39 protein-coding genes and 1 riboswitch are annotated in these 42,518 nt (G+C 62.6%); of the genes, 24 read left to right on the top strand and 15 right to left on the bottom strand.

Features of this window, described 5'->3' with window-relative positions:
• Positions 1-291 precede the first annotated feature (291 nt).
• The 6 genes from AB4Z15_RS23385 to AB4Z15_RS23360 all read left to right on the top strand — a co-directional run bounded on the left by AB4Z15_RS23385 (position 292) and on the right by AB4Z15_RS23360 (position 4,363).
• Complete coding sequence (locus AB4Z15_RS23385) at positions 292-561, top strand: type II toxin-antitoxin system Phd/YefM family antitoxin (RefSeq protein ID WP_442004455.1); 270 nt, start codon at positions 292-294, stop codon at positions 559-561.
• Positions 558-815: a type II toxin-antitoxin system RelE family toxin gene (locus tag AB4Z15_RS23380; protein ID WP_442019161.1), complete on the top strand. Its 258-nt coding sequence runs from the start codon at positions 558-560 to the stop codon at positions 813-815. Before AB4Z15_RS23385 ends, AB4Z15_RS23380 begins: the two co-directional genes overlap by 4 nt.
• Positions 816-829: 14 nt before the next feature.
• Positions 830-1,927, top strand: coding sequence for a Gfo/Idh/MocA family protein (locus AB4Z15_RS23375; protein WP_442019160.1), 1,098 nt, complete (start codon positions 830-832; stop codon positions 1,925-1,927).
• 90 nt (positions 1,928-2,017) lie between these two features.
• Positions 2,018-2,725: a hypothetical protein gene (locus AB4Z15_RS23370; protein ID WP_442019159.1), complete on the top strand. Its 708-nt coding sequence runs from the start codon at positions 2,018-2,020 to the stop codon at positions 2,723-2,725.
• Between the two features lie 181 nt (positions 2,726-2,906).
• Positions 2,907-3,455: an RNA polymerase sigma factor gene (locus AB4Z15_RS23365; RefSeq protein ID WP_442019158.1), complete on the top strand. Its 549-nt coding sequence runs from the start codon at positions 2,907-2,909 to the stop codon at positions 3,453-3,455.
• Positions 3,452-4,363: a hypothetical protein gene (locus tag AB4Z15_RS23360; RefSeq protein WP_442019157.1), complete on the top strand. Its 912-nt coding sequence runs from the start codon at positions 3,452-3,454 to the stop codon at positions 4,361-4,363. Before AB4Z15_RS23365 ends, AB4Z15_RS23360 begins: the two co-directional genes overlap by 4 nt.
• 124 nt (positions 4,364-4,487) lie before the next feature.
• Here AB4Z15_RS23360 and ald read toward each other — a convergent pair whose 3' ends face one another.
• Positions 4,488-5,606 (bottom strand): alanine dehydrogenase, encoded by a 1,119-nt coding sequence (ald, locus tag AB4Z15_RS23355; RefSeq protein ID WP_216926266.1) that lies wholly within the window; start codon positions 5,604-5,606, stop codon positions 4,488-4,490.
• Positions 5,607-5,814: 208 nt separating this feature from the next.
• Between ald and AB4Z15_RS23350 the strand changes: the two genes are divergently transcribed.
• Together AB4Z15_RS23350 and AB4Z15_RS23345 are read left to right on the top strand one after the other, a co-directional pair.
• The gene (locus AB4Z15_RS23350; RefSeq protein ID WP_442019156.1) at positions 5,815-7,029 is read left to right on the top strand and encodes a PucR family transcriptional regulator; all 1,215 of its coding nucleotides are present in this window, start codon (positions 5,815-5,817) and stop codon (positions 7,027-7,029) included.
• A gap of 143 nt (positions 7,030-7,172) precedes the next feature.
• Positions 7,173-8,093: an AEC family transporter gene (locus tag AB4Z15_RS23345; protein ID WP_442019155.1), complete on the top strand. Its 921-nt coding sequence runs from the start codon at positions 7,173-7,175 to the stop codon at positions 8,091-8,093.
• A 244-nt stretch (positions 8,094-8,337) separates the two neighbouring features.
• Here AB4Z15_RS23345 and AB4Z15_RS23340 read toward each other — a convergent pair whose 3' ends face one another.
• Positions 8,338-9,717, bottom strand: a complete 1,380-nt coding sequence (locus AB4Z15_RS23340; protein WP_442019154.1) for a hypothetical protein — start codon at positions 9,715-9,717, stop codon at positions 8,338-8,340.
• Positions 9,718-9,719: 2 nt separating this feature from the next.
• Positions 9,720-9,870: riboswitch (cyclic di-AMP (ydaO/yuaA leader) on the bottom strand.
• Positions 9,871-9,999: 129 nt separating this feature from the next.
• A complete protein-coding gene (locus AB4Z15_RS23335) occupies positions 10,000-10,233 on the bottom strand; it encodes a hypothetical protein (RefSeq protein WP_442019153.1) in 234 nt (77 codons plus the stop codon).
• Between the two features lie 47 nt (positions 10,234-10,280).
• On the opposite strand from AB4Z15_RS23335, the gene AB4Z15_RS23330 reads away from it, so the two are divergent.
• On the top strand, positions 10,281-11,348 hold the full coding sequence (locus AB4Z15_RS23330) for an ATP-dependent DNA ligase (protein WP_442019152.1): 1,068 nt from the start codon (positions 10,281-10,283) through the stop codon (positions 11,346-11,348).
• A 103-nt stretch (positions 11,349-11,451) separates the two neighbouring features.
• Here AB4Z15_RS23330 and AB4Z15_RS23325 read toward each other — a convergent pair whose 3' ends face one another.
• The 4 genes from AB4Z15_RS23325 to AB4Z15_RS23310 form a co-directional block, all read right to left on the bottom strand.
• Positions 11,452-11,727 (bottom strand): DUF6480 family protein, encoded by a 276-nt coding sequence (locus tag AB4Z15_RS23325; RefSeq protein WP_442004466.1) that lies wholly within the window; start codon positions 11,725-11,727, stop codon positions 11,452-11,454.
• Positions 11,728-11,857: 130 nt separating this feature from the next.
• Positions 11,858-12,676 carry an alpha/beta fold hydrolase gene (locus AB4Z15_RS23320; RefSeq protein WP_442019162.1) on the bottom strand — a complete coding sequence of 273 codons (819 nt, stop codon included), beginning with the start codon at positions 12,674-12,676 and terminating at the stop codon, positions 11,858-11,860.
• Positions 12,677-13,783: 1,107 nt separating this feature from the next.
• Positions 13,784-14,035, bottom strand: coding sequence for a hypothetical protein (locus AB4Z15_RS23315; protein ID WP_442019151.1), 252 nt, complete (start codon positions 14,033-14,035; stop codon positions 13,784-13,786).
• 79 nt (positions 14,036-14,114) lie between these two features.
• Positions 14,115-14,522: a helix-turn-helix domain-containing protein gene (locus tag AB4Z15_RS23310; RefSeq protein ID WP_442019150.1), complete on the bottom strand. Its 408-nt coding sequence runs from the start codon at positions 14,520-14,522 to the stop codon at positions 14,115-14,117.
• Between the two features lie 257 nt (positions 14,523-14,779).
• Between AB4Z15_RS23310 and AB4Z15_RS23305 the strand changes: the two genes are divergently transcribed.
• The 8 genes from AB4Z15_RS23305 to AB4Z15_RS23270 all read left to right on the top strand — a co-directional run bounded on the left by AB4Z15_RS23305 (position 14,780) and on the right by AB4Z15_RS23270 (position 27,136).
• Positions 14,780-15,850, top strand: coding sequence for a LacI family DNA-binding transcriptional regulator (locus AB4Z15_RS23305; RefSeq protein ID WP_442019149.1), 1,071 nt, complete (start codon positions 14,780-14,782; stop codon positions 15,848-15,850).
• Between the two features lie 80 nt (positions 15,851-15,930).
• Positions 15,931-17,607 carry an ABC transporter substrate-binding protein gene (locus AB4Z15_RS23300; RefSeq protein WP_442019148.1) on the top strand — a complete coding sequence of 559 codons (1,677 nt, stop codon included), beginning with the start codon at positions 15,931-15,933 and terminating at the stop codon, positions 17,605-17,607.
• 113 nt (positions 17,608-17,720) lie between these two features.
• Positions 17,721-18,698, top strand: coding sequence for an ABC transporter permease (locus AB4Z15_RS23295; RefSeq protein WP_442019147.1), 978 nt, complete (start codon positions 17,721-17,723; stop codon positions 18,696-18,698).
• 10 nt (positions 18,699-18,708) lie between these two features.
• Positions 18,709-19,644 carry an ABC transporter permease gene (locus AB4Z15_RS23290; RefSeq protein ID WP_442019146.1) on the top strand — a complete coding sequence of 312 codons (936 nt, stop codon included), beginning with the start codon at positions 18,709-18,711 and terminating at the stop codon, positions 19,642-19,644.
• Entirely contained in the window at positions 19,641-20,639 is a 999-nt protein-coding gene (locus AB4Z15_RS23285; RefSeq protein ID WP_442019145.1) for an ABC transporter ATP-binding protein, read from the top strand. Before AB4Z15_RS23290 ends, AB4Z15_RS23285 begins: the two co-directional genes overlap by 4 nt.
• Complete coding sequence (locus AB4Z15_RS23280; RefSeq protein WP_442019144.1) at positions 20,636-21,796, top strand: oligopeptide/dipeptide ABC transporter ATP-binding protein; 1,161 nt, start codon at positions 20,636-20,638, stop codon at positions 21,794-21,796. Before AB4Z15_RS23285 ends, AB4Z15_RS23280 begins: the two co-directional genes overlap by 4 nt.
• Positions 21,793-23,340, top strand: a complete 1,548-nt coding sequence (locus AB4Z15_RS23275) for a glycoside hydrolase family 32 protein (RefSeq protein WP_442019143.1) — start codon at positions 21,793-21,795, stop codon at positions 23,338-23,340. Before AB4Z15_RS23280 ends, AB4Z15_RS23275 begins: the two co-directional genes overlap by 4 nt.
• 127 nt (positions 23,341-23,467) lie before the next feature.
• The gene (locus tag AB4Z15_RS23270; protein WP_442019142.1) at positions 23,468-27,136 is read left to right on the top strand and encodes a GH32 C-terminal domain-containing protein; all 3,669 of its coding nucleotides are present in this window, start codon (positions 23,468-23,470) and stop codon (positions 27,134-27,136) included.
• Positions 27,137-27,353: 217 nt separating this feature from the next.
• On the opposite strand, the gene AB4Z15_RS23265 is transcribed toward AB4Z15_RS23270, so the two are convergent.
• Both AB4Z15_RS23265 and ptsP read right to left on the bottom strand, forming a co-directional pair.
• Positions 27,354-27,632 (bottom strand): HPr family phosphocarrier protein, encoded by a 279-nt coding sequence (locus tag AB4Z15_RS23265; RefSeq protein ID WP_224093305.1) that lies wholly within the window; start codon positions 27,630-27,632, stop codon positions 27,354-27,356.
• Positions 27,633-27,661: 29 nt separating this feature from the next.
• On the bottom strand, positions 27,662-29,362 hold the full coding sequence (gene ptsP / locus AB4Z15_RS23260) for a phosphoenolpyruvate--protein phosphotransferase (RefSeq protein WP_442019141.1): 1,701 nt from the start codon (positions 29,360-29,362) through the stop codon (positions 27,662-27,664).
• A gap of 129 nt (positions 29,363-29,491) precedes the next feature.
• Here ptsP and AB4Z15_RS23255 point away from each other — a divergent pair, with 129 nt between their 5' ends.
• The 4 genes from AB4Z15_RS23255 (at position 29,492) to AB4Z15_RS23240 (ending at position 34,159) form a co-directional block, all read left to right on the top strand.
• Positions 29,492-30,214, top strand: a complete 723-nt coding sequence (locus AB4Z15_RS23255; protein WP_442019140.1) for a TetR/AcrR family transcriptional regulator — start codon at positions 29,492-29,494, stop codon at positions 30,212-30,214.
• Positions 30,215-30,280: 66 nt separating this feature from the next.
• Positions 30,281-32,383: a PTS mannitol transporter subunit IICBA gene (locus AB4Z15_RS23250; protein WP_442019139.1), complete on the top strand. Its 2,103-nt coding sequence runs from the start codon at positions 30,281-30,283 to the stop codon at positions 32,381-32,383.
• Positions 32,383-33,531 carry a mannitol-1-phosphate 5-dehydrogenase gene (locus tag AB4Z15_RS23245; protein ID WP_442019138.1) on the top strand — a complete coding sequence of 383 codons (1,149 nt, stop codon included), beginning with the start codon at positions 32,383-32,385 and terminating at the stop codon, positions 33,529-33,531. The genes AB4Z15_RS23250 and AB4Z15_RS23245 overlap by 1 nt, the downstream gene beginning before the upstream one ends.
• Before the next feature lie 289 nt (positions 33,532-33,820).
• The gene (locus tag AB4Z15_RS23240) at positions 33,821-34,159 is read left to right on the top strand and encodes a hypothetical protein (RefSeq protein ID WP_442019137.1); all 339 of its coding nucleotides are present in this window, start codon (positions 33,821-33,823) and stop codon (positions 34,157-34,159) included.
• A gap of 108 nt (positions 34,160-34,267) precedes the next feature.
• Here the strand turns inward: AB4Z15_RS23240 and cycA are convergent, their stop codons facing one another.
• The 5 genes from cycA to AB4Z15_RS23215 all read right to left on the bottom strand — a co-directional run bounded on the left by cycA (position 34,268) and on the right by AB4Z15_RS23215 (position 38,123).
• Complete coding sequence (gene cycA / locus AB4Z15_RS23235) at positions 34,268-35,728, bottom strand: D-serine/D-alanine/glycine transporter (RefSeq protein WP_442019136.1); 1,461 nt, start codon at positions 35,726-35,728, stop codon at positions 34,268-34,270.
• Positions 35,729-35,892: 164 nt separating this feature from the next.
• Positions 35,893-36,654, bottom strand: coding sequence for an ABC transporter permease (locus tag AB4Z15_RS23230; RefSeq protein ID WP_442019135.1), 762 nt, complete (start codon positions 36,652-36,654; stop codon positions 35,893-35,895).
• Positions 36,651-37,430, bottom strand: coding sequence for an ABC transporter ATP-binding protein (locus tag AB4Z15_RS23225; RefSeq protein ID WP_442019134.1), 780 nt, complete (start codon positions 37,428-37,430; stop codon positions 36,651-36,653). The genes AB4Z15_RS23230 and AB4Z15_RS23225 overlap by 4 nt, the downstream gene beginning before the upstream one ends.
• The gene (locus AB4Z15_RS23220) at positions 37,427-37,792 is read right to left on the bottom strand and encodes a DUF1048 domain-containing protein (RefSeq protein WP_442004484.1); all 366 of its coding nucleotides are present in this window, start codon (positions 37,790-37,792) and stop codon (positions 37,427-37,429) included. Before AB4Z15_RS23220 ends, AB4Z15_RS23225 begins: the two co-directional genes overlap by 4 nt.
• 1 nt (position 37,793) lies before the next feature.
• Positions 37,794-38,123: a PadR family transcriptional regulator gene (locus tag AB4Z15_RS23215; RefSeq protein ID WP_431117042.1), complete on the bottom strand. Its 330-nt coding sequence runs from the start codon at positions 38,121-38,123 to the stop codon at positions 37,794-37,796.
• A gap of 85 nt (positions 38,124-38,208) precedes the next feature.
• Between AB4Z15_RS23215 and AB4Z15_RS23210 the strand changes: the two genes are divergently transcribed.
• The 3 genes from AB4Z15_RS23210 to AB4Z15_RS23200 are packed head-to-tail and all read left to right on the top strand — an operon-like array spanning position 38,209 to position 40,504.
• Positions 38,209-38,733 carry a GNAT family N-acetyltransferase gene (locus AB4Z15_RS23210; RefSeq protein ID WP_442019133.1) on the top strand — a complete coding sequence of 175 codons (525 nt, stop codon included), beginning with the start codon at positions 38,209-38,211 and terminating at the stop codon, positions 38,731-38,733.
• A gap of 49 nt (positions 38,734-38,782) precedes the next feature.
• Positions 38,783-39,232 (top strand): MarR family winged helix-turn-helix transcriptional regulator, encoded by a 450-nt coding sequence (locus tag AB4Z15_RS23205; RefSeq protein WP_442019132.1) that lies wholly within the window; start codon positions 38,783-38,785, stop codon positions 39,230-39,232.
• A gap of 33 nt (positions 39,233-39,265) precedes the next feature.
• Positions 39,266-40,504, top strand: a complete 1,239-nt coding sequence (locus AB4Z15_RS23200) for an MFS transporter (RefSeq protein ID WP_442019131.1) — start codon at positions 39,266-39,268, stop codon at positions 40,502-40,504.
• A gap of 52 nt (positions 40,505-40,556) precedes the next feature.
• Here the strand turns inward: AB4Z15_RS23200 and AB4Z15_RS23195 are convergent, their stop codons facing one another.
• On the bottom strand, positions 40,557-42,026 hold the full coding sequence (locus tag AB4Z15_RS23195) for a sugar porter family MFS transporter (RefSeq protein WP_442019130.1): 1,470 nt from the start codon (positions 42,024-42,026) through the stop codon (positions 40,557-40,559).
• Positions 42,027-42,518 lie beyond the last annotated feature (492 nt).

Raw genomic sequence — 42,518 nt, 5'->3', positions numbered from 1 at the left:
ATCTCCTCGGCGACCTGTTTCACCGGCCGGTTCGTGGACAAAACAAGCCGCACAGCATCCTCACGGAAAGCCGCATCGTATTTTCTTCTGGGCGTGGTCATCTGAACTGAAGCTCCCATCAAGCTGTCTCACAAAACCATACGACCGCATCCCCGATCGTTCTCTCACGTCCTGCGGTCTTGTCCCGATCCCTCTCTCACATCCTGCCTCCTTTTCCGGATCCCTCTCTCACATCGCCTGTACATTTCGTCCCCTATGTACATTAGGTACAACTGGCGCTAGGATAGGCGCATGGGTGCTGCCGACTACTTCGTAAGTGTTGCTGACCTGAGAGTCCATCTCTCAGATACGATCAATCGCGCCGCATACGGGCACGAGAGGATCAACATCACGCGTCGGGGCAAGGTTGCGGCGGTGTTGATAAGCGCCGAGGACCTTGAACGTTTCGAGCGTCTCGAAGACGAAGCGGACGTTAGAGCCCTCAAGGAAGCTAAAGCAGAAGACGACGGTACCCGCGTAGGTCTTGACGAACTCCTGAAGGAGAACGGCATCAACCGTTGAGTTCGTATCGTGTGGAGTTAAGCAGCGGCGCGGCAAAACAGCTACGGAAGCTCGACCTTCCAACTCGGCGAAGATTGCTCCTGGCGATCGCCGATCTGGAAAGCAACCCTCGACCCGACGGGGTGAAGAAACTCAATGGCACATCAAATGCTTGGCAGATTCGAATAGGCGACTACCGGGTGCTCTACGAGATTCACGAAGACGAACTCGTCGTCCTGATCTTCCGCAGCGCGCACCGGCGGGAGGTTTACTGAATTAGCCTTGGGGCATGACTTCCAGGCCGATTCGCACCGCCATCGCAGGTTTTGGGTTATCGGGCAGCGTATTCCATGCGCCCTTCATTGCAAGCAACACTTCGTATGACCTTGCCGTCATTGCCACATCAGACGCCCAAAGGCAGGCAAAGGCGGCTGAACGATACCCGCAGGCCAAGGTAGTCAACACGCCGCAGGACATCCTGGCACTGGCCGACGAACTGGATCTCGTCGTCCTTGGCACACCGCCCGCCACGCACTATTCGCTAGCGAAAGCCGCGCTGGAAGCCGGACTCGACGTCGTCGTCGATAAGCCGTTTGTTGTCCACAGCGAGCAAGGTGAGGAGCTGATCCAACTCGCCGCGCAAGCAGGCCGCGTTCTCACTGTCTACCAAAACCGCCGCTGGGACGGAGACGCGCTCACCCTGAAGAAACTGCTCGACGCCGGGACGCTGGGCACCGTGACCAGGTTTGAAGCGGGGATGGAGCGCTGGGCACCCGAGATCGCCAAAGCGTGGAAGGCTAGCGCTACTGCCGAGGACGGCGGTGGGGTCCTGTTCGACCTCGGTGCACACGTGCTGGACCTGGCCGTCCAGTTCTTCGGACCGGCGCACGTCACCTATGCCGAGATCATGGCACGACGTCCGCAGGAGAAGGCCGACGACGACGTCTTCATCGCGCTTCAGCACCAATCCGGCGTCGTCAGCCACGTGACCCTGAACCTCAACAGCCACCTCCACGGACCGCGTTTCCGTGTGCTGGGCACGAAGGGCGCCTTTGTAAAGTTCGGCACCGATCCGCAGGAGCCTTTTGTTCTGGGCGGTGGGCTGCCTACCGATCCTGAGTACGGTGTCGAGCCTGCCGAAAACTACGGGACCCTTGAATCGGACGGGCAGCGCCGAACCATCCCCACCGAGCGCGGTGCCTATCCTGAGTTCTATCGCCTCCTCGCCGAAAAGATCGACGACGGCGGTGCGGCATCCGCGCGTTCCGCACCTGTGGATCCGGCTGACTCGGTGGAAGTGCTGAAGCTGATCGAACAGGCGCGTGCCGCGGCCCGGAAAAACAATTTCGAGGAAGGCGTAACCTCAACCGTGCCCGGAACGATGTAGAGGGAGTGCGGGCCACGTCCGCACGCTGATCATCCGGCAGCGACCCAAACGCTGCCGGGGCAATCCCCACATCGTTTGTCGGAGGCTTTTATGTCCTTGTTCACTGTCCTTGCCACCAGCAAAGTCGCCGCGGGCGTCCTGGCTGCCGGAGCTGTAGCTGCCGGCGGAACCGGTGTCGCTGCCTTCAATGGCGCGCTTCCCACCGAAATCCAGCAGAGCGCTCACGACCTCGTCGGCGCACCTGCTCCCCTCGCCACGAAGGCAGCTGATGTAGCCGAGGCTGGCCAGGCCAAGGCGACTGACGCCGTCGAGACCGCACAGGCAAAGGCAACGGACGCTGCCAAGGCTGGCGAAGACAAGGCAACGGACGCTGTTGACGCCGCGAAGTCCAAGGCTGAAGACACTCTCGCTACAACCCCTGAAGCATTCGGTCTCTGCACCGCCTTCATCCATGGTGGACTCAAGGCTGACACCAAGGTGCCGGGTTTCCAGTCCATCGTGGTGGCCGCAGGCGGCGAAGCCAACGTTGAATCACACTGCCAGGCCGTAGTCGACGCCGGCAAGGCTGCCGGTCTGAAGGCTGAGGGCTCCGCAAACGCAAACGCGAACGCTGACGCTTCGGTTGCATCCAAGGTGCCTGCCGTTCCGGCCGTCCCCGCTGTTCCGGGAACGGACGGCGCCCCGGCCGTCCCCGCTGTACCGGCAACCCCTGCAACACCGGCCGCCCCCGCGCTGCCGACGCAGGTGCCCGCCGATGTTCCTGCCGCTCCCGGTGCAGGCCTCGATTCGGTCCGCTAAAGACCCAGCGGTTACGGTTTAAGGGTGGGGCTCCTTGGCTTGGACCGAGGAGCCCCACCACTTTACGGACGGCGGAGTACGTAACAGACCGCAGTGGCAATGGATGTCCTGAGCCCGGAAAACAACCGGGGACGGTGCTCCAAAGAGGCCGCTGCGCTGCGCGGGATGGAGGCATCCACGGGTGCTAAACCCACTAGCTGATGAATATGTGCAGACGGACGAGGACGATCCCGCTCTGCTCTTCACCGATGCCTACAACCAGTTTTCAGGGCCGGTTTTCGGTTACCTCCGAGCCCGTGGTGTGGACGATCCCGAAGCCGTCACGCAGGACGTCTTCCTTGCCCTGTATCCGAAGCTGCCGGACCTGCAGGGCGGTCTCCAAGGCGCCAGGACCCTGCTGTTCTCGATCGCCCACGCGCGTATGGTGGACCATTATCGCAAGCGCGAACGGACCCCGGATTCAGCTCCGTACGAGGCTGAGTTGGACGCGCGGCGCGCGCCCTCGGCAGAAGACCAAGCATTTGGCCGCGGCAGCCTGGGTGTCACGGAACTTCTGGAGGACCTCGCTGCAGATCATCGCGAGGTCCTGGCATTGAGGGTGGTGGCTGACCTCTCGGTGGAAGAAACGGCGGCCATCATGGGCAAATCCCAAGGGGCAATAAAACAACTGCAGCGCAGGGCATTGAGTGCACTGAGGAAAAGTGCACTACGAAGGAATGGCACACCATGAGTGAACACATCACCCCCGCCGGACGGCGGAGCGGTCACACCGACGGTCATAAAGGCGAGCAGGCCGTGGACCGCCTGTTGGCCGATTCCGGACTCGACGACGCCCTCGACATCCGTGCCGAACTTCTTGAACTGCGCTCCCTCGCCAGCACCCCTCCGACGCCCTCCGCGGCCGTCCGTGCGTTGATGATCAGCGACCCGGCTGCCAGCAGCAGAAGCACGACGGCGGACGTCACCTCCGCGGTGGCAGGTGCACCGACGGCGATACTTACGTCAGTCCAAGGGCCCACTTACGTGGCTGACCCAACCCCTGCAGACTCAACCTCTACTGACGAACTCGCGGCCCGCCGTCGTCGTAAGCGCCGTGCTGCGATCGCCGGATTCGCTGTGGCAGTTTCATTGGCAGGCGGTGCTACGGCTGCAGCCGCTTCCGAGGGCGGCATCCCGGGAGCTTTCCAACACCTGGGCTCCACCATCGGCACAGTAGTTTCGCAGCTGACGCCCGGATCAGGCAATGGATCAAGGCAGAATCCTGGTTCCCCCTCGGAAGAGCAGCGTGGCCGCGATGTCACTCCGGCGTACCCTTACCCATCCGGTCACAACCCTGCGGGCAACACCACCACTGGGAAAACTACCAACCCGAGTCAGGAGCCTCAAGGCGGCACCAACGGAGCGTCAGGACACCCTAATGAACCCAAGGCTCCCAACGGGGGAATGCCCGAAACACCGAAGATCCCCGGAAATGGTCAGCCCGGCAACATCAGCATCCCGACTCCCGCGGCACCCATCACGCCTCCCGGCATCGAGGCGCCCAATGTAACCCCGCCAACCCTGCGGCAATCGGATATCCCCGTGCCGGTTCCCACTCACGTTGTCCCTGAGGAACCAGTCACTCCCGGCAACGGCTAGAGAGCCCGTTGACGCTCACCAATCCCCAGAACGTGGAAAACCCGCTGTTTCGTCGCTGGCCCTGACACACAGGGGGGCAGCGACGAAACAGCGGGTCAGCGACTTGTCAACGCCAGGGCAAAGCCTAGGCGGTAACCACGCTGTGCCAGTCGGCCACGAGGGGCAGGTTGTGCGCCTCCGAAACCGAGTGGTGTGCCACGTGGCCTGCAGCGATGTTGAGGCCGGCGGCCAGGGCGGGGTCGCGGTCGAATGCGGCCTTGACGCCCAGGTTGGCCAGTGCCACGGCGTAGCGCAGGGTGACGTTGGTCAGTGCGTACGTGGAAGTGTTGGGAACAGCGCCAGGCATGTTGGCAACGCAGTAGAAGATCGAGTTGTGGACCTTGTACGTCGGTTCCTGGTGGGTGGTGGGGTGTGTGTCCTCGAAGCAGCCGCCCTGGTCCACGGCGATGTCTACCAGGACAGAGCCTGGCTTCATCCGGGACACGAGTTCGTTGGTGACGAGCTTGGGCGCCTTGGCGCCAGGGATCAGGACGGAGCCGATCACGAGATCTGCGTCGACAACTGACTTCTCGATCTCGTAGGCGTTGGATGCCACGGTCTTCAAGCGGCCCTGGTAGAGGGCGTCGAGTTCCCGCAGGCGGTTGATGTTGATGTCCATGATGGTGACATCAGCACCGAGGCCCAGTGCCATGGCGGCGGCGTTGGTTCCCGCAACACCTGCGCCGAGGACAACAACTTTGGCCGGACGGACACCCGGTACGCCGCCAAGGAGGATGCCCTTGCCGCCTGCCGGTGCCATGAGCGAAGAGGCGCCGACCACGACGGACAGGCGCCCTGCGACCTCTGACATCGGGGCGAGCAGCGGAAGGGTGCGTCCTTCCTGGACCGTTTCGTAGGCGATGGCCGTGACACCGGAGTTGATGAGCTCGGCGGTGAGCTCGGGCTCGGCGGCCAGGTGCAGGTACGTGAAGAGGATCAGGCCCTTGCGGAAGCGGTGGTACTCGGCCTTGATGGGTTCCTTGACCTTCATGACCATGTCGGCCCGGCCCCAGACGTCGTCCGCGTCGGCAACGATTTCGGCGCCCGCGATCGAGTATTCCTCGTCCGTGATGCCAGAGCCCAAGCCCGCTCCCCGCTCAACCAGAACGGTGTGTCCGTGAGTGCGGAACTCGTGGACACCTGCGGCCGTGATGGCTACGCGGAACTCGTTGTTCTTGATTTCTTTAGGGACGCCGATGATCATTTGCTGGCTCCATCGTTAGCGGCTTTTTCGGCCGGATATTTGCTGCGGGCTGTGATTCCAGAATAAATCCGGCTGTGAGGCAGGCGACATGATCCTCCAGACCAAGGGAAGCGAACTCCCTGTAAATTCAAGGATCTTCTTCCATTGAGCTCGACATTTGTCGAGTGCTAGAGCGTCAGGTGTCGCCTAGTGTTGGTACGCTTTCTGGATGCAGCAGGACGTCGAGGAGATAGTTGAACGCGTGGCGCTCAAGCTGGGCAGGGGGCTGTCCCTGGAGGACCTCGACGGCGTCCTCCTCGCCTACAGTTCCAACCAATCCCACGCCGACCGCGTCCGGGTGAACTTCCTCCTGAGCAAGCGCGTTCCGAGCGATGTGAGCGCTTGGCAGCTCTCCCATGGCATCGCCACAGCGGTGCGGCCAGTGGTTGTTCCTGCCAACGACGAATTGGGCATGCTCGGTCGGGTCTGCGTCCCGCTGCTGGTGCGCGGTTTTCGGGTGGGCTACTTGTGGGTGCAGCAGGACCTTGAGGAGCAAACCGCGACGGCGATACTCGCCGAATTGCCCGGCGTGCGTGACGAACTGGACTTGTTGGCTGGTTTGCTGCTCGATTCCAACACGGCCGAATCAGAGTTCCGAAGGAGGCGGGAGCAGGAGTTTCTGGCGGCCTGCGCCGGGGAGTCGAACGCAGTGGCAGCGGTGGCCGGTTGGAAGGAGATCCAGGGCCGCGGTCCGTGGCAACTGGTGACCGTCCTGGACGCGGATGGTGGGGGAGCCGACGTCGACCCCATTGCCGCAACGCTAACCCACCGGACAGCAGCGTTGCAGTCCACGATTGGTGTCAACGCCGCGTTATTCAGCGCCGGGACGGAGACACATTCCGTTGTCCTGTTCCGGGAATCCGGAGGCCGGGCGGACCACGCCCAGGTCCTGGTGCACTATCAATTGGAGCTCGCCAAGCGGGCGGGCCGCGCGGTGGACCGTGTGATCTTGGGCATCAGCGAGCCGTTCCAAGTCATCCGGCAATTGGCAGGGGCCTACAGGCAATCCAAAGTGGCAGCACAGGCCGCAGCCGTGGATCCGCCCCTCGGGGAACTGGTGGAGAGCCGGGCCGTTGGCGTGTATCAGCTCTTCGATCGTCTTCAAGCGCCGGGCGGCTGGGATGACACGGGCTCCGTTCATTTCCGCACTTTGGAGGACCAGGATAAGAACGGCGAACTCCTGCCAGTGCTGGAACTGCTCTACGACAACGACAGCTCCGTGCAGGACGTAGCAGCGAAACTCCACTTGCACAGGAGCAGCATCTACAACCGCCTCGGCCGGATCCGCCAACTCATCGGAGCTGATCCGTTGAGCGGTGGGATCCGGCTCGAGCTGCATGCTGCACTAAAGGCCCAGCGGTGGGCCTCGCGCCCGCGGATCTAGCGGGTGTCGTGCCGGTGAGTCGCCAAGTGTTGTGGAACGCGTGTTGGGGAACGCGTGTTGTGGAACGGTAGCGCTGAAGTGGACACCCACGCAGGCGTCCCCTACGCTGAGAAAGCGGTTTCTCAACAATTTTTAGGAGCAAGGTGGGCGGCGTTGTCTCGGGGATCCTCATCGTCGCCTTGGTCATCGCGGTGGGCTATTTCGCCGCCCGCTACAAAGTGCTGGCCCCTGATGTCCAAAGCGCACTGACTCGAACGGCCTTCTACATCACCAATCCTGCGCTGCTGTTCACCGTGGTAGGGAAAAGCGATATCCGTGCCGCACTCGGGGTTGACGCCCCTCTGGCGCTCCTGTCAGCAGCCGTTATAGGCCTTCTCTATTGTTTGCTGAGCTTCGTGTTCTTCCGGCGGCCGGTCGCCGAAACGGCAGTTGGTGCCATGGCCAGTAGTTATGCCAACGCGAACAACATTGGCATTCCTGTCTCGTTGTATGCAGTGGGCACGGCGCAGCACGTTGCTCCAGTCCTTCTGGTTCAACTCCTGATCATGGCACCCTTCTACCTCAGCGTCCTGGGCGTGGCAGGTGGTACAAAAATCTCCTGGAAACGAATGCTGTTGCAGCCCTTCTCCAATCCCATGATTATCGCCTCGGGGCTGGGAGTGGTGATGGCTCTTACGGGGTGGGACGCACCCGAACTCGTCCAGAAACCCATCGACATGCTGGCTGGCGCGGCCGTGCCCATGGTTCTGTTGGCTTTTGGCATGTCGCTGGCAGGCAAGGCACCTCTCCAAAAGGGGGATGGCCGCGTGGAGACCGTGGTGGCAACCACCCTGAAGGTGGCGGGCATGCCCGTGGTGGTCTGGGCGCTGGGACGCTTTGTGTTCGGCCTGGAGGGGCAGCACCTCCTGGCCAGCGTCATCATGGCAGCCCTTCCAACCGCCCAGAACGTTTTCCTTTTCGCTTCTCCCTACGGACGCGGAATGACAATGGCCAGGGACGTCATCCTCTGCACAACGGTGCTCTGCATCGGGGCACTGGTCATGGTCGCGTGGCTGCTGGGTTAGAAACGCCATGCCAGGAACAAGAGCCACACGAAACAAAAAGCGAGACGGAACAGATGAGGCAGGCACCCGCGCGGGTGCCTGCCTCATCTTGTTACCGTGATTGCTGTAGCTGTGATTCCTTAGGCCCGACGAAGCCGTTGGCAGCTCCAACGGCCCATCCGATTGCGGAAGGTGGCAGTGCGGCTGCTGCTGCAGTACCGGCCGTGCCATCCGACGTGCTTGCTGGTCCTGGGAAGTTGCGTGCTCACTTCAAGATCCCTGTGGCGCCCTCAAGTATGCCGTCCAGGTCCAAGGCTGAACCATTGGCCGGCGTGGTGGCATTTGGATTTCCGGTTGGCTTTGGCTTCGGTGCCTGAGTCTGGGTAGGAGTAGGTGTCGGAGTAACCGTGGGACTGGGCGTCGTCGTGGCAGGTGGGGTGGTAACCGTGTCCGACGGAACCGGGCTCGGGGCCGGCTGGGTCGGGACAGGAGTTGTCACGCCCGGCACAGGAACAACAGCCGACGGGGCCGACGAAGGGACCCAAACAGGATCCGCGAGTGAAACTTCCGGAGTCGGAAGTGACGACGACGACCCCTGAGCAGGTGCCTCTTCTGACGACTGCGTTGCAACAGTTGCCGGCTGTCCGGCCTCGCTGGTCGCCGACGAAGCTGATGCAGTAGAGCTGGACGAGCGGGGTGCGGGGGTGGCCGAGGTTGACTGCCTGCTGTCGCCACCCGTCTTTGCGTCACTGGCTTCCTGAGCCGGTGTTTCCTGCCCGAAGAAGGGAAGCTCGAAGGCCTGGCTCATGGTGCCAACGGTCAATACCAGGCCCAATGCCCCAGCGACGACTGCCATGCGCTGGCCCATTGTCTTGACCGAGGCGGCCTTGGTGAGGACTGCATGTGGTTCGTGGCTGAAGGACGACGCTCCAAACGTGGGGACAACGCCCGTCGGGGACTCGGCAACCGTTGTCGCGGAAGGGGCTGTCCCGCTTCCGGATGCTTGGGCACGAAGGGCTTTCCGGCTTGCGAGACCAGCTGTCGCGGTGGCGGCTGCCGCGAGCTGGGCAGGGCTCTTTGACTCCGCCGGCGAAGCAGGGAACGCCGGAGCCGCAGGCGTGGGAAGAGGGGTGGCAACGGTCGGAATTTCAGCTGTGACCGGATCCCCAGGGCCGGGCGTGGGCGCCTGCACTATCGGGATGGCAGCGGTGGCGGGCTCGGGTTCGTGCGCGGCGGGGGTGGGTGCAGCAGCAGCCACCATCGGGATGGCAGCGGTGGCGGGCTCGGGATCTGCAGCCGGTTCGGGAGCGACCGGCGTGGGCGCCAGAACTGTTGGAATCGCAGCCGTAGCCGGCTCCAGAGCAGCGGAGTCTACTGGGGCAGTTTCTGCCGGAGCTGTTTGAGGAGCGATTACAGCTTGGGCTGCCCGTTCACGCTCTGCCGCGCGAGCGGCTGCGCGCGTGGTGGGCGCCGCAGAGGTGGGAACAGAAGCAGTGGCGGGTTCCGGCGTCGTGCTTGTAGAACCTGTTTCTGCTGCCGGCGTGCTGGTGGAGGATCCGCTGGGTTGGGCCCGACGGCGTCCGGTTGGTTGGGTACGCTCGCGCGCTATTTGGGCGCGGCGCGGCTGATCCATGGTTGGGGACATGGTGGTTGCCTCTCAACGCCTGCGAGGTTAGCTGTCGGGTTCGGACGAGGCCGTCCGGCCGCACATGGCGGCTTCACCCCAAGGGCCCATGAAAAATCAGGCCCGGGAACTCTGGGTCCCCCGTCTCTGCCGCTAGTCTGGCGGATCCCGGTTTGCGGCAGAGCTCGGCGTCAACCCGGAAGCGGCCCAGCGGAGATACGGGTCGCTCTTAGACCGTACATGAGCGCCATAGTAAAGTCACATTAATGTAACGGGCGGGACGCCTTCCAGCGCGAAGGTCCGTTAGGACTTAGGCTCCGGGGCCGGAGCCGGGGCTGGCAGCTCGTGCTGGATCCTTTGGACTTGGTGTGCGTAATGGGTCTCGGGTCGGAAAATTTCGTCCGCCACGCCCAGGATCCCACCCGCGGCGCCGCGCCGGACTTTCCCCTTGCTGTTCTGGCGCGAGACCCAGAACCAAAGGGCCGCAACGAAGGCAGGTGCTGCCAGTACTGCCACTAGAACGGCCAAGATATCCATCGCCCAAGACTAGCTTCCGCCGCGGCTGGCAGGTAGAACATAGTCGTATGGACCTCCCAGTGATGCCGCCCATTTCGCCCATGCTTGCCAAGTCCGTTCCTTCGATCCCTGATGTAGGCCACTTTGAGCCGAAGTGGGACGGGTTCAGGACCATCGTTTTCAAAGATGGCGACGAGATCATCTTGGGCAGCCGCAACGAACGTCCCATGACACGGTACTTTCCCGAGTTGGTGGAAGCCCTTCAGAAGAACCTTCCGGACAAATGCGTGATCGACGGCGAGATCGTCCTCATAGCTGACAACAGGCTCGATTTCGAGGGCCTTCAGCAGCGCATCCATCCTGCCGATAGCCGTGTGCGGATGCTTGCCGAAAAGACACCGTCCTCCTTCATCGGATTCGACATCCTTGCCCTGGGCGGGGAGAACCTCATGGACAAGCCGTTTTCGGAGCGTCGAGCCGCCTTGGAGAAGGCAATGGCCAAGGCTGAGGCGCCCGTGTACGTAACGCCTGCCGTGACAGAACTTGATCAAGCGCAGGAGTGGTTCGTGCAGCTGGAAGGTGCTGGGCTTGACGGCATACTTTCCAAACCGCTCGGGGGGACGTACCAGCCGAATAAGCGCGTCATGTTCAAGACCAAGCATGAACGGACCGCGGACTGTGTGGTGGCTGGATTCCGGTGGCACAAAACGGGAAAGGTTGTGGGGTCGATGCTGCTCGGGCTATATAACGACGCCGGCCAGCTGCAGCACGTGGGGGTGGTGGCTTCATTTCCCATGGCCAAGCGCGAAAGCCTGGTGGCCGAACTTGAGCCGTATCAGACGGAATTCAGCGAACATCCTTGGGGCCAGTGGGCCGATCAAGGAGACGCGGCAGCTACAGGTTCTCGAATGCCGGGCGCACAGAGCCGGTGGAGCGCCGGTAAGGACTTCTCCTTTGTTCCCCTCCGGCCGGAACTCGTCATTGAGGTTGCCTACGACTACATGGAGGGCGAGCGGTTCCGGCACACCACCCAGTTTCGTCGGTGGCGGCCGGACAGGACCCCGGAGAGCTGCACATACTCACAACTGGAGGAGCCGGCTGATTATGACCTCGGGGAGATCCTGAGACTGCCGTAGCCTCGGGCTCCTCGGGTTTGGTTCTACGTTGTCGAGCCGCTGTTACGTCGTTGAACCGCTGTCACGTTGTTGCCCAACAACGTAACAGCGGCTTGGCGACGACCTACTCTTCGTGCCCCTGGTCGCTGCTCATGCTGTCCTCGGCAGGCGGTGTTTCGCCCGGGGGTACGCCGCCCCCGGGTTCGAGTCCCGTGACGTTGCCATCCAAGGGGTCGGGGTTGGCGGAAGCTGCGGGATCGTCCTCTTCGTCCTGGCGCATGTCTGGGTCGGTGTGTACATCATCCGGATCGCCGGCAGTGTCGCCCGCGGTGTCGTCCGGCTCGGCTGCGCCCGAGACGCCGAAGGTCCGGGGATCGTCCTCTGGGTCATAGCTGGTCATGGTCGCCCTTCCTAAGCAAACTTACTATTGTGATTGCCCGGCCAGCCTAGTCTCCAGATCGCAAACCCAACAAGGGGCACCCATGCCGGGATTCGACGTCGTGCACTAGTGCCTAACTCCGGCGGGACGCCTAACTCTGCCGGGATGTCGCCGCGACAAAGCTCCTGATAGCGTCCGCCACGGCCTTGGGGCGCATGTGCTGTGCAACATGGCCCACGCCCGGGATCTCCACGAGCCGCCCTTGAGGAATTGCCCGCGAGAGGCGAAGAGCCCAGTCCGGCCCGGCGACGTGATCGCGGCTCCCTCGGAGCACCAGCACGGGAGTTCGGACTTTGGCCAGCTGCTTCTCCGTCGGGTACTTCATCATCACGGGCAGCTCCGTGAGGTACCAGCGCGGCCCACATTGCAGGTAGTCCGTGACCACAATCCAGTTGGACGACGGGCTTTCCCGGAGAAGGCCGTCCAGGAACAGGGCAAGCGACTGCCGGGCGACGTTCTTGTGCCGGGAGTCCACCACAGGGCCCATGAGCACCAGTTGCTGGGCGCATTCGGGCTCGTGGAGGGCCGCTTCGATAGCGAACTGCACGCCCATGGAATGCCCCACCAGAATGTACGAATCGATGCCGCACGCCTTAAGTGCCTCAGCAATGAATGCGCCATAGTCCTCAACGGACAGTTGCCGGCCGGGTTTCCGAGTCCCGGCAAAACCCGGAAGATCCAGCGAATAGGTGGGGACGCTGGCGGCGAGGACGGCATGAAGCCTGGCCAGGTAGCGGTGCGAAACGCCGATACCGTGGATGAGAATGTAAGCGGGCTCCCTCGGGTCCCCGGATTCGGCGGGCTCCGGGTTGGCATGGCTGCCCGGCCGCGGCGGTGCCGTTCCATCCGTCCATAGAATCCGGCCGCTCAGCCCGCAGGCCTCGACGTCGGCAGATAGTAGCGTCGTCAGCTCCCGAACCTCCGGTTCTCAATTGTGCTTTGGATAGCCCTGCGGCTCCATAGCTCTTCTTGCCTGTTTGTTGAGAATAGCGCCCGAGGCTTCCTGTAAGGGAGGAGCTGGCAGATGGGAAATTCGCGGCGCGGTTGCAGATCATACACAGCGCCGCGGTAGCCCTCCTGTGGATAAACCCGGATCTGAGGAAGGCCAGGCAAATCACGTGCTTAGACTGGCAATTCAAAGAAATAACCCCGGCCGCATCATGGCTCTGGTCCAGAGAGGCGGGTCCGGGGACTTCGCACTCAGCCTAGCAAGGAGCATGAGGACTTGGCCAATCTTGAAACATGGTCCAACGGTGCTCACAACCGAGCTCTCGATGAGGCAATTACGCCTGTCCGGATGGCAACTTACGCGGCTGCTGCCTCCCACGATGCGTCGCTGGCCAGGCGGCTCTATGTCTGGGACCGCGACGTGGCGATCGCACTTCTTGCTGATATTGCAATCGTCGAGGTAGCTCTGAGGAATGCGATGGCCAAGCAGCTGGACACTGTCTTTGGTCGATTCTGGTATGCGAACGACATAGGCCTTGATGGCCCTGGCCGGAGTAAGTTGGCCGAAGCGTGGTCCAAGCTGGGCCAAGACCGACGAACATCTGGTCATCTTATCGCTGGGCTGATGTTCGGCTTCTGGAAAGGTCTGCTTGAGCCAGGCGGCTACGTAGGCAGAGAACCGCAAAGATTTCACATGTCTCATGAAAATCTATGGAACTCGTGCCTGAATAAGGCATTCCGCGGCGGCAGGACCGTGGCGGCCGCAGATGGCGAACGATTCACGAGGTCTTGGACCCTAGGCGTTGTGGCAATGGTTCATGCTGTACGGAACTGTGCTGCCCACCATGAGCCGTTCGTAGCGGGTTTTCCCCTACCTGGGCAGCGTCAGAGGCTCACTGCAGAGCAGGGGCATGAGGCTTGTCTGAAGTTGGCTCGGATTCTGGACCGGGATCTTGCAGAGTGGCTGGCGGCAACCACTCAACTCCCTCAAGTGTTGTCAGCCCGCCCCTGCTAGAGAAGGAAGCGGTGCCGGATGCTGAAGTGGGTTCCAAATCCGACCCCCCGGAACCTAGTCCCGGGTGACGTCGTCGGACTCAGTGGGGTCGCCAGCCGCACGCGAAGCGTCAGGGGCGGCGGCAGCATCAGCCGCTTCCCGGCGTCGGGCGATCTTGGATTCTGTCCACATGGCGACCGCCACGAAGACAACGCAGGCAAACATGAAGGTGGCTACGAAGTTCAATCCCATGGCCGATCCCAAGGGTGCGGCAAGGGCCATTGCGGCCACCCCGGCCACTATATGCCACCCTTTGAAATTGCCCACCAAACAAGCGTAACCCCGGCCTAATCAGGTGCTGGCCCGTTGGCTGGGATCGTTGCTTGATCCTTATCACTCCGACGCTTTAGTCGTTCGGAGCGTCATTTCCCGCGGAGGTCTCGGCCTGCTTGCGCTTCTGGGTTTCCAACCATTCCATGATCGCAGCCTGGCGGATTCGCCGATGCGTGCCGCGGTATTCCACGGGGATCTCTCCGCGGTCGGTCATATTGCGCAGGTAGGTGTGTGAGATACCCGCGAGCTCAGCGGCCTGCGATGTCGTGAGCATTTCCTCCACGCTGCTGACGGTTACGGTTTCGCCGCGGCTCAGCCTCGCAAGAAGATCGACGACGGCGTCCCTCGCCTGATCGGGCAGGCGGTGGACCGTGCCATCGACGAACACGGTGATGTCGTCGCTGTCCTGGAGGGAGCGTGCCAGATTCCGGGCGTCATCGGCGGGGAGGCCCACTGTAACGCGGGGAGCTATCAGTGCCATGGCAGAAGCCTAGCGCGGTGGTGTGCTGGACGAGGGGAGATGGCCCGGTTCGATGGTTTGCTGCGCACAAGACGGTAGGAGTCGTCTTGTGGGCAGGGCGTCGTCTATTCGGGCGGGGCAGGGCGCGGGCGGATAAAAAGAAGACGTTGACAGAAAACAGGTAACGCGCGTAACCTAAATCACACGTTCCAAGTAATGCGCGTTACCAAAAGTATTCCCAACCAGAACCAACAAGAACCAAGACCCCGGAGCATTCAATGGCGAAAAGCACCACCCCCAACAAAGCCGCGGCTGTGCGGCAGCGGGGAGTCACCATGAATGACGTCGCCAAGCACGCCGGCGTCTCCCGGACCGCGGTCTCGTTCGTGCTGAGCAACCGCGAAAACGCCAGCATCTCCGAGGAAACCCGCACCCGTATCAACGATGCCGTGCAGGCACTGGGCTACCGCCCGAACGCCGGAGCACGGGCGCTGGCATCTCAGCGCAGTGATTGGTACGGGCTTGTCACCGAGATCGTGACGGCACCGTTCGCCGTCGACATCATCAAAGGAGCGCAGGACCAAGCGTGGCTTGATCGTCGGTTCCTGCTCATCGCGCCCTCCGACCAGGCCGATGCCGTAGGACCCAACAAGGGCTTGGAAGATGCCGCCATCGAAAAGCTGCTGGAACAACGAGTGGAAGGACTTCTCTACGCAGCCACCTTTCACCGGGGCGTGCATGTTCCGCAGAGTGCCAACGAAGTACCAACCGTCTTGATCAACTGCTTCGACGCGGACGGAAAGCTGCCCTCGATCGTCCCTGACGAGCGTGCGGGTGGCAGGGTCGCCGTCGAGCGCTTGCTTCAAGCCGGCCACACCCGGATCGGAATCATCAACCTTGACCCGGTCATTCCTGCAGCAGTCGGACGTTTGGAGGGTGCCCGCGAAGCACTCGCCAAAGCCGGGCTGGAGCTGGACCCGGAACTGGTGGTGTCCGGATACGCAACGGCCGACGGCGGCTACGAGGCCGCCTGCGAAATCCTGGACCGCTATCCGGAAAAGGACAGGCCAACCGCACTGTTCTGCCTCAACGACCGCATGGCGATGGGCGCGTACGACGCCATCAAAGAACGGGGCCTGACCATCCCCGGAGACATCGCCGTGATCGGCTTCGACAACCAGGAGCTGATTGCGGCCTATCTGAGGCCAAAACTGACCACCGTTGCCTTGCCGTTCCAAAAAATGGGAGCCCTGGGAGTCCAGACGCTCGCCGCTCTTACAGCAGGACAGTCGATCATTGCCGACCAGCAATTGGTCGACTGTCCGCTGCTAGAACGCTCTTCGGTCTGACCGCGAAATCAACCTCGAAGAGCAAACCCCTTACCCACCCCTTCACCTTGGACGATGAAGATAGGAAAGAGATAACCATCATGACACAACCCCGATTCCTGAGGTCTGCCCGCATCACGGCGGCCGGACTGGCGGTGGGCGCTATGCTGCTGACCGGCTGTGCCGCCACCGTCAACAAGACCGCCGGCACGGACGCCGCAGCAAACGCGAGCGCGTTCCTCACCATTCCGCGTGAGGACATGGGCACGTTCGTGCAGAACTTCAACCCGTTCGCGCCCACCGTCAACCCGATGGTCCAGCAGTCCATTTACGAGTCCTTGCTGATCTTCAACCCGGCCAAGGGAGACACGGTGCCATGGCTCGCAACTGAGTGGAAGGCAGCCGACGACGGCAAATCAATCACCTTCACGTTGCGCGACGGCGTGAAATGGTCCGATGGCCAGCCCTTCGTCGCTGACGACGTGGCTTACACCTTTGAGCTTCAGAAGAAGATCAAGGGTGGCTATGAGTACCTGGATAGCGTGACTGCCGAGGGAACCAACAAGGTCACCTTCAACTTCAACAAGCCGTGGTCGCCGGCCCTTTACGACGTCGGACAGCTCAGCATCCTGCCCAAGCACATCTGGTCCGCACTGGCCGACCCGGAAAAGGATGCCAACGCCAAGCCCGTGGGCACCGGCCCCTACACTGAAGTGGACAGCTTCCAGGCCCAGTCCTTCGTGCTCAAGAAGAACCCCAACTACTGGCAGCCGGAAAAGCAGAAGATCGCCGGCATCAAGATGCTCGCTTTTGCAGGGAACGACGGCGCCAACCTCGCCGCTGCGAACGGGGACGTGGACTGGGCCCCGCAGTACATCCCGAACATCGAAAAGACGTTCGTTTCCAAGGACAAGGAACACCGCCAGTACTGGTTCCCGGCAACGGGCGCCATGATCAACTGGCAGCTCAACACCGCCAAGGCTCCCTTCAACGATGTTGATGTCCGCAAGGCACTGAGCATGGCCGTTGACCGCGACCAAGTCACCAAGATCGGCATGAGCGGCTACGCCAAGCCTGCCGACTGCACTGGCCTTTCCGGCAACTACGAGAAGTGGAAGAACTCCGAGGTCAAGGACAACTGCACCTGGACCAAGCTGGATGTGCAGAAGGCCAACGAGCTGCTGGACAAGGCCGGCTACGCCAAGGGTGCTGATGGCAAGCGCAAGCTGAAGGACGGCTCGCCGTTCGAGTTCAAGATCTCCGTGGGCGCCTCATCTTCTGACTGGCTTTCAGTAGCCAACGTGATTTCGCAGAACCTCGCCGAGGTTGGCGTCACGGCCAAGGTTGACTCCCCGGACTGGGCTGCCGTGGTTGCGGGTTACGAGACGGGCGACTTCGATTCCGGCATCGTCTGGAGCGCCAACGACCCCAGCCCGTACAAGTACTTCAACACCTCCATGGGCACGGCAACAGTGAAGCCGGTGGGAACCAAGACGTTCGATAACTACCACCGCTTCGGTGACACCAAGGCTGATGCCCTGCTGGCCGACTTCGCAGCAGAGGCCGACGAGTCCAAGCAGAAGGACATCGCCAACAAGCTCCAGGAAGAGTACAACGACGTCGCACCACTGGTGCCGCTGTTCTCCGGCCCGGAATGGGGTGCCTTCAACGACACCCGCTTCACCGGCTGGCCCACCGAGGGCAACCCGTACGCAACCCTGTCGGTACGGTCACCCACAACGGTGCTGGTGCTGACCACGCTGGAACCGCGTAAGTAGTCCCCACCTCACACTGCACGCCCGGCGGCGATCCGCCAACTGGCAACCGCCACCTGGTAGCCCCCGCCGGGCGTGCCCCCAAACTTTCCGTAATTCCCGAATGGAGGGAAACCGTGCGCTTTATCCTGCGCCGCCTGGGTTTCTACCTGATCGCCTTCTGGGCATCCATCACCCTGAATTTCCTGCTCCCGCGCTTCATGCCCGGCGACCCCGTCTCCCGCATGTTTGCCCGCTCCCAGGACAGAATGCAGCCCGAACAGATCGAGGCACTGCGCAAGCTTCTTGGCGTGGACGATCGGCCCATTTGGGAGCAATACGTCGACTACATGCACAACATTTTCACGGGCCAGATGGGCGTCTCCATCTCCCGTTTCCCAACACCGGTCACAGAGGTCATCTCCTCCCAGATCGGTTGGACTCTCCTGCTGGGCGGAACCGCGCTGGTGATTGCCGCCGTCGTGGGTAACCTGCTGGGCATCCTGGCCGCTTGGCGACGGGGCGGCGCGATCGACTCGGCACTGCCGCCGGTGCTCGTGTTCATCGGCTCGTTCCCGTACTTCTGGCTCGCGATGGGTGCGCTGTACCTGTTCGGCGTGGTGCTGGGTTGGTTCCCGATCCGCCACGCGTTCACGGATGGTTTGGAACCCGGGGTTACCTCCGAGTTCATCGGCGACGTCGGTGCGCACCTCGTGCTGCCGGCGCTAACGATCGTGCTGGTTTCCATTGGTGGCTGGATGTTGGGCATGCGCAACACCATGATCGCCACGAACTCGGAGGACTACATCACCATGGCCGAGGCCAAGGGCCTCCGTCCGGGTCGCATCATGCTCCGCTACGCAGCGCGAAACGCGATGCTGCCGTCTGTCACGAGCTTCGGCATGGGACTGGGATTCGTGGTGGGCGGTGCGCTGCTCACCGAAGTGGTGTTCGCGTATCCCGGCGTGGGCTACCAACTCCTCAACGCCGTCCAAGGCCTGGACTACCCCCTCATGCAGGGCCTGTTCCTGACCATCACCGCAGCCGTGCTGCTGGCGAACTTCCTGGTGGACATCCTCTACGTCCGCCTCGACCCGCGCGTGCGCAGCAACTAGAGGACTGATCATGACAACCGCACTTCTGAAGCAGCCAACTCCGACCCCGGCTGTCCGCAAGCCCAACCGCAGCTTCGTCCACGGACTCCTCACCAATAAAAAGGCCATGCTGGGCATGACCGTCATGTTTGTGTTCATCGCACTGGCGTTGCTGGCGCCCGTGCTCTTCCCTGGCGACCCATCGCGCATCACGGGGATGGCCTCCTTGGAGCCCTCCCCAGAGCACTGGCTGGGCACCACCGCCAAGGGACAGGACGTGCTCGCACTGACCGTCCACGGCTCGCGGAGTTCCCTGTTCGTCGGGCTGACTGTGGGCTTCGCGTCGACGTTCGTCGGCATCCTGGTGGGCCTTGCTTCGGCCTACTTCGGCAAATTCATCGACGAAGCACTCTCCTTGGTCACCAACGTCTTCCTGCTCCTCCCCGGCCTGCCGTTGCTGGTCATCCTGGCTGCCTTCCTGCCACCGGGCCTTGGCACAGTGATCCTGGTACTCGTGGTCACGGGATGGGCCGGTTCGGCCCGCGTGCTGCGCTCGCAAGCGTTGTCCATCCGTTCCAAGGACTTCGTGGCCGCAGCCGTGGTGTCCGGTGAACGGGCAGGCCGGATCATGTTCCGCGAAATCCTGCCGAACATGGCCTCGATCGTCATGGGCACGCTGCTGGCCTGCGTCATTTACGGCATCGGAGCCCAGGCTGGCCTGGAGTTCCTCGGTCTGGGCGACGTCAGTACAGTCTCGTGGGGCAACAACCTCTTCTGGGCCGGCAATGAGGGCGCCCTGCTGACGGGCAGCTGGTGGGTCTTTGTTCCCTCCGGTGTCTGCATCGCTTTGGTCGCCTTCGCGCTGGCACTTATCAACTACGCCGTGGACGAAGTTACCAATCCGCGGCTGCGGAAGATCAAAACACCCAAGACCCCCGCAACCACCGAAAGGAGCGCCGCCAAGTGACCGTCTCCCAAGTCTCCTTCGGCTCCCACGAGCCCGTCCTGGACGTCAAGAACCTCACCGTAAAGTACGTGGGCGATACCCGCTCAACCACCGCCGTCGACCGCGTTTCCTTCAGCATAGGCACCGGTGAGGTGTTCGGGCTGGCTGGTGAATCGGGCTGCGGGAAGTCGACCATCGCCAACTCGATCATGCGGCTCCTGAAGGATCCCGCCAAGATCGCCGGGGGCAGCATCTCCTTTGGTGGCAAGGACGTCCTGGCCATGAGCCCGGAGGAACTGCGGCGCTTCCGGTGGCAGGACGTGGCCATGGTGTTCCAGTCGGCCATGAATTCGCTCAACCCGGTGCTGACCATCGGCGAGCAGATCGTGGACATCTTCACCACACACGCCGGCTACTCGCGCAAGGAATCACTCCGCCGGGCGGGCGATCTGCTGGAACTCGTGAGGATCGACCCCGCGCGCCTCAAGTCCTACCCCCACCAGCTCTCCGGTGGCATGAGGCAGCGCGCCGTGATTGCCATGGCCGTCGCCCTCAAGCCGTCGCTGCTGATCCTGGACGAGCCAACTACTGCACTGGACGTTGTGGTGCAGCAGGAAATCATGGCCCAAATCAAGGAACTCCAGCGCGAACTCGGCTTCTCCGTCCTCTTCATTACGCACGACATGTCCCTCATGGTGGAGTTCTCGCACCGCATGGCTGTCATGTACGGCGGCCGGATTGTGGAAACCGCCAAGGCGCAGGACGTCTACGCCAATCCCCGTCACCCTTACACGCAGGCGCTCATGGGTGCGTTCCCGCCGCTCACCGGTCCTCGCGTTCCGCTCACAGGACTGCCCGACGGCGTGAAGTTCCGGAACATCCCGGACCTCACCGAAGTGGCACCTGGCCATCTGGTGGCACCCTTTGATGCTTCCGCCGCTGCGGTGCCCGGCGCTTCAACGGTGCCCGGCGCGTCAACGGTCGATCCCGCAATCCTGGAAGGAGTCGCACGATGAGCCACTCTGCGGTATCCACTACGTCACTGTCCCCTGCGGTCGAAGGTTCGGCGCGCCACGCCGGTGCTTCCGAAACGCCCGCCCTCGAAGTCCGCGGTCTGGGCAAGTCGTTCCCCATCGGAGGCCTGTTCTCCCGGCAATCCGTCCGGGCCCTGCACGGTGTGGACCTCACCATTGGCCGCGGCGAAATCGTGGCACTCGTGGGGGAGTCCGGTTCCGGCAAGAGCACCCTGGCCCGCTGTGTTGCCCGGCTCGAAAAGCCGAGCTCCGGCGCGATCCTGGTTGACGGCGTCGACGTCCTCAAGCGCGACCGGTTCCAAGCGTCCCGTGCCTTCCGGTCGCAACTACAGATGGTCTTCCAGGATCCGTTCGGTTCCCTGAATCCGGCCCACAGGATCGAGCACTTCCTGCGGAGGTCCTTGGCCATCCACGGGAAGGGCGGTTCGGAGTCCGAGACGCAGCGCCGGCTTGAAGAACTCATGACCACCGTTGGTCTGCAGGCCGACATGCTCAACTCCTACCCGCATGAACTCTCGGGTGGGCAGCGTCAACGCGTCGCGATCGCCCGTGCGCTCGCCGTGGAGCCGGAGGTCATCCTGGCTGATGAACCCACCTCCATGTTGGACGTGTCAGTGCGGATCGGCGTGCTGAATCTGATGCGGAAACTCCGCGACGAGCAAGGCATTTCCATGCTCTACATCACCCACGACCTCGCGTCGGCACGCTACCTGGCCGACCGCACCGCGGTGATGTTTGCCGGCGAACTCGTGGAGGAAGGGGAGTCCCTGGATCTGCTCGCCAACCCGGCCCACCCCTACACGCAACTCTTGGTGTCGGCCGTTCCGGACCCGGCACGCGCAGGCTCCTACGATCCTGTCCGCCGCGCTGAACTGCGGCAGGCTGTCATGGCTTCCACGGGCTGCGCTTTCGACGGCGATCCGAACCAGGCCTGCTCCGCTTCCGAACCTGTACGCCATCAGGTGGGCGATGCCGCAAACCGCCACTGGGTGCGCTGCCACCTCTACCGGCCGCGGGCTGGAGCGGGCGGACACGCGCTGGCTACTGAACCGGCCGAGGCTGTATCGGCTGGGACGACTGAACCCCTGGCGACTGAACCCCTGGCGACTGAAAAGACAGACAAGAAGGCTTCCGCATGACTGAACTGACCCACCCGCTCGCCACCGTTCCGCGCGACGAGCTGGTTGCCCGCGCCGAAGCCGATCCCCTGCGGCCGCGATTCCACTTCGTTTCCCCGGCGGGGTGGCTCAACGACCCCAATGGCGTCAGCCAGTGGAACGGCGTCTACCACCTCTTCTACCAGTACAACCCGGAGGGTGCTTTCCACCACCGCATCCAGTGGGGCCACGCCACCAGCACGGACCTCGTCACGTGGACGGACCAGCCAATTGCTTTGGAGCCGTCGGCCGGTCCGGATGCGGACGGTTGCTGGTCAGGTGTGTTGGTGAACGACGGCGGAACGCCCACCTTGGTGTACTCGGGACGAGTCGACGAGCGTGAGCTGGCCTGCGTTGCCGTGGGATCTGCTGACCTCATGACGTGGACTAAGGTGCCCGAAAACCCGGTGATTGCGGCCCCTCCGGCGGGCGTTGACATCACCGCCTACAGGGACCACTGCGTGTGGCGCGAGGGCACCACATGGCGGCAGTTGGTTGGCTCGGGCATTCGAGGGCGTGGTGGGACGGCGTTCTTGTATGAGTCCTCGGATCTTCGTTCGTGGACCTATGTGGGTCCTTTGTTCATTGGCGACGCATCCAAGGGCGATCCTGCAGATACCGACTGGACCGGAACCATGTGGGAATGCGTGGACCTGTTCAGGGCGGGTGAGGGTGCTTTGGGTTCTGTTACCGGCCTTGATGAGGCAACCCATCCTGATGTGTTGGTTTTCTCTGCCTGGGACGACGGCGACACCCGTCACCCGTTGTACTGGACCGGGCGCTACTCAGGGGACACCTTCGAACCCGCTGCCCTGCACCGGCTCGACTATGGTGGGCGGTTCTTCTACGCCCCTCAATCGTTCGAGGATGAATCAGGCCGGCGCATCATGTTCGGTTGGATGCAGGAAGGCCGCAGCGATGCCGCCATGGTGGAGGCAGGGTGGTCGGGCGTGATGAGCCTGCCGCGCGTCACCACTTTGGCCGATGACGGAACGCTGGAGTTTGCGCCGGTTCCTGAGGTTGAGAAGCTCCGCCGGAACCATGTGAGCGTACCGGGCAAAGTGCTCGTCGGGGGCGGTACGCCAGTGGATACCGGTGTCTCAGGGAACCAGTTGGACCTTGAGCTGGACGCGCAGTTGGCACCGGATGCGGTGCTGCGACTGGGCATTCTGGGTTCCGGGGACGGCGTTGAGGAGACGGTCATCGAAGTCAGCCGCTCTCTTGAGGGCGAAAACGGCATCCTCCGGCTCGACCGCACCCGGAGCAGCCTTGACTCCGAGGTGGATGTGGAGGACAAGTCCGGCCCCGTCCCGATGCCCGACGGATGGGTGCGCCTGCGCGTCCTGGTGGACCGGTCCGCCGTCGAGATTTTCGCCAATGGCAAGCCGCTCACGGCCCGGGTTTACCCAACTTTGGGCGGCGAGCGCGTGACCCTGACAGCCGCAGAGGGCACCGTCAGCTTGGCGAGCTTCGAGGCCTGGACCATGGCCGACTCCTGGGGAGGCCCGCGCCCGCTCTTCCCCTAACACCGCCCCTAGCACCAACCGCACAACCATCCCTCTCTCACATCCCGGGCGTTTTCCGCCGATCTTCTCTCACATCAGGGGAGGTTTTGGCGAACGCTCTCTCACCCTGAGGTCAAAGGCGATCTGAATGCATAAGAGAATAGTTGCCGGCCTCACGGCCACGGTCCTTGGTGTTGGCTTGGCCGGGACGGGGGTCGCTGTTCCGGCGGTGGCCCTCGATCCCGCGCCGGTCACCCTCAACAGCACCACGAGCCCCATTCCGGATGTCGTCGGAGTCAGCGGTTCGTGGACCCGGACAGCGCAGGGCGGGTACACCGCCGTCGCGCCGTCCGGCCAGAATGCGGCGGCCACCAGCGAGCAAGTGGTTGCAGGAACCGCCCGGTATACGGCCTCGGTGACGGTCGACGCCGGGAGTCCCTACGGTGTGGGGACGCTCGTCTTCCGCGCAACTCCCGACGCCAGTGCGGGTTACGCCGCGACGATCGACCCCAATCTGGACCGGGTGAGGTTGTTCGACCTCGCGACCGGACAGGACGTTGTAACCCCTGTGTCCCTCCCGCTGAATACGGGGCAGGCCTACACGGTGGATGTCCACGTGGACGGCCCGCGAATCTATGTGGCCGTCGATGGAATCAAAAGGATTGACGCCACGGACTACCGCTACGAGTCGGGCCGGGTGGGCCTGCACGCGTTCAACGGGGCTGTGTCCTTCGGCAGTCCCGGCGTGCGGACCATTGATTCGAACGTCAGCGGCTGGACCGTAACGGACACGGGCTGGCAGGCCTCGGCCACCGGCTTCCGCGGAGTCGCGCCGTCGAACAGCAACATCCGGGCCATCGCCACGGGGCAGTCACCAACCGACGTCGACTTTTCCACAGACATCCAAGTCACCTCACAATATGGCGTGGGGACGGCACTGTTCCGCACCAACGACTCAGGTACATCGGGTTACGCGGCCGAGGTGGACCCGAACGCCGGACGTTTGCGCCTCTACAGGGTCTCGGACAACGCCACGCTGGGGACGTTCACCACTGCCATCACGGTCGGCCAGGTCTATCGCCTTCGGGTCACCGCGCTCGGTAATCAGTTGGCCGTCTACTGGCAGACCGACTTCCTGGACCCCGACGGCGTCATACCGGCCATAACCGCTACGGATTCCGCCCACGCTTCCGGCTATGTCGGGCTGGGCTCCTTCAATGGAACCGCCGTGTTCCAGAGCATGACGCTTCGAGGACTTGAGACGTCGTTGCAGGGTTGGCGTGTTGCCTCCGGTTCGTGGGAACCCGACTCCGCTGGCCTGCGCGCCTACGCGGCGAGTGGCACAGCGGCGCGGTTCATTCCGGCGGTGGCGTCCGACGTCGTTGCCTCCTTGGACCTGACTGTCACCTCCCCGGCAACCGCCTCAGTGGTGGTCCGCAGCGGCGCCGACGGCAGCGGCGGCGTGGAACTGAGGATCGACCCAGGAGCGGGCACGGCGAAGCTGTACAACCGGGCCACCGGGGCGTTGCTGCACTCCGGCAACCTTCCCTCCACAAGCTTCAAAGCCGGCCAACTCAACCGCGTCCAGCTCACTGTCCAGGGCAGCGAAGCGTCTGTGTTGATTAATGGCACGCCCGTGCTAAATGGCGCAGTACCGGCCTCCGCCGGAGAGGGTTTCGTCCTGCTGGCTACCGGAACGGCCTGGTTCCAGAACGTCCGTGCAGACGATGTGAATCAGTATATAAACGGCCTCTACCAGCCTGGCTACCACTACAGCCAGAACTCCGGGAACAGCTCCGACCCCAACGGGCTGGTCTTTTTCGACGGCGAATACCATCTCTTCCACCAAGACCGAGGACGCTGGGCGCATGCCGTCAGCACAGACCTGATGCACTGGAAGCAACTGCCCATCGCCCTCCCGCACATGGACGCGGGGGAGTCGTGGTCCGGCTCGGCGGTGGTGGACGCCTCCGATTCCAGCGGCCTCTTCGACGGCGGATCCGGGCTCATCGCCTACTACACAAGCTTCAACCACGACGCTTGGAACGGAAACCAGTCCATCCGCGCCGCCTACAGCAAGGACAAGGGACGCACTTGGCAGACGGTCCAGACCACTCCGATGGTGGAAAACCCGGGTGGCCCCGACGGCGGTTGGGACTTCCGCGATCCCAAGGTCACCTGGGACGCGGCTTCCAGTAAATGGGTGATGGTGGTGGCTGCGGGCGACCACATCCGCTTCTACTCCTCCACAGACCTCATCCACTGGACGTTCGCCAGCACCTTCGGCTACGGCGACTGGGTTCGCGGGGGTGTGTGGGAATGCCCGGACTTCTTCGAAATGCCTGTGGAGGGACAGTCCGGCGTTAAGCGCTGGGTGCTGTGGTGGAGTACTGGAGCGGTTCGCTCTACCAACGGCTCCGCGGCGCAATATGTGACGGGCGCGTGGAACGGTACCGCATTTACGCCCGACACCCCCGCTTCGCAGGTATTGCAGGCTGATCACGGTCGGGACTACTACGCAGCGATGAGCTTCTTCGGCGCGCCCGATGGCCGACGCATCATGATCGGTTGGATGAGCAATTGGGACTATGCGTTCAGCCCGCCCACAGGCCGCTGGAATGGGCAATTGTCCATCCCGCGCGAGCTCAAACTCGCCGATGTTCCCGGCGCCGGGCTCCGGCTGACGCAGGCTCCCGTTGTGGAGGTAGAGTCGCTGCGCACGTCAACCTGGCAGGCCTCCGATGTCACTGTGACGCCGAGCTCCGCGAACGCTCTCGCGGGTGCTTCGGGCCGCTCCTTCGAGCTCGAAGCGGAGGTTGGGATTCCTTCTTCCGGTGGTGCCACGTCCTTCGCGTTCGGGCTGAGGAAAGGGACCGGCTCAACTGGTACTCCCGCTCAAGAAACAACAGTAAAGTTCGACGCCGGTGCTGCCGCACTCACCGTGGATCGCGGCAATGCCGGACGCGAGGACTTCACCCGGTACTTCGCGGGTTCCGCAGCGGACAATTCCACAGCACCCTGGAGCTCCACTGTGGTGGGTTCCGAGCGTCGCGTGAAGCTCCGAATCCTGGTGGACGCATCCTCGGTGGAAGTCTTCGGTGGGGACGGTACAGCGGCCATCACTTCGCTGATCTTTCCCGACCCTTCCTCCACAGGCCTGTCCTTCACAGCCACCGGAGGGAATGCCCGGCTGGTGTCCGTCAAAGTACACCAGCTCAGCGACACGGCCCGCCTGACCACCGCGCCGCCGTCGAACGTTTTGCCTGCCGCGGGTGGGACGGCTCGCCACAACCTTGGCACATATTCAGTGGTCCCCGGCGGCAAATGGGAGAGCACAGGCGCAGGCCTGGCAGGTACGTTCGACAAGGACTCGACGGCCATGAGCGCAGCCGCATTCACCAATGTGCGGGTGCAGGCAACGGTGCGGTTCGGCGGCGAGCCCTATGCCGGCGAGACGCTGAACCGGGACCTGGCTCCAGAGAAAGGGTACGGCGGCGCGGGCTCGGTGTTGCTCAGATCCTCCGCCGATGGATCCAGCGCCTACTACGTGAATCTGGACCCGAATCTCCGCGTGGCGCGGGTGTTCTCGCTGAACAACGGCGTGTTTACAGTTCTCGCGAGCGTTCCGGCGGCCTTGAGCCATGGGGTGAGCTATGCACTGGACACGTCAGTTGTTGGCAACAGGATCACGGTCTCTGTTGATGGAACGCAGCTGATCGATGTCACGGACAAGGCGCTCACATCGGGCAAGGTCGGCGTCAACGTGTTCGACGGACGTGCCGCGTACCAAGACGTGGTGGTGACCGCGCTGCCATAGCCCGGGCGAGCCCGATTCGATGACTCGCTGCAGACCAGACGATTCCTACCGTCTAGTACGCAGCGCATCATCGAATCGGGCACATCTCATAGCCCGAAGCTACCCTGATGAGGCTCGCCGAGTCACCCATTTCGCTGCTTCCCTGCGCACTGTGCCGTGCGCACGGCATGATGCGCAGCGCATCATCGAATCGGGCAGCCGAACCCCCGCGCAAGAACTACTCCGCGTCCAAATCCGTCTCCAGCAACGCCACCAGCGCGTCCAGGGCAGCGTCGGCGCCGTCGCCCTCCGCCCGCAGCACAACGACGTCGCCCTTCGCAGCGCCGAGAGTCATGAGCGAAAGGATGCTGGCGGCGTCGAGGGCTTCATCGGCGGGTTCGCCCTGCATGGCAATGGTGACTTCCACCGGCTGCTCACCTGCGGCTTCGGCGAACAGGGCGGCGGGCCGGGCGTGCAGGCCGGAGCGGCTGGCGATGGTGGCTGTGCGTTCGGGCATGGGTTTCTCCTAAAGGTCGGAAGCGAAAATTAGAGGCCGAGTTCTTCGAGCACGGGGAGTTTGGCTCGGACCCAGTCGCGAGCCTCGGTAGCGCTCGGTGCGGTGAGGGCCAGCCGGGCGAGTTCCTGTGCCTGCTCCAGGGTCACGGTCTTCAGCACAGTCCCGACGGCGGCCAGCGAGCGCGCGGTCATGGACAGTGTACTCACGCCGAGTCCGGTAAGTACGACGGCGAGGGCGGGGTCCGCGGCTGCCTCGCCACAGACGCCCACGGGTTTGCTGTCGCCCTCCCGGCCGGATGCTTCCTGCGCTGCACCTTCCACCGTGAGCTGCACCAGCCTGAGGACCGCGGGCTGCCACGGAGTGTTCAGTTCCGCGAGGGGCCCGAGTTGGCGGTCGGCGGCCATGGCGTATTGCGTGAGGTCGTTGGTGCCCAGTGAAGCGAAGCCAACTTCCCGGAGCACGGAGGCGGCGGTCAAGGCGGCGGAGGGAACTTCCACCATGACACCAGGCGTTTCGATGCCGGCAGCAGCGCATAGTGAGGCGAATCGGCCGGCTTCGGCAGCCGTGGAGATCATGGGGGCCATGACCCAGACGTCGGCTTCGGATTCCGAAGCGGCCCGGGCAATGGCTTCCAGTTGGCGCTCCAAAACGCCCGGCGTGGTGAAGTCTGTCCGGTAGCCGCGAACACCAAGGGCAGGGTTGGGTTCGGTGGCGTCCGTGAGGAAGGGGAGGGGCTTGTCGGCGCCGGCGTCGAGGGTCCGCAGCACTACTTTCTTGCCCGGGAACGCGTCAAACACAGCCTTGTACGCTGCTGCTTGTTCGTCGACAGAGGGCTCGGTGTCGCGCTCGAGGAAGCAGAACTCGGTGCGGAACAGGCCAACACCCTGGGCGCCGAGGCCCGCTGCTGCCACCGCATCCTTGGCCCCACCGACGTTGGCGAGAAGCGGGACCAAGTGGCCGTCCGCCGTCGTCCCGTTTCCGTCGAAGGCGGCCAATGTTGCCGACGTTTCCGCCCAGGCTGCCGCAAATGAACGCTGCTCCCCCGAGGGGGAGACCACCACGAGGCCAGCGGCCCCGTCCACGTAAACCTCACTGCCATCCACAACAGAATCGACCCCATGCGCAGCGACCACTGCCGGCAATCCCAGCGAGCGGGCGATGATCGCCGTGTGCGACTGCGGCCCGCCGCCCGAGGTCACCAGGGCCAGCACCTTCTCAGGGTCAAGGGTTGCTGTGTCTGCAGGGGCGAGGTCTTCTGCCAGCAAAATGAAGGGCGTCCCGGAAGAAGGGATGCCCGGCGCGGGGACCCCCCGCAGCTCCGCCACAATACGGGCGCGCACGTCCAGCACGTCGGTGGCGCGTTCGGCCATGTAGCCGCCCAGGTTGTGAAGCATTTCAGAAACGGAGGCGCCGGCTTCCCAGATGGCCCGTTCCGCGGATGAGCCTGCGTTGATGAGCTTGGCAGCCGATTTCAGGAGCATGGTGTCCTTGGCCATGAGCGCGGTGGCCTCGAGGACGGCCTTGCCGTCGCCGGAGGCAGAATCCGCGCGCCCCTTGAGTTCGTCGTGGACAGCTTGCGCTGCGGCTTTTAAGCCCGCGACGGCGTCCTCCGGACTGACGTCTGTGTCCAACCGCTCGCCCGACGGCGGTTCACTCACCGGTTTGGGCATCTGGCGGACGGAACCAATGATGCGGCCAGGGCTTACCCCTACTCCTTGGAAATTCTGCACTGAATCCTCTGTTCCTGCGTGTTGGTTCAGACCCACCGGCAACGGCACCACGAGCCTGCGAAACTAGCCTACAAAATTCTCTTGTGAGCCACTTCATATAGCAACGCTATAGGTGCTAGGGTAGCGGTTATGAGTTTCGATGACCAGCTTCCGCCAAAAGTTCGGTTGCTCCGCGCAGCCGCTGAATTGTTGGCAAATTCGGAAGGGTCAGCAGTCTCTACGCGCCAGATCACGGCCTTGGCCGGGGTTACGGCCCCAACGCTCTACCACCACTTTGGAGACAAAGAAGGATTGTTCGACGCCGTCGTTTCCGCCGGCTTTGAAGAGTACGTGGCGGGGGAGCGGGACTTTGCCCCGTCCGGGGAGCCCTTGGAAGACGTCCGGCGGATGTGGGACAACCACGTCCAGTTCGGGTTGACCCAACCCCACCTGTATCTGGTGATGTTCGGCAATATCAGGCCGGAAAGCCGCCCAGCAATCGTGGCCGATGCTGAAGCGCTTCTGGAGGAAATGCTGAACAAGGCCGCCATCGCCGGTCAGATCAACGTGCCGCCCCGCGAAGCGGCACGAAGCATCCTCGCGGCCAACGTGGGTGTAACGCTCATGCTCATCGCCGAACCGGTGGAAGAAAGGAACCTCGAGCTCTCAACGATGACCCGGGATTCCATGATTTTCGCCGTCTCCACGGACACCGCCCGTGGCGCCGCACCGGAGGACTCCGGTAAGTCCTCCGTGGTTGTTGCGGCAATCGCCCTGAATGCGGCACTGCAGGCCTCGCATTCAGACCAACTTTCCAGCTCTGAATTGAAGCTCTTCCTTGAGTGGCTTCACCGCATTTCCAGCAGCTCCTAAGGCTGTTCTCTCTCGATCTATATCGACTGACCCCGCGACGCCGCGGGACACACGTTAGGAATTCACATGGCAACAGAGACCGTTGCGAAGCCCCGCACCAGCCTGCGCGTGGGCGTCCAAAAGTTCGGAACATTCCTGTCCGGCATGATCATGCCCAACATTGGCGCCTTCATCGCCTGGGGCCTCATCACGGCCCTGTTCATCAAAGAAGGGTGGATTCCAGTCGCGGAACTTGGCGGTTTCGGGACCAACGCTGAGGGAGTGGCCAACCCCGGCCTCGTTGGCCCTATGGTCAAGTACCTGTTGCCGCTGCTGATTGCCTATACTGGCGGCCGCATGGTCTACGACGTCCGCGGCGGCGTGGTGGGCGCTATTGCCACCATGGGCGTCATCGCGGGTACAAGCTCTCCGATGTTTATTGGCGCCATGATCATGGGCCCGCTGGGTGGCTGGACCATCAAGCAGCTTGACCGCCTGTGGGATGGCAAGATCCGCCCCGGCTTCGAAATGCTGGTGAACAACTTTTCCGCCGGCATCTGGGGCGCAGCACTGGCCTTGGGTGGCTTCTACGGCCTCTCATATATCGTCAAGATCTTCACCGACGGCGCAGGAACGGTGGTCCAGTTCCTGGTCAACAATGGCCTGCTCCCACTGACCAGCATCTTCATTGAGCCGGCAAAGGTTCTCTTCCTCAACAACGCCATCAACCACGGCGTGCTGACCCCACTTGGCATCCAACAATCCCTGGATCACGGCAAGTCCATCCTGTTCCTGCTTGAGGCCAACCCTGGCCCGGGCCTGGGTATCCTGCTGGCTTACATGTTCTTCGGCCGCGGCGCAGCAAAGGCTTCGGCACCAGGCGCAGCGATCATCCACTTCTTCGGTGGCATCCACGAGATCTACTTCCCGTACGTCCTGATGAAGCCGATCCTGATCCTCGCTGCCATCGGTGGCGGCATGACGGGCATCGCAACCCTGGCGATCACCAACTCCGGCCTCGTGGCTCCCGCCGCGCCAGGATCCATCATCGCCGTGATCGCCCAGACCTCCCGTGACAGCTATGTCGGCGTGATCCTGGCCGTAGTCCTGGCAGCCACTGTTTCCTTCCTGATTGCTTCACTGATCCTGCGCACCTCCAAGAACAAGGGCGAGGACGATCTCTCCGAAGCCACATCCCGCATGGAAGCCATGAAGGGCAAGAAGAGCTCCGTATCTTCAGCCTTGGTTGGCGACAGGGTTGACGATCGGACAAGCGACCGCAGCGGCACTGTCCTTACCCGTCCCGTCCAGAGCATCGTGTTCGCTTGCGACGCCGGCATGGGCTCCAGCGCCATGGGTGCCTCGGTCCTGCGCAATAAGATCAAGGCTGCAGGCTTCCCGGAGGTCAAGGTCACCAACTCGGCAATCGCCAACCTCAGCGATTCCTATGACGTCGTCATTACCCATGAAGACCTCACCGAACGCGCCCAGCCCAGGACGGCCAGCGCCATGCACTTCTCGGTGGACAACTTCATGAACAGCCCGAAGTACGACGAAATCGTTGAGTTGGTCAAGGCAAGCAACACCGAGGAAGGCGCCGCTTCTGACACAAGCACGACGGCGGAGCCCACCGCAGGTGCCCAGCCCGCCGCCGGTGCCCAGCCCGCCGCAGCTGCTGCAGCCGGAGCAGCCGCCGGTGCCGGAGCAGCCCCCGCCCACGGTGCCCATGCCGCCGAGCCAGCTCCCGCCGTCGGGGGTAAGGAAGTACTGCTCCCCGAAAGCGTTGTACTGAACGGAATGGCGCACGACCGTGATGCTGCGATCGACGAAGCCGGGCAGCTCCTGCTGGACCGCGGCGCCGTGGATGTCAGCTACGTGCACGCCATGCACGAACGCGAGGAATCCGTGTCCACGTATATGGGCAGCTTCCTGGCGATCCCGCACGGCACCAACGATGCCAAGGAGCACATCAGGCACTCGGCCGTTTCCATCATTCGGTACCCGGAGGGCATCGACTGGGGTGGCAAGCAAGTGAAGTTCGTGGTCGGCGTGGCTGGCCTTAACAATGAGCACCTCCACATCCTGTCCTCTATCGCCAAGATCTTCACCAACAAAGCCCAGGTGGCCCAGCTGGAGGAAGCGACCACGGTTGAGGAAGTGCTGGAGCTGTTCGGAAAGGTCAACGCATAGTGAAGGCAGTCCATTTTGGGGCAGGCAACATCGGACGCGGCTTCGTGGGGCTGTTGCTGCACGAAGCCGGCTACGAGGTGGTGTTCGCGGATGTTGCGGATGCACTGATCAGCCAGCTCGCCTCCGCCAGCAGCTACGACGTCCATGAGGTGGGCGAGAACCCGGCGGTCAAAACCGTGGACGGGTTCCGTGCGCTGAACTCGAGTACGCAGGAAGATGCCGTTGTTGAGGAAATCTCGACGGCGGATGTGGTTACCACCGCGGTGGGGCCGCACATCCTGAAGTTCGTAGCGCCGGTGATCGCGCGTGGGCTGGCAGCACGGGAGCCTTCGTTGCCACCGTTGCAGGTGATGGCGTGCGAGAACGCCATCAACGCGACGCACCTCCTGGAAGTGGAGGTCCGTGCGGCCTGGGACGACTCCGCGGCTGATTTGGACTCCGCGGCTGTCTTTGCCAACACGGCAGTGGACCGCATTGTCCCGAATCAGGAGCCGGGCCAAGGCCTGGATGTCACGGTGGAGACGTTCTACGAATGGGTCATCGACCGCACCCCGTTTGGTGATCGCGTCCCCGTCATTCCTGGAGCCACTTTCGTGGACGAGCTTGGCCCGTACATCGAGCGCAAGCTGTTCACGGTGAACACCGGCCACGCTTCTGCTGCGTACTTCGGGTACGCGGCGGGCCTGGAGAAGATCTCCGAGGCCATGGCTGATCCGTCCGTGGCAGCGAAGGTCAGGGCTGTGCTGGAAGAGACCAAGGAACTGCTCGTGGCCAAGCACGGATTCGTGGAGGCAGAGCAGGAAGCGTACGTGCAGAAGATCCTGTCCCGCTTCACCAACCCGTACCTGCCGGATACCGTGGTTCGCGTCGGCCGGGCACCGCTGCGGAAGCTTGGTCGGCACGAGCGGTTTGTCGGACCAGCGGCTGAGCTTGCCGAGCGTGGTGTCACGCCGGTCGCGTTACTGGAGGCGATGTCGGCCGCCCTTCGTTTCGACGACGGATCCGACGACGAAGCCGTGGAACTCGCCAACATGCTCTCCGAACTGGACGCGGCTGCCGCCGTCGAGCGCATTACGGAACTTCCGCCGTCGCACCCGCTGTTCCCGGCGATCCAGAAGCTCATAGAGGACCGCAAAGCCGAAGCCTGATTCTTCTCTCACGTCCTGCGGCTTTTCGCCGGACGTTCTCTCACATCCTGCGGCTTTTTTCCGGACGTTCTCTCACATCCTGCAGCCTTTTGGCGGACGTTCTCTCACATAAGAAATGCGCGACGTCGGCACCCAGCCTTGGGTGCCGACGTCGACGGTTATACCGCTCCACCGAGAATATCAGCAGCCTTATCTTCTTCTCTGAACGCTGCTACCTTGGCATTGTTAGCTGACGTGGATTGCCGGTCCACAACCCTGGCCCGGCGGCCGACAACAGGAGGTATCTTCAGTGAACGACGCCCCTCAGCACCATGAATTGCCCTTGGCGGATTACGACCATCTTCCCAGTGGGACCTTGCCCTCGCGGATTTCCGGCCTGGACCAGAACGGCATCGAGCAGTTGCTCAGCTATGAACGGGCCCACGGCAACAGGCTCCCTGTCATCCAGATACTCGAGCATCGGCTCGAAGCACTCAAGAACGGCGCCGAGCCGAGCGGAACAAGCGCCCCGACCACCCCCGAAGTCAGCCAGACAAGCACGGGTTCGCATGTCAGCCCAGCAACTGCAGGGCCACCGGTTAACCCTCCGTCACAAGGGGTTCCGACGAATCCGTCCCAGCCGCGATGAACTCAGCCGAACGCCGCGGGATGTGAGAGAAGATCCGTCAAGAACCTGCGGGATGTGAGAGAAGATCGCCCACAAAACCGCAGGACGTGAGAGAACATCGGGAGGGGGTTAGCGCGCTGCCGCCGTTTCGGCTTCCGCCATCGCCTTCCATTCGGCCACGCGGGCCTGATGGAGCGGCGATTTGCGGACCACGGCGTAGGCGATGCCAAGAACCGCGAACCAGATAGGCGTCACCAGCAGGGCCGTGAGCGTGTCCGGCTGCGTAGTGAGTGCCCAGACCAGGAACGCGAAGAAAGCGAAAACAATCCACACCATCGGTATGCCGCCGGGCATCTTGAACGGCGACGCCGCGTGCTGCTCGGGGCGGCGCTTGCGGTACACGAGGTAGCTGGCCAGGATGATCGACCAGACGAACATGAAGCAGACCGCTGACACTGTGGTCACCATGTCGAACGCTGCGCCGACGTCCTTGCCCGCGTAGAGGAGTACGACGCCGGCCAGCAGCAGGACGCACGAAAGGAACAGTGCGTTCTGGGGTACTTTGCGGCTGGAGAGCCGGCCGAATACCTTGGGTGCGTCGCCATCGTTGGCCAGGCCGAACACCATGCGCGACGTCGAGTAGATGCCCGAGTTGGCCGAAGACATGGCCGAGGTGAGCACCACGAGGTTGACCACCGTTGCCGCCATGCCGAGGCCTGCCAGGGAGAACATGGCGATGAACGGGCTGTGTCCTGCCTTGAACTCGGTCCACGGGGTGACGGACATGAGGATCACGAGGGCGCCTACGTAGAAGAGCATGACGCGCAGGGGGATGGCGTTGATGGCGCGGGGCAGGTTGTGCTCCGGGTTCTTGGTTTCGGCTGCGGCAGTGCCCACCAGCTCGATGCCCACGAACGCGAAGACGGCGATCTGGAAACCGGCCACGAAGCCCATGAATTCCTTGGGGAAGAACCCGCCATGGCTCCAGAGGTTGGTGAAGCTGGCGATGCCGGCGTTGGACTGGAAGCCCGTGAAGATCATGACCAGGCCAACGACGATCAGCGCGACGATTGCAACGATCTTGATGAGCGCGAACCAAAATTCGGTTTCGCCGAATGCCTTCACGGTGGGGAGGTTCAGGAGGAGCAGGATGATGATGGTCGCAATTCCCGGGACCCACAGTTGAACGCCTGGCCACAGTTCATTGGCATAGCCGGCAATGGCGATGACGTCGGCAACACCGGTGACCACCCAGCAGAACCAGTAGGTCCAGCCGGTGAAGAAGCCTGCCCACGGGCCCAGGAGATCGCCGGCGAAGTCGCTGAAGGACTTGTAGTTCAGGTTGGACAACAGGAGTTGGCCCATGGCGCGCATGACGAAGAAGAGCATGAAGCCGATGATCATGTACACGAAGATCACGGACGGTCCAGCCACGGAGATGGTTTTGCCCGAGCCCATGAAGAGGCCCGTTCCGATGGCCCCGCCGATTGCCAGGAGTTGGATGTGGCGGTTGCTGAGCGAGCGTGACAGATGGGGCTCGGTGTCCCTGCTGGAGACGCCGGTCTTCGCCTGTGTTGTCTGATCGGACATTAGTTCAAGAACCCTTCGAAGAGCCGGCCAAAATGGTGACGGCCGTTACAAATCTGTTTCGATAAAGCTATAGCTAATGTCTGACCAATGGCTAATCGGCCCTCACGGCGAAAGCTCCCCTGTGGATAAAAAGGGGAGCTTAGGCCTGGTTTATACCGCAGCCCTTAGGCGATCTGCTTCCGATACGCTGCCGCCGCAAATGCATAGGCGAGCACGAGGATCCCCAAGCACCATGCCAGGGCAACCCAGATGTCGCCGCCCACGGGTCGCTGTGCGAACAGATCCTGGATGGTGTTCACGATGGACGTGACGGGCTGGTTCTCGGCGAACCAGCGGACTGGTCCGGGCATGGTCTCCGTGGGGACAAAGGCCGAGCTGATGAATGGCAGGAAGATCAGCGGGTAGGAGAATCCGCCGGCGCCATCCACAGACTTCGCCGAGAGGCCGGCAATGATGGCGATCCACGTGAGTGCCAAGGTGAAGAGCGCCAGGATTCCTGCAACGGCCAGCCAGTCCAGCACGCTTGCCGAAGTCCGGAAGCCCATGAGGAGGGCTACGGCCACGATGATCACCAGCGAGAGCCCGTTGGCTACCAGTGATGTCAGAACGTGGGCCCACAGAACCGAAGAGCGTGCGATCGGCATGGACTGGAAGCGCTCGAAGATGCCGCTCTGCATGTCCGTGAACAACCGGACTGCCGTGTAGGCGATGCCGGACGCGATCGCAATCAGCATGATGCCCGGCAAGAGGTAGTTCACGTAGTTGTCCGTATCGGTCCTGATGGCGCCACCGAATACGTAGACGAACAACAACATGAGGGCGATCGGAGTGATCGCTGTGGTGATGATGGTGTCCACGCTGCGGAAGATGTGCCGCATTGAGCGGCCCAGCAGCACGGACGTGTCGGCGAAGAAGTGGGTGCTCATGACCTGTCCTTTACTGACTCGTTGTTACCAGTGCCAACCAGTGCCAGGAAAATGTCCTCCAGACTCGGTTGCTTCTCGACGTACTCGATCTTGGCCGGCGGCAGCAGCTGCTTGAGCTCGGCAAGGGTGCCGTTGGCAATAATTCGCCCCTCATGAAGGATCGCAATTCGGTCCGCGAGTTGCTCAGCTTCATCCAGGTACTGCGTGGTGAGCAGGACCGTGGTCCCTTGGTTCGCGAGGTTCTTGACGATATTCCACACCTCCAGGCGGGCTTCGGGGTCAAGGCCGGTGGTCGGTTCGTCCAGGAAGATCACCTTCGGGTTGCCGATCAGGCTCATGGCGATGTCCAGGCGGCGACGCATGCCGCCGGAGTATGTCGACACCTTGCGGGATCCTGCCTCAGTGAGGCTGAACTGAGCCAGCAACCCGTCGGCGATCATGCCTGGGTTTTTCAGGTGTCGCAGTTTCGCTACCAGGATCAGGTTCTCCTTGCCGGACAGCACCTCGTCCACGGCCGCGAACTGCCCGGTCAGGCTGATGGACTGCCTTACTTGGAGCGATTCGGTGGCAACATCAAAACCCTCGACGGCGGCAGCGCCGGCGTCGGCTTTCAGCAGGGTGGACAGGATCTTCACCATGGTGGTCTTGCCCGCTCCGTTGGAGCCGAGGAGGGCGAAAATGCTGCCGGCCGCTACCTCAAAATCCACCCCGCGCAGAACATGGAGATCCTTGTACGACTTCTCGATGCCCTCTACCCGGATTGCCGTTGCGGTCATGATTCAGCCTCCTTGGCTTTATCGACAGCCTTCGTGAGGCGCTCGCGTTCCTTATCAATCCAGCGCTTTCCGCCATAGGCCTGGGCAAAGGCCTCCGCGAATTCGATCGGATCTTCGCCCACGATCCCGCTCACGGGCGTTCCGTCGATGGCCGCGCGTTCCCACAGATCCGCGAGATCAGTGAACATCTGCACCATGGTGTCCCCTTCGGTAACCCCGCCGTAGTACATGAGGTACCGGTTGAAGGCTGTGGCCACGGTGAGGTAGGGCTCTGGCAGGGCATCCAGCCGCGCCTTGGCCTGCTTGTACTGCTTCTTCTGCTCGAGTGATCCGGTGACCAGTTCGATCCATTTTGCTGCCATGTCAGTTTCCTTCCTTGCGGAGCTCTTCAAGCCGTTCGGACAAGAAGCTCCAGGTGTTCCAGAATTCGTCCAGTTCGTTTTTGCCCTGCGCGTTGAGCGTGTACACCTTGCGGGGTGGTCCTTTTTCAGACGGGCGCTTTTCGACGTCTACCAGCCCCTTTTGTTCAATCCTGACGAGCAGTGCGTACACAGTGCCCTCAGCGATCTCGGTGAAGCCCTGCTCCCGGAGCAGCGTGGTGATCTCGTATCCATACGCTGCCTTTCCGGTCAGGAGGGCCAGCACGATGCCCTCCAATGTGCCTTTGAGCATCTCCGTCATCTGCTTGCCCATCGGACACCTCCTTCACTACTCAGTATTACTAGCTACCACTACATAGTAGAACTAAGTACCGGTACTTAGCAATACTGAGTTCTGAATGAAATGGCATGCTGGGGTGGTGACCACAGACCCTGCCGCCGCGCCCGCTTTGATGACTGCCGACGTCGACTCCGGAACCTTTAGTCTTCGACGCGCTACCAAGGCTGATTTGCCGCGAATCCTTGCGTTGCTGGTAGATGATCAGTTGGGCGCTACCCGCGAAAATCTGGACGACCTTGCGCCGTACGAGCGTGCTTTTGAAATGATCGACGGCGATCCCGCCCACCTCCTGGTGGTGGGCGAACTCGGCGGGGAGGTTGTCGCCACTTTCCAGCTCAGTTATCTCCCAGGCCTGTCGCGCAGGGGATCGTTGCGTGCCCAGATCGAGGCTGTCCGTGTGGACGATGCGCTCCGCGGGCAGGGGGTGGGCGCGCTCATGGTCCAGTGGGCGATCGATCAGGCGCGGGCGCGGGGATGCTCCCTGGTCCAATTGACCACTGACAAGTCCCGCGCGGCTGCACATCGTTTCTATGAGCGATTGGGTTTTGTCGCTAGCCATGAGGGCATGAAGCTGAAGCTTTGACCCGCTTGCGCTTGACTCTTAGGTACCCTAACTATTAGGCTGCCTAAATATGACGAGCACTTCGGCTTCCGACCCCCGGCTTCTCCATATCGCCCAGCAATTCCGCGAATCACTGCGTCTGGGCGTGTACATGTTCCGCCGCCTGGATCCGGAAGGTGAACTCACCGCAGCGCAGCTCAGCCTGCTCTCGATGATTTCCGACGGCGGACTCCGCGTGGGTGACATCGCCAAAAACCTGGGGATCAAGGTCCCCAGCGCCACCGAGCAGATCATCAAGCTCGAACGCTCAGGCCTCGTCAGCAGGCAGCCCGACGTCAACGATTCCCGCGCAGTCCAGGTGGTTATCACTAAAGCCGGGACCGCCGCCGTCGAATCTGCCAACCAGCGCCGAAACGCGATGGTGGCGGGGTTGCTCCAGGAGCTCAGCAGCGATGAAATTGAGCAGCTCGCCGCGGCGCTCCCTATCATCAGCAAGCTCAACAGCTCATTCCAGAACTAACCAGAACCAAACGCACCGACAAGGAGCCCTTGAATGTCACGCCAACTGGCTGACGCTTCAGAAAGCGCCGAGACAACTACCGAAACCACCCTCGAAGCTGAAAAGGCTTCATTCCTGAAACAGCCGAAGGCCGTGTGGGCCACCGCGCTCGCAGCGGTGTTCGCGTTCATGGGCATCGGGCTCGTGGACCCGATCCTGCCGGCAATCGCCAAGAACCTGGACGCGTCAACCAGCGAAGTTTCCTTGCTCTTCACCAGCTACTTCCTGGTGACGGCGATCGCCATGCTGATCAGCGGTTTCGTGTCCTCGCGCATCGGCGGTAAGAAGACGCTACTGATCGGGCTGGCCGTGATCGTGGTGTTCGCATCGTTGTCCGGCTTGTCCGGCAGTGTTGAGCAGTTGGTGGGTTTCCGTGCTGGTTGGGGATTGGGTAACGCCCTCTTCGTCGCGACCGCCCTCGCCGTGATCGTTGGTGTGGCCAGTGGTGGGACCGGAACAGCGATCATTCTTTACGAAGCAGCTCTCGGCCTGGGTATCTCCCTGGGCCCGCTTCTCGGGGCATTGTTGGGCGGGTGGCAGTGGCGTGCGCCCTTCTTTGGAACCGCGGTCCTCATGGCTGCCGCTTTCATCGCGCTGCTGGCTTTGCTTCCCAAGACACCCGCTCCCGCCAGGAAGTCACGTCTGCGGGATCCGCTGCTCGCGCTGGGACACAGGGGCCTCAGTACGACGGCGGCAAGCGCCCTGTTCTACAACTACGGCTTCTTCACCATCCTTGCCTTCACGCCTTTCATCCTCGGCATGGACGCATACGGCATCGGGGGAGTGTTTTTCGGTTGGGGCGTTGCCGTTGCCGTGTTCTCGGTGTTCGTGGCTCCCGTGCTGCAGAAGCGCTTCGGCGCTGTAAAGGTCCTGACCGGCACCTTGGCCGCGCTCATGCTCGACCTCCTTGGACTGGGACTTGCTGCGGGGCACTCGGTGACTGCCGTCGTCGTGCTTGTGATCGTGGCAGGTGCCCTGCTGGGCATCAACAATACGATTTACACCGAACTGGCCATGGGTGTCTCCGATTCTCCGCGACCCGTCGCATCCGCCGGCTACAACTTTGTGCGGTGGATGGGTGGTGCGCTGGCCCCGTTCGCCGCCGCCCAGCTGGGCGAGCACTTTGGGCCGCAGGTGCCCTTCTATGCCGGTGCCGTTGCCATGGTGATCGCGATTCTCATTGCCTTCGGAGGCCGCGGGTACCTGAGGTCGCACGAGCCGCACCTGGTGTAGTCGCGCCCTTAACCACGAAAAAGCCCGACGGAATCCGTCGGGCTTTTTCGTGTTATTTCGGCTCGTTGGACGTGACCGGCAGCGGCGCTACCGGTGCGCCCTTGGGCACGAAGAGCGTCTCAGCCTGCTCCAGGGACATGCCGTTCGTCTCGGGAACCTTGAACATCACAAAGAAGAACGACGCCGCAGCGAACGCCGCGTACAAGGCGTAGGTCAGTGGCAGCGAACCCGCCGCCATGATGGGGAAGCTGAGCGTGATGGCAAAGTTGGCGATCCATTGCGCGGCCGCCGCCAGTCCGAGTGCGCGGGCCCGGATCCGGGACGGGAAGATCTCGCCAAGCAGCACCCAGACGAGCGGGCCCCATGATGCGCCGAAGCTGATCACGAAGACGTTGGCCGCCACGAGGGCAACCGGGCCCCAAGCACCAGGGAGGCTGATTTCGGAGCCCGTTCCAACAGCGGAGGAGAAGGCCAACGCCATGACGCCGAGCGAGACGGCCATGCCGATGGAACCGGTCAGCAGGATAGGGCGGCGACCAATGCGGTCCACCAGCGCGATGGCTACCAGGGTCACCAGAATGTTGGTCACAGAGGTGGCAACCGAGATGGTGAGGGAGTCCTTCTCGTGGAATCCGACCGCTTTCCATAGCGTGGTGGAGTAGTAGAAGATCACGTTGATGCCAACGAATTGCTGCAGCACGGACAGGATGATGCCGATCCACACCACTGCCTGCAGGCCGAATGTCTTGCCCCGCAGCGAGCCCTTCTTGGTGGACAGCTGGTCCTGCTGGATGGATTCGCGGATATCGCGGATGTGCCGCTCGGTATCGTCGTTGGGGATGAGGGTATCGAAAATGGTCCGGGCTTGGTCTTCCTTACCGTTGAGCACCAGGAAATGCGGTGACTCGGGCAAGCGGAACGCGATCCAGCCATACACCGCAGCGGGCACAGCACAAGCGATGAACATCCAGCGCCAGGCTTCCATGCCGAGCCAGAACGTGCTGCCGGCGCTGCCGGCCGAGTTGGCCAGCACGGCGTCGGACAGCAGTGCCGCGAAGATACCGGTAGTGATGGCGAGCTGCTGAAGCGACGCCAAACGGCCACGCACGTGCCGCGGGGAAATCTCGGAAATGTAGGCCGGTGCGATGACTGAAGCAAGGCCGATGCCCAAGCCCCCCACCAAGCGCCAGAAAACCAGGTCCCACACACCAAACGCCAGCCCTGTACCTATGGAACTCACCAGGAACAGGAGGGCGCCGATCTTCATCGCCGGAATGCGGCCGTAACGGTCGGCGACTTTGCCAGCAAGGTAGGCTCCCAGCGCGCACCCCAGCAAGGCGACCGCGACGGCAAAACCAGTGACGGCCTCGCTCATCAGGAATTCGTCCTTCATGGCATCCACGGCACCGTTGACCACGGAAGAATCGAAGCCGAACAGGAAGCCGCCCACCGCTCCAGCAACGGCCAGGCCGATCACTTTCCTGGACACTGGGGGCACGCCTACTGTGCTGGGATTGGACATGGGTCTCCCTTGGGAATGGTGGTGTGGGATTCACGGTGCGGGACGTCGTCGGCTGTTCCGACGGGGACGCCGGTGCACACGCGCTACACAGTGTGGCACGCCCCGTCCACCAAGTTCCAGTCAAGGCGATTCAAATGACGTGCATTCACTAAATTAACGCACCGGTCCTGGTTGATGGCTGGGAGCGGGTTGGGAGTTTTATGCGGTGACTCGGCAGGGCAAGAAAGTGCGCGGTTGGGGCCACTACTTGAACGCAAAGCACGACGGCGGCAGGTGCGTCTAGGAGTCAAACACACGTGCCGCCGTCGCCGGCTTCCACGTCAACAAGCCCGGCTCCAAAGTGCTAGTGCCGCGTGTTTGAAGTTGTCTTTGGCTTGGCTTTCGCCAGGATTTCTTCGGGTGATTTGGTCCAGGTGAAGGGGTGGCTGCGTTTGTTCCAGCCGGTGATGAATTGCCGGATCTTGCGCATCAGGTCCGTGACCGAGGTGAACG

The sequence above is a fragment of the Paenarthrobacter sp. 2TAF44 genome, assembly GCF_052114885.1.
GTDB lineage: Bacteria > Actinomycetota > Actinomycetes > Actinomycetales > Micrococcaceae > Arthrobacter.
Note: the sequence above shows the minus strand (reverse complement) of the source record. Positions and strands in the feature narration are given on the sequence as shown.

What these genes read in the sequence shown, in the direction of transcription:
- AB4Z15_RS23290 (WP_442019146.1), top strand. Translation starts at nt 18,709, where the DNA reads ATGACAACCGCACTTCTGAAGCAGCCAACTCCGACCCCGGCTGTCCGC.
- AB4Z15_RS23350 (WP_442019156.1), top strand. Translation starts at nt 5,815, where the DNA reads ATGCAGCAGGACGTCGAGGAGATAGTTGAACGCGTGGCGCTCAAGCTG.
- AB4Z15_RS23385 (WP_442004455.1), top strand. Translation starts at nt 292, where the DNA reads ATGGGTGCTGCCGACTACTTCGTAAGTGTTGCTGACCTGAGAGTCCAT.
- AB4Z15_RS23270 (WP_442019142.1), top strand. Translation starts at nt 23,468, where the DNA reads ATGCATAAGAGAATAGTTGCCGGCCTCACGGCCACGGTCCTTGGTGTT.
- AB4Z15_RS23225 (WP_442019134.1), bottom strand. Translation starts at nt 37,430, where the DNA reads ATGACCGCAACGGCAATCCGGGTAGAGGGCATCGAGAAGTCGTACAAG.
- AB4Z15_RS23265 (WP_224093305.1), bottom strand. Translation starts at nt 27,632, where the DNA reads ATGCCCGAACGCACAGCCACCATCGCCAGCCGCTCCGGCCTGCACGCC.
- AB4Z15_RS23200 (WP_442019131.1), top strand. Translation starts at nt 39,266, where the DNA reads ATGTCACGCCAACTGGCTGACGCTTCAGAAAGCGCCGAGACAACTACC.
- AB4Z15_RS23195 (WP_442019130.1), bottom strand. Translation starts at nt 42,026, where the DNA reads ATGTCCAATCCCAGCACAGTAGGCGTGCCCCCAGTGTCCAGGAAAGTG.
- AB4Z15_RS23275 (WP_442019143.1), top strand. Translation starts at nt 21,793, where the DNA reads ATGACTGAACTGACCCACCCGCTCGCCACCGTTCCGCGCGACGAGCTG.
- AB4Z15_RS23300 (WP_442019148.1), top strand. Translation starts at nt 15,931, where the DNA reads ATGACACAACCCCGATTCCTGAGGTCTGCCCGCATCACGGCGGCCGGA.
- ald (WP_216926266.1), bottom strand. Translation starts at nt 5,606, where the DNA reads ATGATCATCGGCGTCCCTAAAGAAATCAAGAACAACGAGTTCCGCGTA.
- AB4Z15_RS23335 (WP_442019153.1), bottom strand. Translation starts at nt 10,233, where the DNA reads ATGGATATCTTGGCCGTTCTAGTGGCAGTACTGGCAGCACCTGCCTTC.
- AB4Z15_RS23305 (WP_442019149.1), top strand. Translation starts at nt 14,780, where the DNA reads ATGGCGAAAAGCACCACCCCCAACAAAGCCGCGGCTGTGCGGCAGCGG.
- AB4Z15_RS23310 (WP_442019150.1), bottom strand. Translation starts at nt 14,522, where the DNA reads ATGGCACTGATAGCTCCCCGCGTTACAGTGGGCCTCCCCGCCGATGAC.
- AB4Z15_RS23375 (WP_442019160.1), top strand. Translation starts at nt 830, where the DNA reads ATGACTTCCAGGCCGATTCGCACCGCCATCGCAGGTTTTGGGTTATCG.
- AB4Z15_RS23370 (WP_442019159.1), top strand. Translation starts at nt 2,018, where the DNA reads ATGTCCTTGTTCACTGTCCTTGCCACCAGCAAAGTCGCCGCGGGCGTC.
- AB4Z15_RS23360 (WP_442019157.1), top strand. Translation starts at nt 3,452, where the DNA reads ATGAGTGAACACATCACCCCCGCCGGACGGCGGAGCGGTCACACCGAC.
- AB4Z15_RS23205 (WP_442019132.1), top strand. Translation starts at nt 38,783, where the DNA reads ATGACGAGCACTTCGGCTTCCGACCCCCGGCTTCTCCATATCGCCCAG.
- AB4Z15_RS23255 (WP_442019140.1), top strand. Translation starts at nt 29,492, where the DNA reads ATGAGTTTCGATGACCAGCTTCCGCCAAAAGTTCGGTTGCTCCGCGCA.
- AB4Z15_RS23340 (WP_442019154.1), bottom strand. Translation starts at nt 9,717, where the DNA reads ATGTCCCCAACCATGGATCAGCCGCGCCGCGCCCAAATAGCGCGCGAG.
- cycA (WP_442019136.1), bottom strand. Translation starts at nt 35,728, where the DNA reads ATGTCCGATCAGACAACACAGGCGAAGACCGGCGTCTCCAGCAGGGAC.
- AB4Z15_RS23215 (WP_431117042.1), bottom strand. Translation starts at nt 38,123, where the DNA reads ATGGGCAAGCAGATGACGGAGATGCTCAAAGGCACATTGGAGGGCATC.
- AB4Z15_RS23280 (WP_442019144.1), top strand. Translation starts at nt 20,636, where the DNA reads ATGAGCCACTCTGCGGTATCCACTACGTCACTGTCCCCTGCGGTCGAA.
- AB4Z15_RS23250 (WP_442019139.1), top strand. Translation starts at nt 30,281, where the DNA reads ATGGCAACAGAGACCGTTGCGAAGCCCCGCACCAGCCTGCGCGTGGGC.
- AB4Z15_RS23220 (WP_442004484.1), bottom strand. Translation starts at nt 37,792, where the DNA reads ATGGCAGCAAAATGGATCGAACTGGTCACCGGATCACTCGAGCAGAAG.
- AB4Z15_RS23210 (WP_442019133.1), top strand. Translation starts at nt 38,209, where the DNA reads ATGAAATGGCATGCTGGGGTGGTGACCACAGACCCTGCCGCCGCGCCC.
- AB4Z15_RS23330 (WP_442019152.1), top strand. Translation starts at nt 10,281, where the DNA reads ATGGACCTCCCAGTGATGCCGCCCATTTCGCCCATGCTTGCCAAGTCC.
- AB4Z15_RS23230 (WP_442019135.1), bottom strand. Translation starts at nt 36,654, where the DNA reads ATGAGCACCCACTTCTTCGCCGACACGTCCGTGCTGCTGGGCCGCTCA.
- AB4Z15_RS23325 (WP_442004466.1), bottom strand. Translation starts at nt 11,727, where the DNA reads ATGACCAGCTATGACCCAGAGGACGATCCCCGGACCTTCGGCGTCTCG.